Source organism: Natronococcus amylolyticus DSM 10524, from assembly GCF_000337675.1.
Classification (GTDB): Archaea; Halobacteriota; Halobacteria; order Halobacteriales; family Natrialbaceae; genus Natronococcus; species Natronococcus amylolyticus.
In genome coordinates this window covers 1-55,378 of the sequence record NZ_AOIB01000003.1, presented here as the reverse complement: position 1 = coordinate 55,378, position 55,378 = coordinate 1, and the positions used below count along the sequence as shown (strand labels likewise).

Annotated in this window: 57 protein-coding genes, 1 tRNA gene and 2 pseudogenes (1 of these 60 cut by a window edge); 32 read left to right on the top strand and 28 right to left on the bottom strand. The window is 66.7% G+C overall.

Features of this window, described 5'->3' with window-relative positions; genetic code table 11:
- On the bottom strand, positions 1-717 hold the 5' portion of the coding sequence (gene thiD, locus C491_RS00455) for a bifunctional hydroxymethylpyrimidine kinase/phosphomethylpyrimidine kinase (protein WP_049891340.1). It extends 600 nt beyond the left edge of the window; 717 of the gene's 1,317 nt are visible here — the first part of the coding sequence; its start codon is at positions 715-717; the stop codon falls past the left edge of the window.
- A 150-nt stretch (positions 718-867) separates the two neighbouring features.
- The gene (locus C491_RS00450) at positions 868-1,413 is read right to left on the bottom strand and encodes an XTP/dITP diphosphatase (RefSeq protein WP_005552920.1); all 546 of its coding nucleotides are present in this window, start codon (positions 1,411-1,413) and stop codon (positions 868-870) included.
- A 118-nt stretch (positions 1,414-1,531) separates the two neighbouring features.
- Here C491_RS00450 and C491_RS00445 point away from each other — a divergent pair, with 118 nt between their 5' ends.
- Positions 1,532-2,608 (top strand): Gfo/Idh/MocA family protein, encoded by a 1,077-nt coding sequence (locus C491_RS00445; protein ID WP_083909273.1) that lies wholly within the window; start codon positions 1,532-1,534, stop codon positions 2,606-2,608.
- Positions 2,609-2,629: 21 nt separating this feature from the next.
- Here the strand turns inward: C491_RS00445 and C491_RS00440 are convergent, their stop codons facing one another.
- The 5 genes and pseudogenes from C491_RS00440 to C491_RS00420 form a co-directional block, all read right to left on the bottom strand.
- Positions 2,630-3,658 (bottom strand): hypothetical protein, encoded by a 1,029-nt coding sequence (locus tag C491_RS00440; RefSeq protein WP_005552918.1) that lies wholly within the window; start codon positions 3,656-3,658, stop codon positions 2,630-2,632.
- Entirely contained in the window at positions 3,651-3,857 is a 207-nt protein-coding gene (locus C491_RS00435; protein WP_005552916.1) for a DUF4177 domain-containing protein, read from the bottom strand. The genes C491_RS00440 and C491_RS00435 overlap by 8 nt, the downstream gene beginning before the upstream one ends.
- A 188-nt stretch (positions 3,858-4,045) precedes the next feature.
- Positions 4,046-4,324: a DUF5808 domain-containing protein gene (locus C491_RS00430; RefSeq protein WP_005552914.1), complete on the bottom strand. Its 279-nt coding sequence runs from the start codon at positions 4,322-4,324 to the stop codon at positions 4,046-4,048.
- Between the two features lie 90 nt (positions 4,325-4,414).
- Positions 4,415-4,702 carry a pyroglutamyl-peptidase I family protein gene (locus C491_RS23595; protein WP_005552913.1) on the bottom strand — a complete coding sequence of 96 codons (288 nt, stop codon included), beginning with the start codon at positions 4,700-4,702 and terminating at the stop codon, positions 4,415-4,417.
- A gap of 416 nt (positions 4,703-5,118) precedes the next feature.
- Positions 5,119-5,559 (bottom strand): annotated as a pseudogene (locus tag C491_RS00420) (pyroglutamyl-peptidase I family protein); the annotation flags it as partial.
- A gap of 80 nt (positions 5,560-5,639) precedes the next feature.
- On the opposite strand from C491_RS00420, the gene C491_RS00415 reads away from it, so the two are divergent.
- Positions 5,640-5,861, top strand: a complete 222-nt coding sequence (locus C491_RS00415) for a YgaP family membrane protein (protein WP_005552910.1) — start codon at positions 5,640-5,642, stop codon at positions 5,859-5,861.
- 5 nt (positions 5,862-5,866) lie between these two features.
- Here C491_RS00415 and C491_RS00410 read toward each other — a convergent pair whose 3' ends face one another.
- Genes C491_RS00410 through C491_RS00400 form a run of 3 tightly spaced genes read right to left on the bottom strand, consistent with a single transcriptional unit; the run spans position 5,867 to position 8,025 of the window.
- The gene (locus tag C491_RS00410; RefSeq protein WP_005552909.1) at positions 5,867-7,522 is read right to left on the bottom strand and encodes a bifunctional N(6)-L-threonylcarbamoyladenine synthase/serine/threonine protein kinase; all 1,656 of its coding nucleotides are present in this window, start codon (positions 7,520-7,522) and stop codon (positions 5,867-5,869) included.
- Between the two features lie 50 nt (positions 7,523-7,572).
- On the bottom strand, positions 7,573-7,707 hold the full coding sequence (locus C491_RS00405) for a 30S ribosomal protein S27ae (RefSeq protein WP_005552908.1): 135 nt from the start codon (positions 7,705-7,707) through the stop codon (positions 7,573-7,575).
- Entirely contained in the window at positions 7,708-8,025 is a 318-nt protein-coding gene (locus C491_RS00400) for a 30S ribosomal protein S24e (RefSeq protein WP_005552907.1), read from the bottom strand.
- Between the two features lie 332 nt (positions 8,026-8,357).
- Here C491_RS00400 and C491_RS00395 point away from each other — a divergent pair, with 332 nt between their 5' ends.
- The 4 genes from C491_RS00395 (at position 8,358) to C491_RS22355 (ending at position 11,710) form a co-directional block, all read left to right on the top strand.
- Positions 8,358-9,470, top strand: coding sequence for an outer membrane protein assembly factor BamB family protein (locus C491_RS00395; RefSeq protein WP_083909274.1), 1,113 nt, complete (start codon positions 8,358-8,360; stop codon positions 9,468-9,470).
- 2 nt (positions 9,471-9,472) lie between these two features.
- On the top strand, positions 9,473-10,291 hold the full coding sequence (locus C491_RS00390; RefSeq protein ID WP_005552904.1) for a hypothetical protein: 819 nt from the start codon (positions 9,473-9,475) through the stop codon (positions 10,289-10,291).
- Between the two features lie 386 nt (positions 10,292-10,677).
- The gene (locus tag C491_RS00385; RefSeq protein WP_005552902.1) at positions 10,678-11,334 is read left to right on the top strand and encodes a helix-turn-helix domain-containing protein; all 657 of its coding nucleotides are present in this window, start codon (positions 10,678-10,680) and stop codon (positions 11,332-11,334) included.
- Between the two features lie 73 nt (positions 11,335-11,407).
- Entirely contained in the window at positions 11,408-11,710 is a 303-nt protein-coding gene (locus C491_RS22355; protein WP_152421256.1) for a HalOD1 output domain-containing protein, read from the top strand.
- 385 nt (positions 11,711-12,095) lie between these two features.
- Here the strand turns inward: C491_RS22355 and C491_RS00380 are convergent, their stop codons facing one another.
- The 4 genes from C491_RS00380 to uvrA form a co-directional block, all read right to left on the bottom strand.
- Complete coding sequence (locus C491_RS00380) at positions 12,096-13,139, bottom strand: WD40/YVTN/BNR-like repeat-containing protein (RefSeq protein ID WP_005552901.1); 1,044 nt, start codon at positions 13,137-13,139, stop codon at positions 12,096-12,098.
- A gap of 57 nt (positions 13,140-13,196) precedes the next feature.
- On the bottom strand, positions 13,197-13,394 hold the full coding sequence (locus C491_RS00375; RefSeq protein WP_005552899.1) for a hypothetical protein: 198 nt from the start codon (positions 13,392-13,394) through the stop codon (positions 13,197-13,199).
- A gap of 43 nt (positions 13,395-13,437) precedes the next feature.
- Complete coding sequence (locus C491_RS00370) at positions 13,438-13,833, bottom strand: hypothetical protein (protein WP_005552897.1); 396 nt, start codon at positions 13,831-13,833, stop codon at positions 13,438-13,440.
- An 84-nt stretch (positions 13,834-13,917) separates the two neighbouring features.
- Positions 13,918-16,881: an excinuclease ABC subunit UvrA gene (uvrA, locus tag C491_RS00365; RefSeq protein ID WP_005552895.1), complete on the bottom strand. Its 2,964-nt coding sequence runs from the start codon at positions 16,879-16,881 to the stop codon at positions 13,918-13,920.
- Between the two features lie 176 nt (positions 16,882-17,057).
- Between uvrA and C491_RS00360 the strand changes: the two genes are divergently transcribed.
- The 3 genes from C491_RS00360 (at position 17,058) to C491_RS00355 (ending at position 19,155) form a co-directional block, all read left to right on the top strand.
- A complete protein-coding gene (locus C491_RS00360) occupies positions 17,058-17,552 on the top strand; it encodes a hypothetical protein (protein WP_005552892.1) in 495 nt (164 codons plus the stop codon).
- Between the two features lie 42 nt (positions 17,553-17,594).
- Positions 17,595-17,759 (top strand): hypothetical protein, encoded by a 165-nt coding sequence (locus tag C491_RS23060; RefSeq protein WP_169331720.1) that lies wholly within the window; start codon positions 17,595-17,597, stop codon positions 17,757-17,759.
- Positions 17,760-18,030: 271 nt separating this feature from the next.
- Entirely contained in the window at positions 18,031-19,155 is a 1,125-nt protein-coding gene (locus tag C491_RS00355) for a right-handed parallel beta-helix repeat-containing protein (protein ID WP_005552891.1), read from the top strand.
- Positions 19,156-19,216: 61 nt separating this feature from the next.
- On the opposite strand, the gene C491_RS00350 is transcribed toward C491_RS00355, so the two are convergent.
- A complete protein-coding gene (locus tag C491_RS00350; RefSeq protein WP_005552889.1) occupies positions 19,217-19,459 on the bottom strand; it encodes a hypothetical protein in 243 nt (80 codons plus the stop codon).
- A gap of 146 nt (positions 19,460-19,605) precedes the next feature.
- Here C491_RS00350 and C491_RS23055 point away from each other — a divergent pair, with 146 nt between their 5' ends.
- From C491_RS23055 to C491_RS00340, 3 genes are all read left to right on the top strand, one after another.
- Entirely contained in the window at positions 19,606-19,755 is a 150-nt protein-coding gene (locus C491_RS23055; protein WP_005552888.1) for a DUF7557 family protein, read from the top strand.
- Positions 19,756-19,899: 144 nt separating this feature from the next.
- On the top strand, positions 19,900-21,171 hold the full coding sequence (locus C491_RS00345; protein ID WP_005552887.1) for a digeranylgeranylglycerophospholipid reductase: 1,272 nt from the start codon (positions 19,900-19,902) through the stop codon (positions 21,169-21,171).
- A 57-nt stretch (positions 21,172-21,228) separates the two neighbouring features.
- Positions 21,229-22,044, top strand: coding sequence for a ZIP family metal transporter (locus C491_RS00340; RefSeq protein WP_005552886.1), 816 nt, complete (start codon positions 21,229-21,231; stop codon positions 22,042-22,044).
- 56 nt (positions 22,045-22,100) lie between these two features.
- On the opposite strand, the gene C491_RS00335 is transcribed toward C491_RS00340, so the two are convergent.
- The 5 genes from C491_RS00335 to C491_RS00315 all read right to left on the bottom strand — a co-directional run bounded on the left by C491_RS00335 (position 22,101) and on the right by C491_RS00315 (position 25,933).
- Positions 22,101-22,703: a cysteine hydrolase family protein gene (locus tag C491_RS00335; protein WP_005552885.1), complete on the bottom strand. Its 603-nt coding sequence runs from the start codon at positions 22,701-22,703 to the stop codon at positions 22,101-22,103.
- Positions 22,700-23,497 carry a YqcI/YcgG family protein gene (locus C491_RS00330; protein WP_005552884.1) on the bottom strand — a complete coding sequence of 266 codons (798 nt, stop codon included), beginning with the start codon at positions 23,495-23,497 and terminating at the stop codon, positions 22,700-22,702. Before C491_RS00330 ends, C491_RS00335 begins: the two co-directional genes overlap by 4 nt.
- Positions 23,498-23,606: 109 nt before the next feature.
- Entirely contained in the window at positions 23,607-24,107 is a 501-nt protein-coding gene (locus C491_RS00325; RefSeq protein WP_005552883.1) for an MOSC domain-containing protein, read from the bottom strand.
- A 133-nt stretch (positions 24,108-24,240) separates the two neighbouring features.
- On the bottom strand, positions 24,241-24,930 hold the full coding sequence (locus tag C491_RS00320; protein ID WP_049891345.1) for a YqjF family protein: 690 nt from the start codon (positions 24,928-24,930) through the stop codon (positions 24,241-24,243).
- Between the two features lie 262 nt (positions 24,931-25,192).
- Positions 25,193-25,933 carry an SDR family NAD(P)-dependent oxidoreductase gene (locus tag C491_RS00315; RefSeq protein ID WP_005552879.1) on the bottom strand — a complete coding sequence of 247 codons (741 nt, stop codon included), beginning with the start codon at positions 25,931-25,933 and terminating at the stop codon, positions 25,193-25,195.
- A 110-nt stretch (positions 25,934-26,043) separates the two neighbouring features.
- On the opposite strand from C491_RS00315, the gene C491_RS00310 reads away from it, so the two are divergent.
- Both C491_RS00310 and C491_RS00305 read left to right on the top strand, forming a co-directional pair.
- The gene (locus tag C491_RS00310) at positions 26,044-26,511 is read left to right on the top strand and encodes a universal stress protein (RefSeq protein WP_005552877.1); all 468 of its coding nucleotides are present in this window, start codon (positions 26,044-26,046) and stop codon (positions 26,509-26,511) included.
- 156 nt (positions 26,512-26,667) lie between these two features.
- Positions 26,668-27,132 (top strand): universal stress protein, encoded by a 465-nt coding sequence (locus C491_RS00305; protein WP_005552875.1) that lies wholly within the window; start codon positions 26,668-26,670, stop codon positions 27,130-27,132.
- A gap of 13 nt (positions 27,133-27,145) precedes the next feature.
- Here C491_RS00305 and C491_RS00300 read toward each other — a convergent pair whose 3' ends face one another.
- Positions 27,146-27,598, bottom strand: coding sequence for a hypothetical protein (locus tag C491_RS00300; RefSeq protein WP_005552873.1), 453 nt, complete (start codon positions 27,596-27,598; stop codon positions 27,146-27,148).
- A gap of 115 nt (positions 27,599-27,713) precedes the next feature.
- Between C491_RS00300 and C491_RS00295 the strand changes: the two genes are divergently transcribed.
- From C491_RS00295 to C491_RS24335, 9 genes and pseudogenes are all read left to right on the top strand, one after another.
- Complete coding sequence (locus tag C491_RS00295; RefSeq protein WP_005552871.1) at positions 27,714-28,691, top strand: ROK family protein; 978 nt, start codon at positions 27,714-27,716, stop codon at positions 28,689-28,691.
- Positions 28,692-29,048: 357 nt separating this feature from the next.
- Positions 29,049-29,411, top strand: a complete 363-nt coding sequence (locus C491_RS00290) for a NifU family protein (RefSeq protein ID WP_049891344.1) — start codon at positions 29,049-29,051, stop codon at positions 29,409-29,411.
- A gap of 135 nt (positions 29,412-29,546) precedes the next feature.
- Complete coding sequence (locus tag C491_RS00285; RefSeq protein WP_005552869.1) at positions 29,547-30,113, top strand: hypothetical protein; 567 nt, start codon at positions 29,547-29,549, stop codon at positions 30,111-30,113.
- A complete protein-coding gene (locus C491_RS00280) occupies positions 30,113-31,060 on the top strand; it encodes a homoserine dehydrogenase (protein WP_005552867.1) in 948 nt (315 codons plus the stop codon). The genes C491_RS00285 and C491_RS00280 overlap by 1 nt, the downstream gene beginning before the upstream one ends.
- Before the next feature lie 218 nt (positions 31,061-31,278).
- On the top strand, positions 31,279-32,541 hold the full coding sequence (gene tuf, locus C491_RS00275) for a translation elongation factor EF-1 subunit alpha (protein ID WP_005552866.1): 1,263 nt from the start codon (positions 31,279-31,281) through the stop codon (positions 32,539-32,541).
- Positions 32,542-32,850 carry a 30S ribosomal protein S10 gene (gene rpsJ, locus C491_RS00270; RefSeq protein ID WP_005552865.1) on the top strand — a complete coding sequence of 103 codons (309 nt, stop codon included), beginning with the start codon at positions 32,542-32,544 and terminating at the stop codon, positions 32,848-32,850.
- Positions 32,851-32,958: 108 nt separating this feature from the next.
- Positions 32,959-33,618, top strand: coding sequence for a rhomboid family intramembrane serine protease (locus C491_RS00265; RefSeq protein WP_005552863.1), 660 nt, complete (start codon positions 32,959-32,961; stop codon positions 33,616-33,618).
- Between the two features lie 120 nt (positions 33,619-33,738).
- Positions 33,739-33,810, top strand: a tRNA-Ala gene (locus C491_RS00260).
- Between the two features lie 40 nt (positions 33,811-33,850).
- A pseudogene (locus C491_RS24335) lies at positions 33,851-33,952 on the top strand (DUF7692 domain-containing protein); the annotation flags it as partial.
- A 63-nt stretch (positions 33,953-34,015) separates the two neighbouring features.
- Here C491_RS24335 and C491_RS00255 read toward each other — a convergent pair.
- Positions 34,016-34,246, bottom strand: a complete 231-nt coding sequence (locus C491_RS00255; protein ID WP_005552862.1) for a hypothetical protein — start codon at positions 34,244-34,246, stop codon at positions 34,016-34,018.
- A gap of 471 nt (positions 34,247-34,717) precedes the next feature.
- Positions 34,718-35,122, bottom strand: coding sequence for a CBS domain-containing protein (locus tag C491_RS00250; protein ID WP_005552861.1), 405 nt, complete (start codon positions 35,120-35,122; stop codon positions 34,718-34,720).
- A gap of 106 nt (positions 35,123-35,228) precedes the next feature.
- Here C491_RS00250 and C491_RS00245 point away from each other — a divergent pair, with 106 nt between their 5' ends.
- The 5 genes from C491_RS00245 (at position 35,229) to C491_RS00225 (ending at position 42,965) form a co-directional block, all read left to right on the top strand.
- On the top strand, positions 35,229-37,394 hold the full coding sequence (locus C491_RS00245; RefSeq protein WP_005552860.1) for a PD-(D/E)XK nuclease family protein: 2,166 nt from the start codon (positions 35,229-35,231) through the stop codon (positions 37,392-37,394).
- Complete coding sequence (locus C491_RS00240) at positions 37,387-38,397, top strand: PD-(D/E)XK nuclease family protein (protein WP_005552859.1); 1,011 nt, start codon at positions 37,387-37,389, stop codon at positions 38,395-38,397. The genes C491_RS00245 and C491_RS00240 overlap by 8 nt, the downstream gene beginning before the upstream one ends.
- Positions 38,390-42,004 carry a UvrD-helicase domain-containing protein gene (locus tag C491_RS00235; RefSeq protein WP_005552858.1) on the top strand — a complete coding sequence of 1,205 codons (3,615 nt, stop codon included), beginning with the start codon at positions 38,390-38,392 and terminating at the stop codon, positions 42,002-42,004. Before C491_RS00240 ends, C491_RS00235 begins: the two co-directional genes overlap by 8 nt.
- 140 nt (positions 42,005-42,144) lie before the next feature.
- Positions 42,145-42,657 (top strand): 8-oxo-dGTP diphosphatase, encoded by a 513-nt coding sequence (locus tag C491_RS00230; protein WP_049891343.1) that lies wholly within the window; start codon positions 42,145-42,147, stop codon positions 42,655-42,657.
- A gap of 80 nt (positions 42,658-42,737) precedes the next feature.
- A complete protein-coding gene (locus C491_RS00225; RefSeq protein WP_005552856.1) occupies positions 42,738-42,965 on the top strand; it encodes a hypothetical protein in 228 nt (75 codons plus the stop codon).
- A gap of 294 nt (positions 42,966-43,259) precedes the next feature.
- Here the strand turns inward: C491_RS00225 and C491_RS00220 are convergent, their stop codons facing one another.
- Both C491_RS00220 and C491_RS00215 read right to left on the bottom strand, forming a co-directional pair.
- Positions 43,260-44,231: a quinone oxidoreductase family protein gene (locus C491_RS00220; protein WP_005552855.1), complete on the bottom strand. Its 972-nt coding sequence runs from the start codon at positions 44,229-44,231 to the stop codon at positions 43,260-43,262.
- Positions 44,232-44,313: 82 nt separating this feature from the next.
- Positions 44,314-45,828 (bottom strand): alpha-amylase family glycosyl hydrolase, encoded by a 1,515-nt coding sequence (locus C491_RS00215; protein ID WP_005552854.1) that lies wholly within the window; start codon positions 45,826-45,828, stop codon positions 44,314-44,316.
- Positions 45,829-46,011: 183 nt separating this feature from the next.
- On the opposite strand from C491_RS00215, the gene proS reads away from it, so the two are divergent.
- Together proS and gltB are read left to right on the top strand one after the other, a co-directional pair.
- On the top strand, positions 46,012-47,493 hold the full coding sequence (gene proS / locus C491_RS00210) for a proline--tRNA ligase (RefSeq protein ID WP_005552853.1): 1,482 nt from the start codon (positions 46,012-46,014) through the stop codon (positions 47,491-47,493).
- A 414-nt stretch (positions 47,494-47,907) separates the two neighbouring features.
- Positions 47,908-52,455 carry a glutamate synthase large subunit gene (gene gltB / locus C491_RS00205; RefSeq protein WP_005552852.1) on the top strand — a complete coding sequence of 1,516 codons (4,548 nt, stop codon included), beginning with the start codon at positions 47,908-47,910 and terminating at the stop codon, positions 52,453-52,455.
- A 166-nt stretch (positions 52,456-52,621) separates the two neighbouring features.
- On the opposite strand, the gene C491_RS00200 is transcribed toward gltB, so the two are convergent.
- The gene (locus tag C491_RS00200; protein WP_005552850.1) at positions 52,622-52,927 is read right to left on the bottom strand and encodes a hypothetical protein; all 306 of its coding nucleotides are present in this window, start codon (positions 52,925-52,927) and stop codon (positions 52,622-52,624) included.
- Between the two features lie 126 nt (positions 52,928-53,053).
- Here C491_RS00200 and C491_RS00195 point away from each other — a divergent pair, with 126 nt between their 5' ends.
- Complete coding sequence (locus C491_RS00195) at positions 53,054-54,079, top strand: mechanosensitive ion channel family protein (RefSeq protein WP_005552849.1); 1,026 nt, start codon at positions 53,054-53,056, stop codon at positions 54,077-54,079.
- Positions 54,080-54,092: 13 nt separating this feature from the next.
- Here the strand turns inward: C491_RS00195 and C491_RS00190 are convergent, their stop codons facing one another.
- Together C491_RS00190 and C491_RS00185 are read right to left on the bottom strand one after the other, a co-directional pair.
- Entirely contained in the window at positions 54,093-54,686 is a 594-nt protein-coding gene (locus C491_RS00190; RefSeq protein ID WP_005552847.1) for a peroxidase-related enzyme, read from the bottom strand.
- A gap of 32 nt (positions 54,687-54,718) precedes the next feature.
- A complete protein-coding gene (locus C491_RS00185; protein WP_005552846.1) occupies positions 54,719-55,144 on the bottom strand; it encodes a GIY-YIG nuclease family protein in 426 nt (141 codons plus the stop codon).
- A 120-nt stretch (positions 55,145-55,264) separates the two neighbouring features.
- On the opposite strand from C491_RS00185, the gene C491_RS22345 reads away from it, so the two are divergent.
- The coding region (locus C491_RS22345) for an NAD-dependent epimerase/dehydratase family protein (RefSeq protein ID WP_005552845.1) at positions 55,265-55,378 on the top strand (114 nt) is incomplete at its 3' end.

Below are 55,378 nucleotides of genomic sequence, written 5' to 3'. Positions count from 1 at the left end.
CGCGCCCTCGACAGCCGACTCGAGGGACTCACCCGTCGCCAGCCGGGCGGTGATTGCCGCGGCCAGCGTGCAGCCGGAGCCGTGGGTCGCCTCGGTGCCGACCCGCGGGTGTTCGAACGTCCTGACCTCCCCTGCGGTGACGAGTCGGTCCCGGACCGTCTCGCCGGGGACGTGCCCGCCCTTCACGAGGACGGCGTCGACGCCCGTCTCGAGGATCGCCTCGCCGGCCTCGCGGGCGCTCTCGGCGTCGGTCACCTCGACTCCCGACAGCACCTCGGCCTCGTCGGCGTTCGGGGTCGCGAGCGTCGCTTCGCTCAGGAGATCCGCGTAGGCGCGCTCGGCCTCGGCCTCGAGCAATCGATCGCCCGAGGTCGCGACCATGACCGGGTCGACGATCAGCGGGAACTCGAACTCGGGAGCGCGGTCGGCGACCAGCCGAACGATCTCGGTGGTCGCGAGCATCCCCGTCTTCGCCGCACCGACCGCGAAGTCGCCGGTGACGGCCTCGAGCTGGGCTTCGACTTCCTCGAGGGGAAGCACGAACGACGACTCGACGCCGCGGGTGTGCTGGGCGGTGACTGCGGTGATCGCCGACGTGCCGAAGACGCCGTGGGCGGCCATCGTCGCGAGATCGGCCTGAATCCCTGCGCCGCCGCCGGAGTCGCTGCCCGCGACCGTTAGCGCTACCGGACGGGAATCGGGTGCTGGCGCTCTCATAGGTGTGGCTACCGCTCCGTTGTACTAATCGGTAGTGGTCGACACAACGGAGTGTCGGCGTCGAGGGGTAACGGAGTCTCGAGGGCTCGGTCGTTCGTCCCGTCGCGGACGGGAGTTCGACTGCCCGGCCGCAGGACGCGAACTCGTCAGCTACCGTCCGCCGTACCACTCGGCGAACGCCTCGAGCGCCCGCCCGCGGTGGGAGATGGCGTTTTTCTCCTCGGTGTCCATCTCGGCGAACGTCCTCCCGTTGTACTCGAAGATCGGATCGTAGCCGAACCCGTCCTCACCTCGGGGAGCGACCAGGGTGCCCGCGACCGCACCCTCGAACGTCTCCGTGCGCTCCTCGTCGGCGTAGGCAAGCACCGTCCGAAACCGGGCCCGCCTGCTCTCCTCCTCGCTCGCGAGCCGCCAGACTCGCTCGATTCCGAGCGTGTCCTCGACGTATGCCGAGTACGGGCCCGGAAAGCCGTCGAGCGCCTCGACGAACAGTCCCGTGTCGTCGACCAGCACTGCCCCCTCGCTTCCGAGCTCGGCGTAGGCCTCCTCGGCCCCGCGGGTGACGATCTCCTCGAGCGAGTCGCTCTGGAGTTCGGCGTAGTCGTACTCGACCTGCTCGACGGTGTCGATCCCCTCGAGGTAGTCGCGGGCTTCTGCGACCTTTCCCTCGTTGCCCGTAACGAATCGGACGGTCATGTACGAACCACCGTTCAGGCGCGTCAAAGCCTCGTCGGTCCCGCGACGCGAGCGACGACCCCGTCGCCACCGACCGCTACTCGCAACACTTTCGTCGGTGTACTGATTTACTCGGCCTGTGAGTAATACTGACACCGTCCGGCTCGGGGTAGTCGGGCTCGGATTTATGGGACAGACCCACGCGACCAACGCCGAGACGCTCGGCCACGAGGTTGTCGCGGGTGCCGACCTGATCGAGCCGGCCCGCGAGGAGTTCGCAGAGACCTACGGCGCGACGAGCTACGAGGGGTTCGAGGCCATGTACGACGCCGAGGATCTCGACGCGGTCGCGGTCTCGACGCCCAACGCCTTCCACGAGGAGGCGGTCGTCGCCGCCCTCGAACGGGGGTACGACGTCTTCTGTGAGAAGCCGCTGGCGAGCGACCTCGAGAGCGCCGAACGGATCGCCGACGCGGCCGTGGAGTCGGAGGGGTTCTGTATGGTCAACTTCCACAACCGCGTCTCGACGGCGACGGAGGTGTTCAAAGACCACCAGGCGGAGGGGTTCTTCGGCGAGATCACCCACGTCGACGCGAACTACGTCCGCCGACGCGGCATCCCCGGCGTCGGCTCGTGGTTCACCAACCGCGAGCTTTCGGGTGGCGGCGCCGTCGTCGACATCGGCGTCCACGCGATCGACTACGCGCTGTACCTGATGGACTACCCCGACGTCGAGGAGGTCTTCGCGGTCACCCGCACGGAGTTCGGCCACCGCGACGACTACGTCGATCCGGGCGACTGGTACGACGAGACCGACGAGGCGGTGTTCGACGTCGAGGACTCGGCGACGGCGATGATCCGCTGTGAAGACGACCGGACGATCTCGCTCGAGGTCACCTGGGCGGCGAACCAGGAGGAAACCAACGACTTCGTCGTTCGGGGAACCGAGGCGGGCGCGGCGCTCGAGCTCGGGGGCGAGGAGCTGACGCTGTATCAGGCGGGCACGCAGGGCACCGACCACCTCTTCGACTCGACGCTGACGGGCGGCTCGCTCGACCGAACCGGATGGGAGGGCAGCGACGAGCGGTTCCTCGAGGCCGTACAAACGGGCGAACCGCCGGCGCTGAACACCGCCGAACATGCCCTGACGGTCCAGCGCGTGATCGACGCGATCTACCGTTCCGGCGAGAAAGGGACGTCCGTGTCGGTCGAATAGCGCTGTTCGCGTCGGCTGCGATCAGCGCTGGGAGTCCCGCAGGATCAGCGGGCCGATCGCCAGCGTCCGTTTCGCGACCGTCGCGATCCGCATGATGTACGAGGTCAACAGGAAGAACGGCACGAGCGTGATGGTAAACGTTATGCCGACGAGCCAGAGCAGCGTCTCGATGCCGAGGATCCGTCCCGTGACCGTCGCCGTGTCGACGAACGCCAGCATCATCCCCGAGACCAGCAGCGCCGGGATCGCGACGTAGAGAATGTACCGCGAGAGGTTGATGAGTTCCCACTGGAAGTACAGCGTCTTGACGTGCTCTCGAGCGGGACCGAACATCGCGAAGGAGGTTCGGAGGTCCTCGAGGGCGTCGCGTTGCTCCTCGTCGATGTCGTCCTCGTGGTCGGCGAGCAGGCGTTCGATCTGGAAGATATTCCAGGAGTAGTTGTAGTCCATCGAGGCGTAGACGACGTCGAACGTCCCGAACTTGGCGCCGTCGAGCTTCTCTCGGACGGTTTCTGCGTTGCCCGTGATGCTGTCGACGAACTCGTCGACCTCGTCTCTGAGCTGGTCGTTGTCGGTCGACTCCATCTCGTTCTCGAGGGTTTCGGCGCGCTCCTGAGTCGCGTCGATGACCTCGCGGAGGAACGCCGATGGATCGGCCGGCGCCGGTTTCCCGGTGAGCTCCTTGATGTACCCGCGGAAGTCCATCGTCTCGCTCATCCGCGTGCGCTGCTCGCCGAGCGGCCCGTTCTCCTGGGAGATGATCAGCTGGCTGATGGTGACGACGAGGGTGACGCCGGTGATCAGCGCGCCGATCATCTGTGCGTACAGCGACTCGATGACGCCACGCTCCTGGAGCAGATCCGAGAGCGTCGGATCGACGAAGCTCCCGAGCATGAACAGTCCGAAGAACGTTACCGAGAGCACGCCCGTGACGAACTGTCGGTTCGCGCCGATGAGCAGCCAGAGCTTGAGCTTGCTCTCGTCGGCTCGCTCGCGCATCGTGTCGCCGGTGCTGATCTGGTCCTCGTCGGCGTTTTCGCTTTCACCCATCGCCCTCACCCTCGGCCGGTCGCTTGAACACGAGGAACTTCGTCCCGCCGCCAGTGTACTCGACCGTACTGACGAGCTCCCAGCCGTCCTGGCCGAGTTCGTTCAGCAGCTCCTTCGGGTCGCTTGCCTCCTCCATCGTCGCCGCGCGGGGTGGACGAACCGTCTCGTACTCCCAGACGGTTCTCCTGTCCGATGCCATACTCGTATATCGGAGATCCATCGAAAAAGGGTTCGCGTTGCTACCACGTGGTCGGCTCGGACGAAATCGACTGCGGGCGGACCAGCCGTCCGCACGCGGCGAGGCTCATACGGTTTACTGTAAGTCATTTCCGGCGCAACCCGACCCGAACCGGCGGTTGCGCCGGTACATCGTTACAGCAATCCGTATCAGTCGTCGTCGACGATGACTTCGACGGGCTCGTCCTCGGTGCCTTCCGTTCCCTCGGTGACGCCCTGCTGTTCCTGCCAGAGGAGCGCGCCGGCGATCGCGACGACGATCCACGAACGCCAGTTCGCGAGGTTCAGCGTGTAGCCGACGCCGAACGGCTTCTCGACGAGCATCCCCTCACCGGGCTGCCAGTACGAGGAGAGCATCCGACCCATGCTCGGCCGATCGAAGTTGTACGGTACGCCGAAAACCTCTCCGGAGCTTGGCTTGTCTGCCATGCGCGACCGAACGTCGCCCACGATTAAGAGTATTGTGTGCGCAGCCTGCGACGAAACCGAACGTCGGCGCGGTCCTCGAGCGATCGACGTCTACGCCGGCGGCTCCGAATCCCTCGGGGAACCGTCGTCGACCGCGACCTCGAGTCCGACGCGAAGCCCCTGTTCCATCGCCTCGAGGCTCACACTCGGTTCGCCCTCGTCGCGGACCGCCGCTTGCCCGTGGGAGAAGGGGACGTGAACAAACCCGATCCGAAACTCGCGGTCGGTCGTCTCGACGAGGTGGCACGCGGCGTACAGCAGGTCGTTACAGCGGTTCGAGGAGAAAGCCCACGACTTCAGTCGTGGGATGAATCCGACAGTAATTTGGCGTGCGAACACGTACCAGTGATTGGNGTTACAGCGGTTCGAGGAGAAAGCCCACGACTTCAGTCGTGGGATGAATCCGACAGTAATTTGGCGTGCGAACACGTACCAGTGATTGGTGTCCCGATCCGGACCGGGAAGGGATACCGAGGTCGGGGTAAGGATATGCACGCCACGGCGGTAGTGGCGGTAGATGAAGCCCGCTATCCCGACCGGGAGCCGTACTGGCTCGGCTCTGAACGCAGGTCCCTCCCGGACCGCGGATGGAGGGGACCTACGAACCCCCGGTTGTGGGCTCCCGTCTGTGGCAGGAACCCCACTACTTCAGTCGTGGGAGGAAGTCAGNCTCCCGGACCGCGGATGGAGGGGACCTACGAACCCCCGGTTGTGGGCTCCCGTCTGTGGCAGGAACCCCACTACTTCAGTCGTGGGAGGAAGTCAGAGCAGTGCGTGCCGGCGTCGGTCGAGAGCCGCGTCGGGACGCCCGCGTCGCACATCGCCGCCTTCATCTCTCGGCAGGGGAGCGTCGCGAAGTAGGCGTCGGGTCCGTCTGCCGCGACCCGTTCGTCGACGACCTCGCGGTCCTCGTTGTCCGCCACCCCGCGGGTGTCCCGCAGGTTGATCCCGACGCGCTCGAGCGAGAGCGTCGACCGCCCTCCGGCCAGTCCGAGCGCGCAGACGATTTCAGGGTCGTGTTCGCCGACGGCCTCCTCGAGCCGGGAGGACGCGCGGTCGAAGACGACGGGGAGCTCGACCCCCGCGACGCTCGCCCCGCCGATCTCGGTCCCGTCGAGTCGTGTCGCGAGCCGACGGGCTGGATTGGTCTCGAACTCGCCGAACGGTTCGTAGCCGGTGAGGAGGACGTCGCTCATCGGTCGTTCGCTCGAGCGGTCACCCCAAGAGACTCCCGGTTTGGCGACACAGCTAACCGCGACCGTGCCGACCGATCCGTATGGAACGGAACGTCGGCGGACTCGATCGCATCGCTCGAGGCGTGCTCGGGATCTGGTTGGTCGCGGTCGCCGCAGCAGCCTACCGGAACGGGAAACGCAGTCGCGCGGCAATCACGGGGATCGCCGGACTCGGTCTGCTCCAGAACGCGACAACGTGTTTCTGCGGCGGCAACTACCTGCTCGGGATCGACACGACGACCGACTCCGGTGGGGACGAGTAGGAGCGCTACTGGCCGTCGACGTACCGGCCCCGCCCCTCGACGTCCGCGAGGCGCTCGAGTACGCGCTCCTCACCGACTTCGCGATACCCCTCTCGCAGCGCCGTCCGGAGCGGTTCGGGATCGTCGGCGGTCCCGACGAGGCTCTGGTCGAAGACGTGCAGGTCCATCGCGTAGTCCTCGACGTGGTCGGTGTGGTAGCCGAGCCCGAAGTCGATGAGGGACGTTCGATTCGTGCCGTCGTGCTTGCGGTCCGCGTCCGCACGGCCGACTCTGACGTTTCGCGTCGTCACGTCGCCGTGGACGAACCCGGCCCGGTGGAGCCGCGCGAGGTGCCCGGCGACCTCGCGGACCCGTTCCGGCGAGAGCGCCGTTCGAAGGTCCTCCCGGCCGACGTACTCGAGTTCGAGCCGCGACTCGCGTCCGTCGACGTCCGACAGCACCGGCGTCGGTACGCCCTCCCGTCGGGCGAGACTCGTCAGTCGCGCCTCGATACGGGTTCGCTCGCGCCGGAGCCTTTCGTCGAGTTCGGGGTGGCGGTACGTCTTGGGTTCGCGGCGCTTGGTCACCCGGCCCGCCTCGGGCTCGAGGTCGACGAGCGCTTCCGCACCCTGGACGCTGCCCTCCTCGCGGCCGAGCGTCAGGTCGGACTCGTCGGCTCTCCAGGATACCGGCACCTGATCCGGCCGGAAGTCCGGATCAACCCGCGACTCCTCGAGTGCGAGCGTGTCGCCGGCGTCGTACATCTTCGCGCCGAGCACGGCGATCATCCCCGCGTTGTCCCGCAGGAATCGCGGTTCGGGCGCGTGAAAGCTCGCGCCGCGCTGGGCGCACATCTCCTCGAGCATCTCCCGAAGACGGGCGTTCTGGCCAACCCCGCCGCCGAGGACGAGTTGGTCGCTGCCGGTCAGCGACAGCGCCCGCTCGGAGACCTCGGTCAACATCCCGAAGATGTTCTCTTGAAGGGAGAAACAGACATCTTCGACGGGGATACCATCGTCGTACCGCTGTTTGGCGGCACTCATGATCCCCGAAAAGGAGAAGTCCATCCCTTTGACGACGTACGGCAGGTCGATGTACTCCCCATCTTCGGCGGCGGCCTCGACTTTCGGCCCGCCGGGGTGGGACCAGCCAACGTGGCGAGTGAACTTGTCGATGGCGTTGCCGACGCCAGTGTCCATCGTCTCGCCGAGTACGCGATACCGCCCGTTGCGATAGGCCAACAGGTGGGCGTTCGCACCGCTTGCGTTCAGACAGACCGGCGAGGAAAAGCCGGAGGTGTGGCGACCGATCTCGAGGTGGGCGACCATGTGGTTCACTCCTACGAGCGGTACGTCGAGGGACTGACTCAGTGCCCGCGCGGCCGTGCCGACGATCCGCAGACAGGGCCCGAGGCCGGGGCCGCGGGAGAACGCGATGCAGTCGACGGGCGGCTCGTCCTCGGGTCCGTCGTGGGTTTCCCGGGCCTGCTCGAGGGCCGTCTCCACGACTTGAGGGATCGCGTCGTGCATGTGCTCGGCGGCCTCCCGGGGATGGATACCGCCGCTTTCGGGCTGGTAGGCGTCGCTCTCGATGACGACCTCGTCGGTCGCGGCGTCGTAGACGGCGGCGCTGGCTGCCCAGGCGGTGCCCTCGATGCCGAGAACGCGGGTGTGAGAACTCACGGCTAGTTGGCTACTGATCGGTATCGGCGGCTAAAGAGCGGTTCGACTCGCTACTCCCACTCGGTGTAGCTGCACTTCCCGCAGTGCAGCCGGTCGCCGTGGTCGGCGAGGAAGGTGTCGCCACAGCGGGGACACTCCTCGCGGTTCTTGCTGCCGTCGTCGTCGTAGAGTTCGTAGCGAGCCATTTACGCCTCCTCCGCGTCGGCCTCTGCGTCGTCGGCGTCGCCGACGATCTTGTTGCGCTCGAGCATGTGCTCCTGCTCGACGTCGCGGGCGTGGTCGGCCGACTCGTAGACCTTCGCCTGGCCGACGGTCTTTCGCATCCCGAACTTGGTGTCGAGCTTGCGAACGACGACCTCGTCGGCGTTCTTGTTCATCTTCGCCGCGAGGCTGTCCCGAACCTGGAGTCGCTCCGGGGTGGCGTCGTCGTGGGACAGTTCGAAGGTTACGTCCGTGCGGTGCAACATGGGGTTTTCCTCTTCGGAGATGATGTCGACGTCCATGATATCGCTCAGTTACGCTAGTATCCCCGTGTAGCGCCTAAAAGGATTTCGAAGCGACCGATGCTCACCGACCGACCCCAATATCGCCGAGGCACGTCGCGAGTTCCCGCGCTCGACTGTCGTGTGTCCGTGCTCGAGCCCCCAGTTCGATCCGATCACGCTGCCCTCGAGCAGAAGACATATTACTCGATTGAGTAAACGCTGCGACCAACGTGCTATCCAGGCGACAGCTTCTGGTGGGGCTCGGGGTGACGGGTGCGACGGCCGCAACTGCCGCGGTGGGCTCTGCGGCCCTCGTGAGCGACGGCGACGACGGTCGGTACGACTGGCCGATGGCGCGATACGATCCCGCCGGAACGGGGTACAACCCCGACGCCACGGGGCCGAAAGACGGCGTCGAGGTCGCCTGGCAGCAGGATACCGAGTCGCCGATGCACGGGCTGACGGCGCCGATACTCCTCGGGGAAACGCTGTACGGCGTCGGCCGACAGTCCCTCGTCGCATTCGATCGCGAGAGCGGCGAGATCCGGTTCACGCGGGACGGCCAGTACTGGTCGACGCCGGCTCGAGCCTCGGCGAAAGCCTACCGGAGCGACACGCTCGCCGTCAGCAGCCGAGAGGGCGTTCATGGACTGAACGCCGACGGCGGCTACGAGCTGTTCGGGCGGTCGATCGGCACCGAGCGCTGGCACGCTCCCGGTGAGGAGACCCGGCGCTGGTCCGGGTCAGCACCACGAGAGCCCTCGCCCGTTACCGCGGACGGGACCGTGTACGCGGTCGTCCCCGAGACCGACCGCGTCGTCGCCATCGACGCGAGCAGCGGCCGCCTCGAGTGGGAGCGGACGATCGGCGACCCGCGCTCGAGCGGCACGAACCGCCCCGTCGTCAACGAAGGAACCGTCTACGTCTCGAGCCGTCCCGGCGATCTCGTCGCCCTCGATGCCGACACCGGCGAGGTGCGGTGGAGCGAGCAGCCCGACCCGACCCCCGATAGCGCGCTCAACTACCGCAACTTTCGTCCGCCGACGGCGACGGAGGCGGGACTCGTCGTCCCAGACAGGGAGGGTGTCGCGCTGTTCGACCCGACCGACGGAAGCGTTCTGTGGGAGTACGACCTCGACGGCAACGCCACCGACGGCAGCGCGGCCGTCGCCGACGGGACGGCGTTCGTCACCGACGGCGAGGAGTCGCTGCACGCCATCGACCTCGAGCGCGGCGAGCGGGAGTGGACGGCCGACTACAGTCCCGACGTGGAGCCGGTCGTCGCCGACGGCGTCGTCTACCTCGGCTACCAGTACGCCGAACTGGTCGCGATCGACGCCGACACCGGCGAGCGACGCTTCGCCTACGACGACTCGGTGTACTTCGCACAGCCGATCGTCGGCGACGGCGTGGTGTACGTCCTCACCGACGAGGGACTGCTGGCGCTCGAGGAGGCGAGCTAACCGTGTCCTCCGATTCCGACGACGCACACGATCGCCGAACCGGAGACACGTACGACCGCCAGGAGTGGGACGTCGCGGGCGTGCTCTCGACTGCCGCGTCGCGGCTCCGCCGGAACCCCACCCTGCTCGTCCCGTTCGCGCTCGCGGGGGTCGTCATCGCCGGTATCGACGTGCTCCGCCGCCGCGATCCGATCCCCGCCCTCGAGCACGCGGGCCTCGAGGAGGCGACGATCCACCTCGAGTTCGTCGGCTATCCGACGGCGACGAGCGGAACGGCACTGCCTCTCGAGGCGCTGGTTGGACTCGAACTCCCGTATCTCGCCTGGGGGCTCGGCCTCCACGTTATCTCGCTGCTCGCGGTCGGTGTCGCGGGCGTGCTCACCCTGACCGCGCTGCTGGACGGGGAGGCACACCTCGAGTCGCTGCCGTCGTATCTCGGGCTCGTCGTTCTCTTCGATCTCGCTCACCGACTGGTCGGCTCGATCGGGTTCCTCCAGGAGATGGGACTGTTCGGACTCGTTCCGCTGGTGGTGGTCCTCTGGGTGCTCGTCAGGCTCTTCGCCGCCCCCGGGCTCGCTGCCGCGGGCGCGTCACCCTGGACGGCGCTTCGAGAGAGCGGCCGCTGGATCGGCGGCGACGGCTGGTCGGCACTCGGGCTGCTCTTCGTCCTCGGCATCGTCGCCTGGCTCCTCGCCAGCGTCCCCGTCGGCGGCCCGGTCCTGACCGGAGCCCTCGTCGCCCCGGTCCACGCCGTCGCGATCGCGTCGCTGTTCGAGCATCGCCGCGAGAGCGGAGGATTCTCGAGGTCGCTGGAGGTGTAACGGTATCGGAGCCGTAACGGTAGCCGGAAACACCGTTTTCGCAACTGACGTTCAACAACCCGCAAACTGTGTGCTCAGTAGAGGTCAAGTTGGTAACGGAGCGACCGTTGGTTTCTCCGATAACTGTCAAAAGCTGTGTGCTGAATATAGAGGATCTATCCATCACATCGGGAACTTTTTCCGTTCTAATTCAGTTGAATCAACCGTGAGGTTGCGTCTGCGCATTAAACGCTGGGAGTTATTGAGTGAGTGCGCGTAGAAGGATGACGATGTTCCCGCTCAGGCAGAGAGAACCTAAGACGGGGATAGTTAGTGCGTGTGTCTCTAAACACCGTCTCACGTTCTCTATCCCCAAATAACAAATATTGGCAAGGTATAGTTGTCTTATGAGCCTCATCGCTGAGTATACGGTTGAGACGCCGCTTTTGGAAGAAGCGCTGGAGGCTGTCCCGAATATGATACTCCATACGGAAGCTTTCCACACCACATCGGAGGGGGAGCCAAAAACGATCATCAGCGCTTGGGGAGACAATTTCCATACGTTTGAGCAACACCTTGATATTGACCCGACGATTGATGAATACGAACATCTCTCGGACATTAGTGACCGACGCCTGTACCGTATCACCTTTACAGAGCGAGGGAAAGAATACTTCACGTATACTATTCATGAGGAACATGACACCATCATTCTCGATACAACCGGAACTCATGAACGCCTAGAAGTACGGGCCCGCTTCCAGACACGCGACGCGCTGGTAGCCTACCGGGATGCCTGTGAAGAGTTAGACGTTTCGTTTACTCTCCACAGCCTCTATTCGGAGGAGCAGATTTTGAGCGATGCATGCGTGGAAAATCCTTACGGAGTTACGGTTGCTCAGCGTGAAGCGATCATCTGTGCCTTGGAGATGGGATATTTTGCTATCCCCCGAGAAACCACGTTGGAAGAAATCGCCGACGAGCTTGGGATTTCTACCCAATCAGTATCTCAGCGACTTCGTCGGGGTCAAGAGAATATCTTTCGGACTACTATCGCTCGCTAATCCCTTTTAAAACACTGACTGGGTAATTCGCGGAAAACTCACGTATGGCAGGCTTTGGACGAATCGGTTATTGATGAGCGAAGACGCGACTCCCTACGTCGCATATATATCAGAAGAGGACTCAATCACCCACGCAGTTATGGGTGCCGTCGCAACAGTTTCGGGACGACCACCTTTAACAAACGGGACGACGAGTGAAAGTAGTGAAAACGATCCACTCCCCCCGCTCAATGACGTAATCGATGCAGATGCTCTGAATATTCTCTGTCAACCGACGGACGATGATTCACAGACAGAGACGACAGTTACATTTACGTACTCAGGATACACTGTGACCGTCAAGAGCGGAGGAACGGTAACAGTTACAGAGCGGTAGTTCGTTTGTCGGTATCTACTGTCTGTGCGTCTTTGTGGACTACTTCGATCAATGGATACCCTGCACTTACCGATCACTGCTCCCGCAGATCACTTCTCAATCCGTGCCACATTCGCGCTCTGTATTCAGCACGACTCCTTTAACATCTCTATTAGTTGATGGAAGAGACGGCGTTAGGTGCGCACTCGCTACGTAGCGGATGGCCACTGAAATAGTGGAAAGGCAACTCCATAACATAGTTCCATGATACGGTCTCAACGCTGGCTGTCCGGACCGTCACCAACGATTGTTCCTCTCCGGCCATAGCTCGAGCCGCCCCGTCCATAGCTCCCTGCTCCGATGCTCTCGTCTCGAGTACGGGCCACCGACTCGGTACGGGCGTCGATCAGTCCTCGAGCACCGCCAGCCCTCGAGGCGCCTGCGCTTCGAGCCCCTCCGGCCACGCCACCTCGAGGCGCTCCCAGGAGTCGCCGAAGTCCGCGGTCCGGAACGGACCGCGGTTGTTCACGGCGTAGACGACCTCGGGCTCGGTCCCGGTGGCGAGCTCGGCGCGAACCACTCCCTCACCGGTCGGCAGCCCGCGGCCCTCGAGGCGTTCCCAGGGCTCCGCACCCGACTTTCGGTACACGTAGGATTCCGCCGAACTCGCGGTGTGGGCCGAGCCGGCACCGCTGGCGCTCGAGACGAGCACCGACTCCGGGTCGCCCGGATCGGGCGCGACGCTCCAGCAGTAGCGGTGCTCGAGCCCCTCCTGGGGGTGGTCCCAGGACTCGCCGCCGTCGCTCGACCGGGCGAAGCCGTCGCCAGCGGCCGAGTAGACGAGGCCCTCCCGATCGGGGTGGGTCGCCATGCTGTGGTTGTCCCGCCGGGAGCCCGGCGGACGCTCGGTCCAGCTCTCGCCGCCGTCGGGACTCAACACGAACGCCCCCGCTTCGATCCCGACGTAGAGCCGCTCGGGATCGAACGGGTCGACCTCGAGCCAGCGGACGTGGTGGGTGTGGGGTCTGGGCGGGAAGAACCAGCTGTCGGCCGAGGGGAGGTCGGTGAGTCCCTCGAGGTGCTCCCAGCTCTCGCCGCCGTCGCTCGAGCGGTAGACTCGACTCGGTTCGGTTCCGGCGTAGACCACGTCGGGATCGTGCGGGCTGATCGTCACCGCCGTGACGACGGCGCTCTCGAGGTTCTCGGCGCCGCCGTACCCCGACTCGCGCTCGGGGACGAACTCGGTCTCGAGCGATTCGAACGAGTCCCCGCCGTCGCTCGAGCGGTGGAGGCCGCTCTCGAAGGTGCCGACGAACACCCGCTCTGGAGTGTCCTGTGAGGCGGCGAGACACTCGAGGTCGTGGCCCTCGAGGTGACCGGTCGTCGTCCACTCCTCGTCTCCCTCCGCCCGGAGCAGCCGATCGCGCAACGCGGCGTAGACGGTCGTCATGCTCGCAGGAAGGCGTCGGAAGCGCAGAAAGGTTCCCCCGGAACTGTCGCCCGTCGCTCAGAGGAGCAGCCAGTAGGCCCCCAGTCCGAGCCCGGCGAGGACAACGGAGACGGCGACCAGCACGCCGTACTTGATCGCGACGTTGCGCCTGTAGTGGGTCGCACAGACGTCGATATCCTCGTGGCTCTTGAACGTCATCGTGCGGTCGGCCGCTCGCGTACAGCCCCCCATCTGACACCGGTCGTCCGAGCCCATACGATGGCTCGAGTCCCCCCGATCAAATCCGTTCCGTTCGTGGTCAGTCGACGGTGAACGTCTCCGGCGCTATCCCGACGCCGCCGAGCCAGCACTCGAGGGTGAGCAGGACGAGCACGAGTCCGGCGGCCAGCATGACGAGGCCGTTGAGCAGGGTCCAGCCGCCGGCGCCGGCGAGCAGTTGGACGAATCCGAGCGTCGTCGCGCCCAGCGCGAGCACCGCCAGGCCGACGGCGCCGATCCGGGGCCAGCCGACGCTCGCGATCCGCTCGCGGACGGCGGCGGCGACCAGCAGACAGCCGCCGATCGCGAGCCAGCCGAACAGCGCCGCCGTCACGGGCGTCGTTCCCGCGAGGGCGACGATCCCTACCGCGAGGACGATCGTGACGACGCCGACGCCGAGAAAGCCCCGTCGAAGGCTGTCCTTTCGGTCGCTCATTCGTCCGCGAGAGTAGGGAGATCGGGCTGGTAACGGTTCCGATCGCGCGCCGCCCGTCTCGTACGGTTTACTCAGCGAACCGTATCAGTCGTCGTCCATCGGCGCCGTCACGGGCTCGACGCGCTCGCCGCGGGGTCCGTCGAGGTCGACCTTCGGCAGCAGGTCCCGCAGGTACTGTCCCGTGTGGGAGCCCTCGAGGCGAGCGACCTCCTCGGGGGTGCCGGTGGCGACGATCTCACCGCCGTGTTCGCCGCCCTCGGGTCCGAGGTCGATGACGTGGTCCGCATTTTTGACGAGGTCGAGTTCGTGCTCGATGACGACGACGGTGTTGCCGTTGTCGGTCAGGCGGTGGAGGACGTCGATGAGCTTGCGCTCGTCCTCGTGGTGCAGTCCCGTGGTGGGCTCGTCGAGCAGGTACAGCGTCTCGCCCGAGTCCTTCTTGCCGAGCTCCTCGGCGAGCTTGATCCGCTGGGCCTCACCACCGGAAAGCGTCGTCGAGGGCTGGCCGAGCGTCATGTAGCCCAGGCCGACGTCTTTGAGGAGCTCGAGGCGACGGCGGATCTGGCTCGAGGACTCGAAAAAGTCGTAGGCCTCCTCGACTTCCATATCGAGCACGTCCGCGATCGTTTTGCCCTTATAGGTGACGTCGAGGGTGGCGTCGTTGTAGCGGGCGCCGTCGCACTCCTCGCAGGGGACGTACACGTCCGAGAGGAAGTTCATCTCGATCTTGACCGTCCCCTGGCCGCCACACTCCTCGCAGCGCCCGCCCTTGACGTTGAAGGAGAATCGACCCTTCTCGTAGCCGCGCTGTTTCGAGAGCTTGGTCTGGGCGAACAGCTCCCGGACGTAGTCGAAGACGTTGGTGTACGTCGCCGGGTTCGATCGGGGCGTGCGGCCGATCGGCGACTGGTCGATCAGGCGGACGGTCTCGATCGCCTCGAGACCCTCGAGGCCGTCGTGGTCGCCCGGAATGACGCTCGTATTGTCGTTCATCTGCCGGGCGAGGCCCTTGTACAGCACGTCGTGCATCAGGGTGGACTTCCCGGAGCCGGAGACGCCCGTGATCGCGGTGAAGTTTCCGAGCGGGAGGTCGACGTCCAGATCGGCGAGGTTGTGCTGGCGGGCGCCTCGAATGGTGAGCGCCCCGTCGGCGTCGCGCCGTTCGTCGGGCACCGGGATCTGCTCGCGGCCGGAGAGGTAGTCGCCGGTGATCGACTCCTCGCAGGCCTTGACCTCGTCGACGGAGCCGTTGACGACGACCTCGCCACCTCGCTTCCCGGGACCGGGACCCATGTCGATGACGTTGTCCGCGCGGCGCATGGTCTCCTCGTCGTGCTCGACGACGAGCAGGGTGTTGCCCAGATCCCGAAGCTCCTCGAGCGTGTCGAGCAGTCGGTCGTTGTCGCGCTGGTGGAGTCCGATAGAGGGCTCGTCGAGGACGTACAGTACGCCGACGAGGCCGGAGCCGATCTGCGTGGCGAGCCGGATGCGCTGGCTCTCACCGCCCGAGAGGGTGGCGGCCTCGCGGTCGAGAGTCAGGTACTCGAGGCCGACCTCGCACATGAAGCCCAGGCGGGCGCGGATCTCCTTTAAGATCTCCTCGGCGATCACGCGCTCGCGCTCGGTGAGGTCGGCCTCCATCGCCTCGAAGTAGTCGCGGGCGTCGCCGATGCTCATCGCGTTGATTTCGGTGATCGCGGTGCCGTCGACCAGCACCGCCCGCGAGGCGGGTTTCAGGCGGGTGCCGTCACACGCAGGACACTCCGTGACCGACATGTAGTCCTCGATGTGTTCCCGCGTCGAGTCGGAGTCGGTCTCGAGGTAGCGCCGTTCGAGGTTCGGAATGACGCCCTCGAAGCGCTTTTTCTTCCGGCGGGTGCCGTTTTTCGTCTGTCGTTTGAACAGTACCTGTCGGCCGGTGCCGTAGAGGAACGCCTCCCGAACGTCGTCGTCAAGCTCCTCGAAGGGGGTCGAAAGCGAGACGTCGAAGTGGTCGGCGACGGCGTCCAGGCGGGTCTTGTAGTACGAACGGTTGTAGCTCCAGGCCTCGAAGACGTGCTTGAGCGGCTTCGAGGTGTCCTGGACGACGAGGTTCTCGTCGACCTCCTTGGTCTCGCCCAGGCCCTCACACTCGGGACAGGCGCCGTGGGGCGAGTTGAACGAGAACGATCGGGTCTCGATCTCGGGGACGTCGATCCCGCAGTGCGTGCAGGCCAGATCCTTCGAGAACTCGACGACGAAGCGGTCGTCGGCCTCGTCCTCGTCGCCGAGCGCACCGGTCTGGCGGGACTCCTCGCCTAGCTCCGCGGCGACTTCTTGGGGTGCGTCCGGCAGGATGACTTTCAGAACGCCCTCGGCCTCCTCGAGGGCCGTCTCGACGCTGTCGATGATCCGCGGGCGGGCCTCCGTCGAGACTTTCACGCGGTCGACGACGACGTCGATCGTGTGGTCGAAGTTCTCGTCGAGATCCGGTTTCTCGAGCGTGAGGTCGTGTTCCTCGCCGTCGACCTCGACGCGGGAGTAGCCCTCCGAGACGAGTTCGTCGAACAGGTCCTCGAAGGCGCCCTTCTGGTCCCGGACGACGGGGGCCGCGAGCTTGGCTTTCGTCCCCTCGGGGAGCTCGAGGATGCGCTCGACCATGTTCTGGGCCGACTGCTCGCCGACCTCCCGACCGCACTCGGGACAGTGGGGCGTGCCGACGCGAGCGTAGAGCAGACGGAGGTAGTCGTGGAGCTCGGTGACGGTCCCCACCGTCGAGCGGGGGTTGTTCGCCGCGTTCTTCTGGTCGATCGAGATCGCCGGGGAGAGCCCCTCGACGGTCTCGACCTGCGGTTTGTCCATCTGGCCCAGGAAGTTCCGGGCGTACGCCGACAGGCTCTCGATGTAGCGCCGTTGACCCTCCGCGTAGACAGTCTCGAACGCGAGCGAGGACTTCCCCGAGCCCGACAGACCCGTGACGACGGTGAACTCCTCGCGAGGGATCGTGACGTCGATGTCCTTGAGGTTGTGTTCCTCGGCCCCGCGAACCTCGATCGTGTCCCGACTCATGGAGACCTCCGGAGACGGGCGTGAAACGGTGATCGCGCTGACGGACGAATCATTATACCCGAGTCAGGGGTCGAAGGAACTTAACCCGTCTGAAAGCCCAACACGGCGCGGTGTGGTAACATTCGACCACCGGAGGAGCCGAACTGACTTCGGTCGGAAGCACGAACGGGTCGAGTATGAGCGACGATACCGAAGCGCCCCCGCCGGTCTCGGAGTTCGTCGAGTACTGTCACACCCAGGCGGGTCTGCTGTCCGGTCGGGTCGAGACGATGACCGACGAGGCCAACGAGCTGTTAGACGAGATCGACGAGCGGCTGGCCGAGTTGCGCTCGGAACTCGAGGAGCGGTCGAACGACACCCCGCGGACCGAGCGACCGCCGTCGGCGACCGGGCCCGCCGACGGGACCGACGTCGACGACCTCGAGGCCGCAGGGCGGGACCTCGAGGAGAAGCAGGCACTCGTCGACGCCAAGCAGGCCCGGATCCAGGCGTTCCAGGAGCTGTCGGCCGGCTACACGGAGCTGGCAGCCGACCTCCAGACGGAGGTCGACGAGGGGCAGGAGGCGCTGAACCGGGTCGTCGAGTTCGAGGCCGAGGCCGACGCGCCCGCGTACTTCGACGAGCGGGAGACGCTCTGTGAGGTCGCGCTCGAGGCCAGCGATGACGAGTAACCGACCAGTGGATCTTTGAGTCGAGCACCCGAACGCTCGGGTATGTCCCCGACGACCCACAGGTGCACCTGTGGCGCGACGCTGCGGTTCAGACAGGACATGATCGAGGATCGAAGCGGGGTGCGCCGGAGCTGGAAGTGCAAGGACTGTAACACGCCCGTACCGAACGTGGTGGCCGAACGGCTCAGCCACCAGCATCCGTCCTGATGGTTCTCGCGCGGCTTGAGCCGCTGCGTTCGACGACTCGTTCAGACCGGCCGGGTCCGTCCGCTGGCGGTTGTCGTTTTCCGGGTGCGGTGGCGGGGTGATGCCGCCGTTCGCGATCGTACCGCTCGCATCTCCAACGGCCGCGGATCACCTGTTCGACCGCGGTTCGGTGAAGCTCGATCGGCGACCTCACCGGTGTCGTCCGATGCGCCCCCGCTGGGGAAGGGATCTATGCTACTGCGTCCCGTGTGCGCGGAGGGTGACTCGTCCGATGACCGAACTGACACCATCCGTTTCGCGCAGAGCGGTACTGAAAGCCGGTGCGGCCGCAGGGTGGGCGCTGGGGACGGTCGCGTCCGCGGCCGCCGGGAGCGATACCCGCACGGAACTCGACTCGCGGACGACGATTACCGAACCGGGCGTCTACGCGCTGCCGGACGACGTCTCGATGCGGGAGTTCGGCGGCGTGGTGATCCGCGCCGACGACGTCGTGATCGACGGGCGAGGAACGGTGCTTCGAGCCGGCGTCGATCCCGAAGGACGGCCCGGAGAGGCGGCCGACGAAGGCGTTCGGCCGTCCGAACCCGGCATCGGGACCGACGAATCGGTTCGAAACGTTACGGTGAGAGATCTCACGGTTTCGGGGTGGTACGTCGGCGTGTGGCTCCAGAACGTGACGGACGCCACGATCGAGAACGTCACCGCGACGGACAACGGCGTCGGGATCGTCCTCGAACGAGCGACCGGTTCGACGATCGCCGACTCGACGGCCGCAAGAAACGACGAGGACGGAATCGCGCTCCGTTCGACGACCGAAAGTACCGTCCTCAAGAGCGACGCGGATCGGAACGGTCGCGCCGGGATCGCGCTCGTCAACGCCGACGACAACGCCGTTCGCGAGGTTGACGTGAGCCGCAACGACGGCGATGGCGTCGTCCTCGAGCGCGCCGACCGGAACGAACTCTCGACCGTCGCCTCGAGCGGGGATACCGCGGGCGTCGTGCTCGTCTCCGCTCGAGCGAACGCTCTCTCCGATCTCGATATCGACCGGAGCGGGTTCGCCGGCGTTGCGCTCGGACACGCGTCGGCGAACGAACTGGCCGGGCTAACCGTTTCGAACGCCGTCGGCGACGATCCGCTGGCGGCGGAGCCGAGCGCGATCTGGCTGTACTCGGCCAGCGAGAACCGCTTCGACGACGTTGCGTCGGAGAACAACGGAGAGTGGACGATCTACGCGAGGGACGACTCCGCCGAGAACCGGTTCGACGACCTGGCGATCGACGGGGGCGAGGCGTTCTCGGTCACCGTGACTGACGAGGCCGTCGATCGAGACGAGAACGTCGTCCCGGTCCTCGGTTCGGACGACGATTCCGTTCCCGTCTCGATGTGGGGGTAACACCCGATGCTTCGGCGCCCTCAGCGAGTCGACGGACTCGAGTCGTTCCTCGGGTCGTTCGTCAGATGTCGCCCTGCAGGACGATGGTGTCGTCGTCGACTCGGTCGACCATACTCTCGGTGACGAGGTAGTCCTCGTCGTCCTCGCCCTCGACGCCGATCTTTGCGAGCAGGTGCTCCGCGACGCTCGGGTTCGGATCGACCGAGGCTTGCTCGTTCTCGACCTTCGCGACGATGCCGAGCTCCTTCCCTTCCGCGTCGATCACTTTCTTCCCAACTTCGTCGTCGGACAGTGTCGCTACCATACGCCGACTTTCTCGTGAGGGGGGATAATCGCGGTGCCGTCTCGTGCCGGCTGGGGTCCCCTCGCTCCGTCGCCGTCCACCGACGACTGCACACGCGTCCCCGAGTTATTTGACTGCGGGCGTCGGAGTACGCCCGACGATCACACATGACTCACACCCTCGAGATCAGCGACGACCTCAAGGACCGACTCGACAGTCACTGCGACGAGGGCCAGTCCCTCGAGGAACTCGTCGAGGAGCTGGTCTCGATCTACGAGACCGAGGGGACGTTCATGCAGGAAGGATACAGCGAGTGAGGGTCCTCGGCGCCGACGAGTCGCTCGAACGGCGCTGAGCATCCCGAACCACGTCGTCCTCGCCGTCCCATCGTGGTTCCGTTGGCTGGCCGGGGACGCAACTGCTTGGACAAACTCATTAGGGGGCGAGACAGTTTCAGCACTATGAACGAGCGTTACGATGTAGTCGTCGCCGGGGCCGGACCGGCCGGTGCCCAGTGTGCTCGCGACCTCGCGATCCGGGGCTACGACGTCGTCGTCCTCGAAACGGAGGCGGAAGACGAGTTCCCGCGCCAGAGCAACAAGTCCACCGCGGGCACGTTCCCCTCCATGATGGCCTCCTTCGGGATCCCGGACGACGTCGTGATGCAGTACACCGACAAGGTCGTCCTCGAGTCGCCGACCGAGCACTACGTCCAGAGCCAGCCCGGTGCCGTTCTCGAGTTTGCGGATTTCAAGCGGTTTCTCGTCGAGGACGGCCGGGAGGAGGGCGTAGAGTACCGCTTCGACGCACGCGCCACCGCGCCGATCGTCGAGAACGGCGAACCCGTCGGCGTCACCTACAACGGCGACGAGGAGGTGTACGCCGAGGTCGTCGTCGACGCGACGGGACCGGCCGCGCCGATCGCCAAGAAGCTCGGCGTTAGCGAGCTGGAACGCGACAACCACGCCATCGGTATCGAGTACGAACTCGAGGGGATCGAGATCGACCGCCCCGGCTTCGCCGACCTCCACGACGCGATGATGCTGCGACTCGACCACAACCTCGCGCCCGGGGGCTACTCCTGGATCTTCCACACCGGCGAGGACACCGCGAAGGTCGGCATCTGCTACATCCAGAACGGCAGCCACAGCACGTACGCTCGGGACGACTTCACCGTCGACGACTACCTCTCACACTGGCTCGACACCGATCCCCGGTTCCGGAACGCCGAACGCATCGAGGGCAAGCAACACCGCGGTTCGGCTCACATCCAGCCGCCGGGGCAGATGCACACCGACCGTTTCCTGGCGATCGGCGACACGGTTCCGTCGATCGATCCGCTGTGGGGTGAGGGGATTCACACCTGTATGCAGTCCGGCCGGATGGCCGCAGCCGCCACGGACAGCTGTCTCAAACACGGCAACGTCGAGCCCACGGCCGAGAACCTCGAGGTGTACGACTCGCTGTGGCACAAGAAGGTCGCACCGAACGTCAGGAAGCGACAGCTGATGACCCGGCTGCTCTACCTCGCGGACAACGATCGGTACGACGAGTTCATGGCCGATCTCGAGCGTCTCGACGAGGAGACGCTGGCGCGGGCAAACAACGGGAGTCCGCTCGCCATCCGAAAGCTGCTGAGCGCCAACGACATCCCGATGCTCGCGAGGTTCGCACGCCAACAGTTCGGCGTCGACCTCCCCGACCTTCCGCTCGTCGACAAACTCCGACAGTAACTCGCTGCCGGCTGTCCGCCTAAGTCCACCGCCCGCGTCCGTACTCCCTCCCGCCCGATGTCACCGCTCTCCGATCTCTCGCTCGTGTTCGTCGTCGGGCTCGTCACCGGTCTCGCCACCGGGCTCGGCGTGCTCCCGTTTTTCGTCCTCGAGGAGATCCGCGACCGCTGGCTCGTCGTCCTCTGGGGTATCGCAACCGGAATCCTGCTGTCGGCGACCGCGTTCGGCCTGCTCGCGGAGGGGCTCGCCGCCGGCGGCGTTGGTCCCGTTGCGCTCGGCGCGCTCGTCGGGATCGGGTTCGTCGCTCTCGCCGACCGCGCCATCGACGGCTACGAGTTCGCGCCGAACGCCGTCTCCGACGTCGATACCCGGACGGTCGTCCTCACCGTGGCGGTGCTGACGGTTCACAGCATCCCGGAGGGGATCGCCGTCGGCGTCTCGTTCGCCGATCCGACCGACGGGGTCGTCGAGATCGCGGGGCTCGCGCTCCCCTCGCTGGCCGTGTTCATGGCGATCGCGATCTCGATCCTGAACGTTCCGGAGGGGCTGGCGATCGCGATCCCGCTGATCGCCTACGGGATGGATCGCTGGAAGGTCGTCGGCTGGGCCGTCTTCTCCGGACTGCCACAGCCGATCGGCGCCGTCGTCGCCTACGTCTTCGTCACGACCTTCGAGGGGCTGCTGGCGCTGAGCTTCGGCGTTGCGGCCGGCGCCCTACTGTACCTCGTGGTCGTCGAGTTCCTCCCCGCCGGCGTCGACGCGGGCGCCGACCTCGAGAACCGCGGCCGACCCGAACTCCTCGGAGGCGCGCTCGTCGGCTTCGTCGCTACGCTCGCGATCATCGTGGCGGCCGAGGGGATCGGCACTGTCTGACCCGGCTCCTCGAGCGCACCGCCCTCACACGCCGTCGTCCAGTAGCTCCGCCGTCGTCACCACCGCCGCGAACTCCCCCTCGAGCTGGGCCAGCGCCGTCCGGTGGATCGTCTCGGCGTCGAACGCTTCGCCGTCGAACTCCCGGTCGANAGCTGGGCCAGCGCCGTCCGGTGGATCGTCTCGGCGTCGAACGCTTCGCCGTCGAACTCCCGGTCGAACGTCGCCGTCGCGTCGGCGACCACCGTCGGCTCGAAGCCGAGGTTCTCGGCCATCCGGGCCGTCGTCGAGACGCAGTGGTCGGTCGTGAGCCCGACGAGGACGACCCGCTCGAGCCCGCGCTCGCGGAGCCAGGACTCGAGGCCCGTTCCGATAAAGGCGCTGTTGACCGACTTCTCGAACGTCGCCTCACCTCCAGCGGGCGCCGTCTCGGCTTTGAACGCAAAGCCCGGCCCGTCGCCTCGCAGCGGCGAGTCGGGTTCGCTCGAGTCGTGGCGGACGTGGACGACCGGGCGGTCGGCCTCGCGCCAGGCCTCGAGCAGCTCGCTTGCGCGCCGTTCGGCGTCGGGGTTGTTCCGCGTTCCCCACGACGGGTCGCCGAACCCCTCCTGGAGGTCGATCAGTATCAGCGCCGGCTCCGTATCGTCCTCCTTCTCTGTCATGGCAACTGCGCACCGGGTTTCGGATGATCTCGAGTGACCGTCATCGGACACTCCTCGGGCGACTGGGCGTCGTCGGCCGTCAGCATGTACTGGGGCCACTCGCGGTCGCCCTCGACGCCCCAGTCGCCCAGGTCCGCGTGGGGGCAGACGCCGTCGTACCCCTCGAGGCGGTCCTGGATCACGTCGCGGGCCTGCTGGCCGGCGTGGGTGTCGGCCGTCACGCCGAGGTTCTCGAACAGCGCGCGGGGCTGGAACGTCACCTCGAGCCCGATCGGGCAGTACCGGCTCTTGCGGTCGTCGTAGAACGGCGCCCGACAGGTCGGAAACATCGGCTCGCCGCCCAGACAGAACTCCCAGCGCTCGTCGTCGGGGTCCGTCGGGATCTCCTCGGGCCAGGGCTCGGGATCGTGGCAGTGCAGCGTCTGCAGAATGTGCCACAGCGTCTCGTGGTACTCCCGCTCAGAGAGGGGCTCCGCGGGCGGTTTGAAGAAGGTGACCAGCGAGGCCCGCGGCGAGTGCTCGCGGTAGATTTCGAGGTACTCGAGGATCCGATCGCGCAGGGTCAACAGGGCGTCGGCGTCGGACGTCGACGGCACCGCGGTGTACAGCGGCTCGCCCTGCTGGACCGACTCCGCGCCGAAGAAGCAGGGAAACGGCGTCCCGTTCCGTTCGCCGAGCAACCCCTCCTGGAACGACCGCCAGTGCGCTTCGACCCACGCCGGAGCGTCGCCGGCTCGCACCCGTTCGTCGAGCGTCTCCTGGTCCATCAGCGACTGGACGCCGGGCTCGTTCATTACGCGAATCCTGGGACTGCGCGGCAATGTACGTTTATGTTGCCACCGCCGTTTGAACGGGCGAACGTGTGCGAGCCCGCGGGATCTCCCCTCGAATGCTCGCCGACGCTCAGTGCCTCTCGAGCCGATCCCCGACTGTCAGGACGCCACCCTCGAGAATCCGCGCTCGGAGCCCGCCGCGGTGGACCAGCGCCTCGCGGACTCCGTCTTCGGCGAGGTGGCGCTCGAGGTACGAGCAGGGCTCACAGAGTTCGACGCCCTCGCAGACGACGTCGCCGACCCTGAACCGTTCGCCGTCGAGGTGGTTCAGCGCGACCCCCTCCGTCGTCAGGTTGCGCCGGTGGACGCCGGGCTCGAGCGCGATGTCGTAGTCTCGCTCGACGGCCGCGAGCGCCTCCGTCTCGATGAGCGTGAGGTCGCTGCCGTCGCGGTCGGCGAACGTGCCTCCCGCACGATCGTCGGACTGGTCGTCCGTCTCGGGGTCGGCGAGACAGTAGCGGTCGCCCTCGAGCCCTCGCCCGGCGAGCGCTCGAGCCGTCTCGATCGATCTCGTCGGCGCCCCCTGCTCGGGAGCGACGTGGATTCCACGGAGCTGTCCGGTAGTAGTCACGGGCGTCTACAGGGACGCCGTCGAGGTATATCGATCGCTTCCCGCCCGGGTTCGTACGGTCCGCTGTCCTGGGTTACGGGATCGACCGCAGGGCGGGTTTCGGCCCTCAGGCACTGACTTTCAGTAGCCCGTCTCAGCGGGGTCGGTTTCTCGAGGAGACGACGTCGACCCCTGGGCTGTAGTAACAGACCGGGGACGTCGCCGGGGCATCGAAGCCGTTGGCCTCGAAGAGCGTGTTCGTCTCGAGGGCGACCGTTGCCGGCCGGAGCGACCAGGGCTCGTGGACGAGGTCGGCGGAGCGGAGTTCGCCCCGACGTCCCGTCGTGTAGTACCGGTAGCGCTCGGTGAGAAACGCCGCGAGCGAGTCGGGGTTCGGCGCGAACGGCTCGCCCACGGGTTCGTATCGACACGCGAACCGGACCGGGGTCGCGCCCGGGTGGCGGCGCTCGCTCGCGAACGAGACTTGTCTCGACCCCAACCGCATCTCGATGCGCGCGTTGTAGTACGGCAGGCGGTGGGTGAGCCGGGCGGCGAGGACGCCGAGGAGGCCGTCGGCGTCGAGGCTGAAGAAGTAGACTCCCGACTCCCCATCCCGACGAACGTAGGTCCGGAGGTTGAGTTCGGGAAGCCCGAAGCCCAGCCTCGCGGGCGCGCCGCGGGGACGGACGGCGACGTTGCGGTACGGAACGATCGAGAGCCACGCGCGCCCGTCGTAGGTGTCGGGCTCGAGACCGTCCGGAAGACGGGCGTCGACGACGGCGGGCGCGACCGGCCAGCTCGCGAACAGGAGGTGGCGCCACCCCATCGCGACCGGGAGTGTCATACCGACTTCCGCGACGAGCACACCGAAAAAGCTCGCGCCGGAAACGAGTGCCTACACGTCCTCGGGCAGCCAGCCGCCGTCGACTTCGATATTCTACACCCACCTTTTTACGTCGTCGGGGCGCTCGCTCGGCGAGCGACCGCTCCTCGCAAAAAATCTGTCCGGCGAGAGCGTAGGCTCTCGCTGACCGTTGCTTCGCTTCGCTCAGCAAAAGCCCAAAAAATCCGCGGCGCCTTGCGCCGCGGTTCGGCCGCTCGTGTCGCTACACGTCCTCGGGCAGCCAGCCGCCGTCGACCTCGATATTTTCGCCGCTGACGTACCCGCTGTCGGGATCGAGGAAGAACAGCAGTGGGTTAACCAGGTCCTCGAAGCTCGCGGGGCGGTCCCGCGGGAGGTCCTCCGGGAACTCGTCGGAGTTCTCGACGACGTACGGCGAGACGGCGTTGACGGTGATCCCGTCGTCCTGGGTGTCGGCAGCGAGCATCCGAGTGAACATCAACACGCCTGCCTTCGCGACGAAATAGGGGAAGTTCTTGGGGCTCACCAGGCCCTTCTCGGAGGAGGCGTAGCCGACGTTGACGATCCGAGCGTAGTCGGCCTCCCGCATCGCCGGGAGCGCGCGCTTCGAACAGAGGGCGGTTCCGTTGAGGTTGGTCTCGAGCACCCGGTTCCAGCGCTCGAACTCGATCTCCTCCCAGTGGGCGGGCGCGAAGTCGCCGACGTTGTTCACGAGGACGTCGACGTCGCCGAGCTCGGCCTCGACGGCCGCGAACAGTCCGTCGACGCTCTCGGGGTCGGTGACGTCGCCCTGGACGGTCATCGCCTCGGGCGCGCCCCGGTCGCGGGCTTCCTCGGCGACCTCACGGGCGGCGTCGGCGCTAGTGTGGTAGTGCACCGCCGTTTTTGCCCCGCAGTCGGCGGTCGCGAGCAGGAGTTCGCGGCCGACGCCCCGCGCGCTACCAGTGACGAGGACGGTTCGGTCCGAAAGGTCGGGATCGTTCATACTCCGTTCGTCGGCAACAGCGGAGAAAAGCGACCCGGAACCGGTTATCAGCGCGCAGAACCAGCCCCGGAACTCCCGAATTTAAGTCGGCACCGAGACATAGGGACGGTATGACGTTACAAACGATTCTCCTCGCCGTCGGTCCGGGCGACGCCGACCGAACCGACGAGCTCGCGGAGACGGTGATCGAAGTCGCACAGCCCGCGAACGCGACGGTCGTTCTGGCCCACATCTTCACCCAGGACGAGTACAACGAGGTGCTCGAGAACCTCGAGATGGACGACGGGAGTGGCCAGGTCCGTCCAGACGAGGTCGCCTCTCGGCACTCGACGATTAGAGACCTGCGCCGGAAGTTCGACGAGGCGGACGTCGATTACGACATCCGCGGCGACATCGGCGACCACGGCTCGACGATCGTCGAGCTGGCGACCGGGGTCGCCGCCGACCGGGTCGTCGTCGGCGGTCGCCGTCGCTCGCCAACCGGGAAGGCCGTCTTCGGCTCGACGGCTCAGGAGGTCCTGCTCTCCTCGCCGTGTCCGGTGACGTTCGTCCGCGGAGACGAGGAGAACGGCGACTGAGTCCCTCGGCCGAAACGCCGATCGACCACCGCTTGGAGTCCGACTCATCGCTCTCGCGGTCCGTCGATTACGCCGGGGTGGTTCCTGGAGCGCTTGGCTGCGCCACCCGTTGCGGGATCGGGAATAGTTAAGCAGATAGCACCGTCACGTACTCACATGGCTATCGATACCGTCCTGCTCGCGGTCGGGCCGATGGACACCGTCCGGGCCGAGGAGCTCGCCGAGACCGTCCTCGAGATCGCGGCCCCGCTCGAGGCGACCGTCGTGATCGGCCACGCCTTCACCGAGGCGGAGTACGAGGAGTTCCGCGAGAACCTGGGCTTCGACGAGCGCGTCGAGGACGTCGACCCCACCGCGGTCGCGGCCCGCCGGCCGCCGGTTCCCGACCTCGAGGAGCGCCTCTCGGCCGCGGGGGTCGAGACCGAGGTCCGCGGGGCGCTCGGCGACGTCGGCACCGAGGTCGTCGAACTGGCGCGGGCGGTCGACGCCGATCGGCTTATTGTCGGCGGACGTCGACGCTCTCCCGCGGAGAAGGCGGTGCTCGGGTCGGTCTCCCAGGAGATCATCCTCGCCGCGCCCTGTCCGGTCACCTACTATCGGGATCTCGACGTGATGGAGTAAGCGAAGCGGGCGACTACTCGTCCTCGTCCGCGGTCCGTTCTGTCGGCGCATCCCGGTCCGCTCGCTCCTTCCACCGTCGTTCCTGTCGCCGCTCGGGAACGTGGCGCCGGCCGTCGACTAGCTCCCGCCGGACGCGAGCCTCGAGCGCGGCCGTCTCGGCCAGCAGCGTCCCCTGAAAGTCCTCGAGAACGTCGTACGACCAGCGGTCGCCGTCGACGACGCCGTGGGGGAGCAGCGTCGTTCGGATCACGTCGGCGAGTTCGTCGTGTCCGCCGGCTCTGAGCAGCCGTTCGGCGTCGTCGAGGTGGTCCATCCCGTGGCCCGTCGCGTGGTGGAACTCGAGCAGACAGCCCTGGGCGCGCTGGAGCCACTCGAGGCCGAGTTCGACCTCGTGGAGCGCCTCGAGCTCCGCCTCGGTGAGCGCCGCACCCGGCACCGGATCGGAGTCGTACTCGTCGGTTGCCATACGTCTTCTATGTTCTCACGTGTCATACCTGTGGCGTCCGAGCGTGGTTCGGTCGCTACTCGGTGCCGAGTGAAGATACCGGTAGTTAAGTACGACGACCGTGCTCTGCTGTAGTATGGTCTACTACGCGGGCGTCGACCTCGGCGCGACGAACGTCCGGGCGGCCGTCGCGACCGACGACGCGACGACGATCGGCATTAGTCGCAACGGGACGCCGCGGGGTCCCACCGGGATCGACGTCACCGAGGGGGTTCTTCGAACGCTTCGCGAGGCGTGTGGCGACGCCGGGGTCGCACCCGAGGAGATCGCCGCCGCGGGCATCGGCTCGATCGGTCCGTTCGACCTCGCGGAAGGGGCGGTGATCGATCCGGCGAACCTGCCCGACTCGATCGACCGCATCCCGCTGACGGGTCCCATCGAGAAGCTCATCGACAGCGACGAGGTCCACCTCCACAACGACACCGCCGCGGGCGTCATCGGCGAGCGGTTCCACGCCGCGCGCAACCCCGACGACATGGTCTACATCACGCTCTCGTCGGGCGTCGGCGCCGGCGTCTGCTGTGACGGCGAGATACTGGCCGGCTGGGACGGCAACGTCGGCGAGGTCGGCCACTGCGTCGTCGACCCCCGGGGGCGGCTGACCTGTGGCTGTGGCCACGACGGCCACTGGGAGGCCTACTGCTCGGGCAACGGCATTCCCGACTTCGTGCGGCTGCTGGCCGACGACGATCCGACCGTCTCGACGGAACTCCCCCTCGAGAGTCCCGAGTTCACCGCGAAGGACGTCTTCGAGCTGGCCGGCGAGGACGAGCTGGCCGACTACACCATCGAGCAGCTCGCCCACTGGAACGCGATCGGTGTCACGAACGTCGTCCAGTCGTTCGCGCCGATCGTCGTCTCCTTCGGGGGCGCCGTCGCCCTGCACAACGAGGAGCTGGTCGTCGACCCGATCCGCGAACGCGTCTCGGGGATGCTGTTGAACAACGTTCCCGAGATCCGGGTCACCGACCACGGCGACGACGTCGTCCTCGAGGGAGCGATCGCCAGTGCCCTGACCGAGGGGACGGGCGACAGACAGCGAATGCGAAGCTGATACCGGCCGTTGTCCGTCGACTCCGGTCCGGCGCACCCGTGGGCCATCGGCCCGCGTGCCGAGGATCGCGTCAGCAGTTTTCTCGCGCGCTCGAGCCGCCAGCCGTGTCGTTCCACTCTCGGTTCGAAATCTCACCGAACCGCAGCGTTCGTTCCCTCGAGGGACATCGAGGACCACCCTCCGGCCGCGAGTCCCCTCGGCGTCCGCTCATCGCGGATCGCGGGCGACGCGGCCACGCGGAGTGACGTTCGACCCGCTGAGCGTCTCCGAACTGGAACCGGTCCGTCGGCGCTGTATCGAACGATCGTGAAGGTTTCGGGCCAAACCTATTCATCGCTCGAGTCCCTAGGTCGGGCGATGACTGACTCCGAGGACGACCCGCTCAAAGACCGAGTCGAGGCGTGGCTCACGCGCGAGATGCCGATCATCCAGATGCACGGGGGGACCAGCGCGGTCCGAAAGGCCGACCCCGACGACGGCGAGGTCATCATCGAACTCGGCGGCGGCTGCAAGGGATGCTCGGTCGGCGACATCACGACGAGCAACATCGAGGCCGAACTGATCACGTGGTCCGAGATCGACGAGGTCACGGTTCGCATTCCGGACGCCCGCGAGAGCCTCGGCGGCCCGGACCAGGCCGAGTCGATCATGGGGGTCGACCGCACCGAGGGTGGACGGGGCGACTGGGGCTCCTCGAACCCCGGCGAAGACCACCTCTGAGTCCGATCTCGAGCGGCCGTGGCGGCTGTTGACACGCCCGGAGAGTTTTGGGAAGTCCTATATCCTTTTACACGCCCATTACGGAGTCACAGAGTATGACGACGCCTGGACGCCCACAGTTCGGAGGTGACGACGATGGCTGACGTGCCCGAGCCCGAGTCCGACGAGGAGGAACCCGAGACCGACGGCGGCGTACGCGCCTACACCGTCCGCCTCGAGCTGGTCGACGAGCCCGGCGAGTTGCTCCGCGCGCTCGAGCCGATCTCGGCCAACGGCGGCAATCTCCTGAGCATCCACCACGAGCGCGGCAACATCACGCCGCGGGGCCACATCCCCGTCGAGGTCGACCTCGAGAGCCCGCCCGAGCGCTTCGACGGGATCGTCGACGCGCTGCGAGACGCCGGCATCAACGTGATTCAGGCCGGCGCGGAACACTACGGCGAGGAGCTCTCGGTCGTTTTAGTCGGGGACCTCGTCGAGACCGACCTCTCGGAGACGCTCTCCCGGGTCGAGAGCGAGGCCGACGCGGTCGTCAAGGACCTCTCGCTCGCGGCCCCCGAGGGGACGAACGCGACCGCGAGCGCGCGACTCCGGCTCGCGATCGACTCCGGCCGCGCCAAGCAGGTCTTCGAGGCGATCCGCGCGATCGGCACCGACAAGCAGCTGACCGTCGTCGAGCCGCTGCTCGGAGGTGAGGCCTGATGCGACTCGCTATCGTCGGGGCCGGCGACGTCGGTCGATCGGTCGCCGACCTCGCAGGTGAGTACGGTCACGAGGTCGTCGCGATCGCCGACTCGAGCGGCGCGTCGGTCGACGCCGACGGGATCGACGTCGAGGGCGCCCTCGAGCGCAAGGCTGGCGGTGAGTCCGTCGGCACCGCCGACCCCGCGACGCTCTTCGAGACCGACTACGACGTCCTCGTCGAGGCGACGCCGACGACGCTGGGCGACGCCGAGCCCGGCTTCACCCACGTCGAGCGCGCGCTCGAGACCGACCACCACGTCGTGTTAGCGAACAAGGGACCCGTCGCCGAGCGCTACGAGGAGCTGCGCGCGCTCGAGGCCGACAGCGCGGGCTCGATCCGCTTCGAGGCGACCGTCGGCGGCGCCATCCCGGTGCTGTCGACGATCGAGGACTGTACGCCCCAGGCGGTGACGGCGGCCCGAGGCGTGCTCAACGGCACCGCGAACTTCATCCTCACGCGCATGGCCGCGGAGGGGCTCGATTACGAGCACGTGCTCGCGGAGGCCCAGGACCTCGGCGTGGCGGAAGCCGATCCCACCTTCGACGTCGACGGCACCGACGCCGCGCTGAAGTTCGTCATCCTCGCGAACGTGCTGGCCGACGGCGGGTTCTCGCTCGAGGACGCGACCGTCGAGGGGATCCAGGACATTCCCGGCAGCGCGCTCGAGCTCGCGGCCGAGGACGGCCGAACGATCCGACTCATCGGCGAGGCCTCCCGCGATGGGGTCCGCGTCGGGCCACGGCTCGTTCCCGAGAACGGCGCGCTCGCGGTGACGGGGACGCGAAACATCGTCCAGCTCGAGACCAAACACGCGGGCAGCCTCCACAACAGCGGCCGGGGCGCGGGCGGTCCCGAGACCGCGACGGCGGTGCTGTCGGACGTCGGCCGACTCCCGGAGCTGTAGTCGCCGTCTGCGAGCCGCTGCATCCGGTATCGTCGGTCGACGGTGTTCGGCGGTTTGACTTCCCTCACCTCGACGCCGTCGTCCGGTAATCGAAACCGTGCGTACAAGGCACAAACCGCAAGCCGGCGTCGGGTTCGGTCGAATACGCTTTCGAAATGGTTTTAACCGCAACGAGCAAAAGATACCGACATAAGCGCCTTTGCGCGTGAGCTACAACAATGAGCGACAAACGACACCAGAACCTGGCCATCATCGGTCACGTTGACCACGGGAAGAGTACGCTCGTGGGACGCCTCCTCTACGAGACGGGGAGCGTACCAGAGCACGTCATTGAACAGCACCGCGAAGAAGCGGAAGAGAAGGGCAAAGGCGGCTTCGAGTTCGCCTACGTCATGGACAACCTCGCGGAGGAGCGAGAGCGCGGTGTCACTATCGACATCGCCCACCAGGAGTTCTCGACCGAAGAGTACGAGTTCACTATCGTTGACTGTCCTGGTCACCGCGACTTCGTCAAGAACATGATCACTGGCGCAAGCCAGGCCGACAACGCCGTCCTCGTCGTCGCTGCTGACGACGGCGTCGCACCCCAGACCCAGGAGCACGTCTTCCTGGCCCGCACCCTGGGTATCGACGAGCTGATCATCGGCGTCAACAAGATGGACGTCATCGACTACAAGGAGGACACCTTCGACGAGGTCGTCGAGGAAGTCAACCAGCTGCTCAAGCAGGTTCAGTTCCAGACCGACGGCGCCTCGTTCATCCCGATCTCGGCGTTCGAGGGCGACAACATCGCCGAAGCCTCCGAGAACACGTCGTGGTACGACGGTCGTACCCTGCTCGAGGCCCTGAACGACCTGCCGGAGCCGGAGCCACCGACGGACGCGCCGCTTCGACTCCCAATCCAGGACGTTTACACGATCTCCGGCATCGGTACCGTCCCAGTCGGACGTATCGAGACCGGTATCATGAACATCGGCGACGACGTCTCCTTCCAGCCCAGCGACGTGGGCGGCGAAGTGAAGACGATCGAGATGCACCACGAGGAGGTCCCCAAGGCCGAGCCCGGTGACAACGTCGGATTCAACGTCCGCGGCATCGGCAAGGACGACATCCGCCGCGGTGACGTCTGTGGCCCCGCCGAGGACCCGCCAAGCGTCGCCGAGACGTTCCAGGCCCAGGTCGTCGTCATGCAGCACCCCTCGGTCATCACGGCCGGCTACACGCCGGTCTTCCACGCCCACACGGCCCAGGTCGCCTGTACCATCGAATCCATCGACAAGAAGATGGACCCCGCAAGCGGCGAGGTCGCCGAGGAGAACCCCGACTTCATCCAGTCGGGTGACGCTGCTGTGGTCACCATCCGACCACAGAAGCCCCTCAGCATCGAGCCGTCCAGCAAGATTCCCGAACTCGGGAGCTTCGCCATCCGTGACATGGGTCAGACCATCGCGGCCGGCAAGGTCCTCGAGGTCAACGAATAAATGCAGCAGGCACGCGTTCGACTCGCGGGCACCAGTCCAGAGGATCTGGACGACATCTGTGACGACGTCCGCGAGATCGCGAGCAACACCGGCGTCAACCTGAGCGGTCCGATCCCGCTGCCGACGAAGACCCTCGAGGTGCCGACCCGGAAGTCGCCTGACGGCGAGGGCACCGCGACGTGGGAGCACTGGGAGATGCGCGTCCACAAGCGCCTGATCGATCTGGACGCCGACGAACGCGCACTCCGCCAGCTCATGCGCATCCAGGTGCCGAACGACGTTTCGATCGAGATCGTCCTCGAGGACTGATCTCGACCGCGGATTTTCCGTTTTTTCGCGCCCCGATAGCCACGGTGCTGTCACAGCAGGCGAGTGTAGGCCGCGTGAACTTTTACTAACGTAACCCATATCGGGAGTATGGTGACCCGCTCGCGCCGCAGCTCCGATACTGACTCCCGCTCCGGGAGTCCCATCCTCGAGGTGCTGGTGATCTTCGTGGTCGTGCTCGTCGCCCAGACCATCACCGCAGCTATCAGCGCCGGGTTGATGGCCGGGCTGTTCGTCCTCGGGCCGCCCCTGACCGTAAACCCCTGGACGATCATCACTAGCGTCTACGCCCACAGCGGGCTCGGCCACCTGCTCTCGAACAGCGTCGGGCTCGTGCTGTTCGGCTGGCCGATCGCCCGCGCGACGACGCGGCTGCGCTTTCACACGTTCTTCCTCGTGACGGGGGCGCTCGCCGGAATCACGCAGGTGGTGACGAGCAGCTTCTTCGCCTCGATCGGCGTCGGCGACCCGACCGCAGTGCTCGGCGCCAGCGGCGCGGTGTTCGCGCTGGCGGGCTACCTGATCGCCGGCAACCGCCTCTCGGATGCGTTCGCGTCGGTCGTCGAGATCCCCCGGTGGGCCGCCGTGGCCGTCTTCGTCGTCCTCGCGGCCGTGATCACGATCGCGACGGGCGCCCCCGGCGTCGCCCTGATCGCCCACTTCACGGGCTTCCTGCTCGGCCTGCTCGCTGGCCGGGCCGGCGTTCTGGACGTGGGCTCGCGGAGGGCTCGAGCTGGTTCGACGGCGTGATCGGGGTTGGGCTCGAGGTCGGTTGTGGGAGGTGGACTCGAAGGCCGTCGCGTGTGCTCGCGGCCCACGTCGTTTCCGAAACGCAAGCTACAAGTAGAAACCACGGGTAGAAACGGTCGCGGGCTCGTAGATCAGTGGTAGATCGCTTCCTTCGCAAGGAAGAGGCCCTGGGTTCAAATCCCAGCGAGTCCATGCTTCTTGCGCGGCTCAGAAGTCTAAAGACGGTTGTGCCCATCGACGAGACACGATCGAACGAGCGACCACGTTCTACGACTGTAATAGAACCAAGGCGATGGTGAACACCTACGGCGACATATCGCGCATCATCCGCGTTGCTCGCCGGATCCCCGAGCTCGGACACCTCACCTCGAGCAACGCTAAAACCTCTCCTGCCCGCTCACTCGAGCTCTACAAACTCATTCGAGCGAATATCCAACACCTTCTCGGACGGATAGTACCGCACGCCACACCCGTCCGCGGGCTCGTTCCCTCGGAGCCACCCCGACTCGAGGATCGTCACGCGTTCGAAGGTTCGGACCAGCGTCTCCCCCCGCCGATCGCCCCACTCGAGTTCGAATTCGACCTCGATACTCCCCGTTTTGCCGGTTCGGTGATCACCGTCGCCCATCGTCGTCCTCCTGCACCGCCGACACGTATCAATCCAAGGACACTGGCAAAACGGGCGGCAATCGCTCGAGTGCAGTCGTCGGCTCCGTTCGCGGGACGGCAGCGGCTCGAGGCTTGAGGACAGCGGGGACGGATCCCCGTGCTGGTGGGTGGAGGAGAGAACTACGTGTCTCTGACGCCGGGACCGTTCCCATCTCTGGTTGCGAGAATGATAAACGGTAGTTGCTTGTCAAATATTGCCAGCGTCTCCGACGCGCTCGAGGTGATTTCGACCGCCGTCAGCGCGTCGAGGCTGCCTCACAGTACTTGCGACCCTCGAGGATACGTCTCGATTCCGTACCGGCTCCGAAGCTCGTACCGTGAACTCCTCGAGCGATCCACAATGGGAACGACCGACGAGAGTTGCGGCGCTACCCGGATCCGTCCGCAAGCGAGACACGCCTCGAAGGCGCAGGACCCCAGAACGGTACGATTACGCGGGACTCGGCGACTGCACCCGCGAGAGGTAGGCGGTCAGGTCCGTCGTCGTCACGATACCGATGACGCCCTCCTCGTCGTCGACGACGGGAAGGTGGTGAAAGCCGTGTTCGACCATGAGATCCGCAGCGTCACGGATCCCCGCCTGGGCGTCGGTCGTAGTGACGTCCGTGGTCATGTACCGCGAAACGGAGGTCTCGGCTTTCGGCTGGCTCTCGGCGACGATGTCGACGAAGTCGGTCGTCGTCAGGATCCCCTCGAGCCGGTTCTCCTCGTCGACGACGATGACCGACCCGACTCCGTGATCACGCATTATCTCTCCCGCGTCCTCGACGAGCGTTTCCGGCGTTACCATCTGCAGATCGGTCGACATCACTCGCGCGACGAAAATATCGTCCATACGAGGCGATTGGTACTGTAACCCATAAGGGTTGGCCAACCGGACAACGCGTGCCGATCCGACGGCGCACATTTAAGTACGGAATCGGACATAGTCGGTACCGTTGATGCCTTCGCCGCCCCGCCTCTCCGGTTCCTGCAAACTTCTCCCCGGTCCCGAGAGCGACCCGCTCGCGGCCGCGGCCGAACTGTACGCGGAGCTGGCCCCACGCTACGGAGATCGGAACGTCCTCGTGCTCAAGCGACACCCGACAGGCCTCGACCGACTCGCCGAGGCGCTCGGCACCGACGACGCGCCCCGCTCGCCCCGCGTCGAGTCCCTCCCCGAACACGCCTCGAAGACGATCGAGGCGTACGATCCGACCCTCGACCGCCTCGAGTACGAGGAGCGGATCGAGCTGATCTCGCTGGTGATAGACGGCGCCAGCCGCGACGTTCCCGACTACCTCGAGCGCGCGGCCGACCGCGACGGGTTCGCCCGCGACGTCGGCCAGCTGCTGCTGGGCGCGACCCGCCAGCGGCTTCGGCTCGACGACCTCGAGGACCCCCACGACTGTCTGGCCTTCCTGTACGCGATGAACGACCGCTTCCACGAGGTGCTCGAGCAACGCGGGTACGTCGAACGGGCCGACGTGGTTCCGCGGGCGGTCTCCCTGCTCGAGGACGACGCGGACGGCGTTCGCGGGCGGGTCACCGACTCCTTCGACGCCGTCCTGGCCGTCGAGTTCGAGGAGTTCCGCCGGCTCGATCGGCGGTATCTCGCCGCCCTCACCGACGACGCCGAGCTGGTCTGTCTCGGCCAGCGCCACGCCAGCGTCGAGCGCACCGGGGTCGAGCCCGGAACCGTCGAGTCGATCGCGAGCGAGGCGGATCTCGAGATCGAGTCCTTCGAACCCAGCGACGAGGACGCTTCGCCTCACCGCGCGATCACGCGGTTTCTCGCGACCGGCGAGGCGCCGACGACCGACGGAGTCGGCGAGCCCGCGTCCGAGGCCGAGACCGGACGCGCCGAACAGATCCGCACCCGTACCGCCCGCGAGCAGGTCCGGGCCGTCGCCCGAGAGATCCAGGCTCTCCGGGATCGCCACGAGTGGTCCTACGACGAGTTCGCGGTCGCGGTCCCCCGGATCGAACGCGTCCCCGAGACCAGACGCCGGCTCCGCGAGGCCGGGATTCCGACGGCGACGATCGGCACACCCTCGCTCGCGGAAGACCCCGTCGTCAACGAGCTCTACGCGTTCGTCACCCTCCAGTCCCGCCGGGAGCGCGGCGCCCGCCCGCTCGAGGACGACGACGACTCGACGACCCGACTCCGCGCCCGCGTTCCGGAGTTCGACCGATCGCTGCTCGAGGCCTGCACGGATTCGAGCGTCGCGACCTCGCTCGAGCGCTGGATCGAGCGTACGGACCTCAAGGGACGGATCGCCCGCGAGGAGTCCTGGGTCGACGCCCGCGAACAGTTCGCGAGCGTCGAGCGCGTGCTCGAGATCGCCGGCTTCGTCGAGGAGACGGATCTGGTCGGCCCCGACTGGCGGGGGCTCCGGCGGATGCTCCGTCGAACGATCCGGTACGACGCACCCTACGTCCACGCGGTCGAGACCCGTCCGCCGACCGGGGGCGTCGCCGTCTGTGCGGCTGACGACCTGAAATACGACTCCCGGGAGGCCGTCTTCCTGCTCGACCTGCTCGACGATCACTACCCCGGCGACGGACACCTCACGCGGCTGTTCCCGCGGGCGTGGCTCGAGTCGATGCCGAACTACCCCGCCGTGACGGATCCCTCCCCGGAGACGGTCGCCCACACGTTCACGCCCGTCGCGGACCCGAGCGAGGTGACCGACCCCTTCGACGCCTACCACGCTCAGCGCTCGCGGCGTCGGCTCGCGCTGGCCACCCGCGCGGCCCGGTCGCGGCTGTACTGCTGTTCGTACGAGCGGGGTTCGGGCGGGCTCCGACGAACCTACGAGGAGTCGCGCTACCTGCAGCTCGTCGCCGACACACCGGGACTCTCTCTCGCGGACGCCGACGCCGACACGGCGCGGATCCGCGGCGAAGCGGCCGCGACCGAGGCGCTGCTCGCACAGCCTCGCGGGGAGCTCGAGCGCGTCCTCCGGGAGGCGAGCACCGGGGGGCAGGCCGACCTCGGCGAGACCGAGGAGCTGTTCGAGGAGATCGCCCTGCTGCTCGCCGACGACGATCTCGACCCCGTACTCGCGGAAGCGATCCGCTCGCAGTTCGAGTTCGCGGCGGGCGAGGTGATTCGCAATGAGTGAGCCGACGCTGACGGCCGACGGCCTCGAGACGTACCTGCACTGTCCCCGACGCTACGAGTTCGCACACGTTCACGGGCTCGAGGGCGAGACCGACGACGCCTCGCGCGATCGGGTCGACCTCCTTCGGGAGGCGATCTGTACGGCGCTGCGCTCCGGCGCGACCGATTGGGAGCGACTCGAGGAGATCGCCGAAAAGCGGCTCTCGGAGCTGTGGGCCGGCCACGACGAGCCGTTCCACTCGCGGAGCCAGCGGAACCACGAGCGGGCGGTTCTGGATGCGGTCCTCGAGGGATACCTCGAGGCGGTCGGCACCGACCACGCAGCCGGAATCGAGCGCCTCGAGGCGTCCGCGACCGAACTCGTCGGGCCCGCGCTTCCGCTCGCGAGCGCGCGGTCGCTGCCGGAGGAAAGCGACCGCGAACGGGTCCGGATCGACGCGACCGTCGACTACGTCACCCTCGAGGAGGCGAGCCTCGTCGGGGTCAACTTCGTCCCGACGCTCGCCCCGCTCGGACTACTGCGGTATCGCTCGGACTGGGAGGGCGACGTCGCCGCGCTGTTCGTCGACCACTTCGATTCCGGAAGTGAGGTCTTCGAACCGCGGGCGGTCGGCGCCCTGCTCGAGACGAGCGTCGTCGTCGACGGGCTCCGCCGGCTCCGGGAACGGCTCGACCTCGAGGCGAAGACCTGCCGGTACATGCAGGTTCCTCTCGCCGATCGGCACCGAACCGCGGTCAACTGGGTCCAAGATACCGTCGACGCAACTGTCGAGCCCACCGACCTCACCGACGTCTACATCGATCATCACACCTACGCGATGACGCACGAACACCGCAACGAGACGATCGACTCGCGGCTCGTCGACGTCGCGAGCGACGTCCTCTCGGGGTCGTTCGATCCGACCCCGCGGTGGGACGAGATCGCAACCGAGTCGTGTCCCGACTGCGAGTACGCCGTGGGCTGCCAGGACCGCCTCGCCGCGGAGGTGCGCTTCGATGGATAGCTCGACCCCGCCAGACGACTTCGAGGCGCTCGAGCCCCGCGGCAGCCAGCGAGCGGTCATCGAGAGCGATCGAGCCTGTACGTCCGTCGACGCGGGCGCCGGAACGGGGAAGACGACGACGATGCTCATGCGGATCGAGCGGGCGATCGAACGCGGCGCCGTCGATCCCGAGGACGTGCTCGTCGTCACCTTCGCCAACGAGGCCGCCGCGAGCATCCGCGAGGCCGTCGCCGAGCGCCTCGAGCCCGAGGTTGCGGCCGCGATCACCGTCTCGACGTATCACTCGCTGTGTCACCGGCTCGTCCGGGAGTACGCCTACTACCTCGGCTACTCCCCGGAGTTCGAGGTGGTGACCGAACGGAAGCGTCGCCGGATTGTCGGCCGGCTCCTCGCCGAACGGGAGTACGCGTTCGCGGCGACCAGCGTCGGCGACGGCTCGCCGACCGACCTGGCTGACGCGGTCGATCGCTTCGTGGCGACGATGAGCCGGGAGGACGTCACCCCCGACGACCTCCGGGCGCGGCTTCCCGAAACCCGAACCCTCGAGCTCTGCCAGGAATTCGTCCACTGGCTCGAGCGACGGGCCGAGGCGGAGCTCTCCTTCGACAACGAGGCGCTCCGGTACTTCAACCGGGAGGAACACCTCGACGCGGCCCGTGAGGGGCTCGTCGAGTACGGCACGCTCATCAGCTACTGCCGGGAGAAGATCGCCGAGGCGCCCGCGGCGTTCCGCGAGGACGACGTCGTCCGGGATATCGACGCCTACCTGCGGATCCTCCAGCGCTGTGTGACCAACGCCTACGAGGCGCTCTCCCTCGAGGAGCCGACGACGAAACAGCTGCCGCGGGCGCTGTTCGGCAACCGGATCGGCGGAACGGGAACCGAACGGATCGAACAGACCCCGTTCGGCCGGCTGAAACACTACGTCGAGTTCCTCCGGCTGGCCCGCCACTACACCGAGGTGTACGCCGACTACCACGCGACCCTCGAGCACGAGCGCTCGTTCGACTTCGACGAGCTGGTTCGCACCGCGACCGACCTGCTGACCGACGACGCCGTCGCCGACGAGATCACCGGCCAGTGGGAGCAGGTCTACTGCGACGAGTTCCAGGACACCGACGCGACGCAGTTCGAGCTCATTGCCGAACTCACCGACGGACCCGATCGGCCCGACCTGCTCGCGATCGGGGACAAGGACCAAGCGATATACGGCTGGCGGGGCACCGATCGCCGGGGACTCGACCGCCTCGCCGAGCGCTACGACGACCACGCGGGGATCGAACTCGAGCTCAACTTCCGGTCGCGCCAGGAGATCCTCGAGCTGACCAACCGCTGTGCGTACGCCGACGGCTCGAAGACGCTGCGCGAGGACGGTCGCGAGCCCGGAACCTACGACTGCGAGAACCCTTCGGATCGGGTCGTCAAAGTCGAGAGCGACGAGATCGACGACCCGACGGCCGAGCAGGTCGCGACCACCGTCTCGCGGCTGCTCAACGGCGCCTGCGAGAACGTTCCCGAACGATCGCTCGGGGATATCGCCGTGATCGTCCGGACCAACCGACACGCCCGCCTCGTCGCCGACGAGCTTCGCGACCGACAGATCCCCCACGAGATCTCGGGCTCGCCCCGGGGCGAGATCTCCCCCGGTATCCGGACGCTGCTGTCGTACCTCCGGGTGTTGGTCGAGCCCGACGCCGACGTCCACCTTCGCCGGGTGTTGCTCTACCGCTACCGGCTCCCCGAGACCGACCTCGCGACCCTCCAGAGCCGGTCGGGATCGCTGTATGACGCCGTCTTCGACGTCGACGCCGACGACCTCGAGGCGACGACCGAACTCGGGCGGGCCCGCACTCACCTCGAGCGCCTCGCGTCGCTCCGGGACGTCTACCCGCTGTCGGGACTGCTCACCAGGCTCCGCGACCTCACCCGTCTCGAGTGGTTCCTCACGAACGAGGAACGACGCCAGCTCGAGCGGATCGACCGCTTCGTCGAGCGCTACGACGCCGAGAGCGTGGTCCGCACGCTCTCGACGGAGTTCGTCGACGCTCTCGAGGCGACGCTGCGGGGCGGGAGCGCCGAACGCGACAGGGGAACCAGCTCGGACGATCGCGTCGACGTGATGACGGTCCACCAGGCGAAGGGCCTGGAGTTCGACACCGTTCTCGTCCCCTACCTCTCCGACGAGGAGTGGTGCGTCGAGCACGACTACGCCCGTCGCGCCCGCACCCGGCTGCTCGCGGCGACGCTCGAGGACGACGTCGCCTCGCCGCTGTGTGCCGACATCGCGGCCGAGACGGTCGGCGAGGAGTGGCGGGTGCTCCACGTCGCGCTCACGCGGGCGGAGAACCACCTGTTCGTCTTCGGGAGCGAGTACGACTACGACGGCGACGAGGGTGAGCTGGCGGTCTCCACCGCAGACGCCTGTCTCGATCCCGCCATCGAGTGGTCGGTCGCCGGCGAGCGCATGGAGCTGTGGTCGACCCTGTCCGAGAGCTTCGAGTCGGTCCGGGAGACCTATCCCCGTAGCGTGGTCGACCGAACCGACGAGCTCGCCGTCGCGGCCGACGAGCGCCCGGGGACGATCACCTACTACGCCGGCTACGAGGACCGGTCCGTCGAACCCCTCGAGACCCGAGAGGCGATCGAGACCGTCCACGAGCTCGGCCGGCTGCTGCGGAACGGAACGCTGCTTCCGGCGGCCGACGCCTCGAGCGGGGAGCCGTCGATCCGGGCGCCGAGGGAACGACGGGCCGGGGCGCTCTCGGCCGAGACGAGCCGGTTCCCGCTCGAGGCACTCTCCGGCGACGGCCGGCTCCCGGTCGCGATGCGCCACAGCTACACGGCCATGGAGAGCTACGAGGCCTGCGCTCGGAAACACTACCTCGAGCACGTCGTGCGGGCGATCGACGACCCGCTAACCAGCGAGGACGGAACCGACGAGTCGAGCGCGGCCCCGCGGGTCGTCGGCTCGGTGTTCCACGACGTCGCCGAGGAGGCCTTCCACCGCGGGTACGAGACGTGGGCCGACTGGCGCGAGGCCGCGGTCCGCCAGCTGACCGCCCGGGACCTGCTCGAACACCGCGAGGCGGTGCTGGCCTGCGTCGATCGATACTTCGAGGCGACCGCACCGGGGGTCGACTCGCCGATCGCCGACTGGGAGACGCTCGCGGCGGAGCTGCCGTTCGCTCTCGCCGACGTCGCCGGGATCGACGGCGACGTCGTCGGTTACGTCGACACGATCCGGCGACTGCCCGACTCCGCGGGCGGCGGGCTCGCGGTCCTCGACTACAAGGCGACCGCGACCCGGATCGACCCCGGAAAGGCGACCCAGCTCGCGCTGTACGCCCGCGCCTGCGACAGTCGATTCGACGAGCCGATCGCGGCCGTCGGCTACGTCTACGTCGGCGGCGTCGACGGCCCGCGGATCGACCTGTTCGAGCCCGAGGCGCTGCCGTCCTGGGAGTCGGTCCGCGAGACTCTCGAGGGCGTCGACGACCCCTCCTATCGGGAGACGACGCCCGGAGAGCACTGTCGTCACTGCGCCCACCGGTCGCTGGGCTGTGCGCCCGCGGAGTACGTGCCCGACGTCGCCGCGGACGACGACTGAGACGGACCGCTGTACCGACTTACCGGCGTGACTACGGAACGGCTCACGGTCACGTCGGAACCGACGACAGCGGTTCGTCCGACGTGACCTTCGAGGCGGATACCGAACGCGTTTATCCCGTGCCGGACGAACCTGCGACCATGATCGAGGCGACGCTGTGTTTTCCCCTCCGGGACGTCGGCGGAACCGAGGAGGTGCTCCTGATCGAGAAACGACGCGGGCTCGGCGAGGGCTGGTACAACGGTCCGGGCGGCAAACTCGAGGGCGAGGAGACGCCCCGGGAGTGCGCGGTCAGAGAGACCCGCGAGGAGGTCGGTCTCGAGATCGATCCCGCCGACCTCGAGAAGGCGGGCGAGCTCGAATTTCGGCTCGACGGCGATCGGCACACCTTCTGTCACGTCTTTCGAACTCGCCAGTTTGCGGGCGAGCCCCACCCCTCCGAGGAGGCCTACCCGGAGTGGTTCGCGGTCGACGACGTCCCCTACGACCGGATGTGGGAGGACGACCGACTCTGGCTGCCCGCCGTCCTCGAGGGCGAGACGGTGGTCGGCGAGTTCCGGTTCGTCGGCGGCAAGCCGCTGGACGAGGCCGAATTCGCGGGCCACGACCTCGAGCGGGACGTCGACTTCGACGCTATCGGTCGCTCCCGGTAGATGTCGGTTCGCTCGAGTCGCGGCATTGTATCGCAACGGCAACCCACTTTCGACGCCGACGGGTAGCACGGCCGATTACGATGATCGACAGAAACCGACGACGACTGCTCTCAGCCGCGGCCGTCGGCGCGGTCGGTGCGATCGCCGGCTGCGCCGAGGGTGACGAGGAAGAGGGCGAGGGCGACGAGGACCTCGACGACGCGCCGCCCGACGAGACTGAACAGGAGGACGACGATCCGATGGACGATGTCGACGAGGAGACCGAGACCGACGAGACCGACGACGATCCGGACGAAGACGACGAGTAGCGCTCCTGCCGGGGCGAACGCACCGAACGGAACGCGCTCGGCGAGTCCGGCCTTCTATTGTAGCGTCAATTCACCCCTCTCACTGGTCAGTACCATCTCCAGCCACGATGAATCACACAGGTCGCCGAGCCGGATACTCTCCAGAGCAGATGTTTCGATAGTACTGCCGACCTCTGTTATCGACGATCCAGGGGTGTCGGTACGTGGTCGATACGGTCGTCGCTGACTACTCAACGGTATCGCTCCCGGAGTAGGGCGCGGTCGACGGCTCGCCGGCTACAGCTCGTTCCGCAACTACGGCTTCAACAGGACCTTTCCGGAGCTCTTGCGATCCTCGATGTAGCGGTGGGCGTCGGCGGCCTCCTCGAGCGGGAACGACTCGCCGACGATCACCTCGAGGTCGCCGCTCGCGAATCCCTCCGTCAGGTCGGGAACCGCCTGCATGATCCGACTCGGGTCGTGCACCGCGGCCTGGCCGAGATGGAAGCCGCGGACGCTCTTGTTCTCGAACAGCAGGCGCCTGTTCTCCGCGCTCGCGGGCTCGCCGCTCGCCACGCCGAAGGTGACCATGCGACCGAAGTGTGCCATCGCGTCGAGGCTGCGCTCGAAGACGTCGCCGCCGACCGACTCGAGGACGAGGTCGACGCCCTCGCCGTCGGTCTCGTCCTCGACGGTCTCACGGAAGTCGGCCTCGGTGTACTTGATCGGGTGGTCACAGCCCAGTTCGGCCGCGAGCTCGAGTTTCTCCTCGCTGCTCGCCGTGCCGAACACCTCCGCGCCGGCGTTCGAGGCCAACTGGACGGCCGCCGTGCCGACACCGCCCGCGGCGGCCTGGATCAGCACCGATTCGCCCTCCTCGAGTTCGCCCCACCCGAACAGACACGAGTGGGCGGTGAGGAACTGGACGGGGAAGCCGGCGGCCTCCTCGAAGCTCATTCCCTCGGGGATCGGGAACAGCATCTGGGCGTTCGCGGTGGCGTACTCCGCGTAGCCGCCGCGGTCGAGCATCGTGACGACCCGGTCGCCCTCGTCCAGATCGACGCCCTCGCCAGTTGCATCAACTGTCCCTGCGGCCTCCATGCCGGGAACGTAGGGCGCCTCGGGGCCGCCCGGGTAGACGCCGCGTCGCTGCATGACGTCGGCGAAATTGATCCCCGCGGCCTCGATCTCGATTCGAACCTCGCTGGCGTCGGGCTCGGGTACGTCTCGATCGACGACCTCGAGTTCGTCGCTGTCGCCGTACTCCGTTACCTCGATGGCCTTCATAGGTTACCACTCGTAACGAGCGCGTATAAACGTCCGAGAACAGGAAACCGGATGTCGAGCGTTTCTTCGCGACCTCGAGTCCTCAGTCGTCGTCGGACAGGGGCTCCGGATCGGCGGGCGGGTTCGGTTCGCCCGGCGGGTCGGGATCCGCGGGAACGCTGTCTCTGGGGCCGTACATGACCCACCCCTCGGCGGGGACGGTAAGTTCGACCGTACAGTCGGGACCGGTCGTGACGTTCGCGCCGTCGCCGGCGTGATCGACCAGCGGCTCGGTCCGCCAGTCGGTCTGGACAGTCACCGTCCGATCCTCGTCGGCGGTGTTGATCCCGGCCAGCAGGTTCCCCTCGCGCTCGAAGACGTAGACGTCGTCGTCAACGTGGCGGTCGATCACGTCGCCTCGAGCGAGGGTTCGGGAGACCTCGACGAGCGCCCGGAGGTCGTCGTCCTCGAGCTCGGGTCGCTCCTCGGCGCCGCCGCGGTACAGCATCGGCATCCCGGCATAGGCGAGGACGAACGCCTCGGCGAGTTCGACCGCCCGTCCCTCGGGTTCGTTCGGTTCGACGCCAGGGCCGGTCGTATCGTGATTCTGGACGAACGTGACGGCGACTTCCGGGTTCTCGTGGACGACGCCGCGGGCGTGATTCTGCGAGAGGACCTCCATGCTGCCGCCCTCGAACGCCTCCATGATGGCGTCGTACAGCGGGAAGTCGAAGACGGTCATCCCGGTGTCGGCGAACTCGAGCAGGTGATCGACGTCGTCCTGGTCCCAGACCTCGCCGACGCGCCAGAGTCCCAGTTCGTCTGCCCACCGGTTGACGTACTCCTGGAAGTACCACGGCCAGACGTGGGCCGCGGCGTCGATCCGCAGGCCGTCCGCGCCGAGGTCGGCGATCTTCTCGAGGTAGGCTCGGTGGGCTTTCTGTACGTCCGAATGCTCGACGTCCATCGACGGAAGGTCGAGCAGGTCACACTCGTACATCTCCGCTTCCTCGCCCTCGAGCTCGCAGTCCCCGAGCGTGCCGTAGTCGTGGAAGTGTTCGTCGGGGTCGAACTGCGGGTACTCGACCTCGCCGTCGGGGCCGTCCGGGTTGGCCATGTGGTTCAGGACGATGTCGACGATCACGTCGATGTCGTGGTCGTGGGCGGTCTCGATCAGCGAGGCGAGTTCGTCCTCGGTGCCGTGGGCGGAGTCGAAGTCCCGGAGGTCGACGGGCTGGTAACCGAGCGGCGGATGGGGGTCCCGTTCGCGGCCGTAGACCGACTCCTCGTCCTCGCCGTCGTAGAACCCCTCTTGATCCTCGTAGGTCAGGTCCTCCCAGCCCAGTTTCGAGACGGCGGGCTGGGGGATCCAGATCGCGCTCACTCCGAGTTCGGCGACACGCTCGAGGTCGGCCTCGATCTCGGTCCACTCGCGGTGGAAGTACTGGTAGCCGACGCCGTCGTTGGGGGCCGTCGCCCCCTCGGAGCGGGCGGCCGCACTGGTCGACCCGATCGTTACCCCCGTGAGGGCGAGTGCGCCGGCGGCAGCGCTCGAGCGCAGGACGGTCCGTCGGTCGATACCCGCCGAATCGCTGGTGTGGCTGTGATTCCGTCGCATTCGTCCCTTGCTATAATCTGTGGTGTAATAATACATAATGATTTTAATTCGGTTTCGAACGACAGTTATCAACGGCCGAAATACTTCATCGAACGAATACGCCCGGTCGAACGAACCGACGCGATCGGCGGCGGGCGGTCCCAAACGGGGCCCATTTATTGCTCCGGTCACGAAGATGGCGGTATGAGCGACGAGAGTCAGGAGCTCGGGATCACCGAGACGAAATCGCACAAGCCCGGCGAGTGGTACGCCGAGGTCGTTCAGAAGGCGGACCTCGCCGACTACGCCCCGATGGGCGGCTTCATCGTCACGAAACCGCGCGGGTACGCGATCTGGGAGGGGATTCAGGACGCACTGGACACTCGGTTCAAGGCCACCGGCGTCGACAACGTCTACTTCCCAATGTTCATCCCCGAGAGCTTCCTCGAGCGCGAGAAGGACGTCGTCGAGGGCTTCGATCCCGAGGTCGCCTGGGTCACCCAGGGCGGCCACGAGGAACTCGAGGAGCGACTCGCCGTCCGACCCACGAGCGAGTCGATCATCGCGCCGTTCATGGCCGACTGGACCCGTAGCCACCGCGACCTGCCGCTGCGAATCAACCAGTGGTGTTCGGTCGTCCGGTGGGAGGCCACCGAGACGAAGCCGTTCTTCCGGACGAAGGAGTTTATGTGGCAGGAGGGCCACACCGCCCACACCGACGACGAGGGCGCCTGGGAGGAGGTCTGGACCCGTCTGGACCAGTACGAGGAAGTGTACGAGGACGTCCTGGCGATCCCAGTCCTGCGAGGGAAAAAGCCCGAACACGACAAGTTCCCCGGCGCCGACACGACGACGACCGTCGAGGCGCTGATGCCCGACGGGAAGTCGGTCCAGGGGGCGACGAGCCACAACCTCGGCCAGTCCTTTGCGGAGGCGTTCGACATCACCTTCGCCGACGAGGACGAGGACGAGCAGACGGCCTACACCACCTCGTGGGGGCTGTCCTGGCGCGCGATCGGCGCCCTGATCATGACCCACTCGGACGACCAGGGCCTCGTGCTCCCGCCGACCATCGCGCCGACCCAGGTCGCGATCGTTCCGATCTGGCAGGCAGACACCAAGGAGGACGTTCTCGAGTACTCCCAGGAGATCGCCGACGAACTCGAGGAGGCCGGAATCCGCGTCGAGCTGGACGATCGCGACGAGCGCAATCCCGGCTTCAAGTTCAACGAGCACGAGTTGAACGGCGTTCCCCTGCGACTCGAGATCGGCCCCAACGAGGCCGACGACGGCGAGGTGACGCTGGTTCACCGCCCCGACAGCGAGAAGGCCGTCGCCGATCGCGAGGGGATCGTCGACACCGTCGAGGACCACCTCGACACCGTCTTCGACAAGCTGTACGAGGCGGCCGAGGAGAATCTCGCGGAGAACGTCCGCGAGGCCCACAGCCCCGAGGACATCCTCGGGACGATCGGTAAACACGGCGGTTACGTGAAAACGCCGTGGTGTGGCGATCAGGCGTGCGAGGAGGCAATCAAGGAGAAGATCGCCGCCGAGATCGTCATGCAACCGCTCGAGGACGAGGGCGGCCAGTCAGCGGGCGAGGTCGTCGAACCTGACGACGACGAGTGTGGCGTCTGCGGGGAGTCCGCCGACGAGGTCGCCTACTTCGCGAAGAGCTACTGAGCCGCCCGCCTGCCGCAGTCGGCCGGCCGCTCGAGGCCGTCGGTCGCTTCCTTTGTGAACGCGGCTTCCACGGTTCACCTAACTCTTTAACCAAATAGTGCTTACCCACCGGGAACGATGTACGAGTGTGGTGTTCACTCTGGTGGGTGAACACTACGTGCCTCTGACACCTTTCCGTGCTACCCGTCCGACAATAGCGACCGGTTTTCCGTCGGTCAAACGGTCCTCCTGCGATCGCCCGAAAGCGGCGTCTCCATGCTGACGCCGTTTCGAAACCTGTCATTGAACGAATAGCAGCCGTCGAATCGTGCAGTATAAATTATGCCATTAGTGGGCATATGGCCTTATATGTGTTTATAATACACTTAGTCATTATGGGTCACCCTCTTATAGGAGATCTCCAAAGGAGAGTGCATGTCACAGCCACACATTTCGAACACCGATCGTGCTTCGGGGCTCGCCGACCCGACGGACGAACGATCGAACTGCGGTGTCGGCGTCGTCATGGATCTCGATGGGGAGGGCGGTCACGACGTCGTCGCGGACGGACTCGATCTACTGGTCAACCTCGAGCACCGCGGCACGACCGGCGCCGAGAAGGACACCGGCGACGGCGCCGGCATCATGCTCCAGCGACCTGACGCCTTCTTCGCCGACGTTCTCGACGCCGATCTCCCCGACACCTACGCCGTCGGCTCGTTCTTCTTCCCGACAGACGAGGCGGCTCGCGAGGAACTCGCCTCGATCGCCGAGGACGCCCTCGCCGATTACGACCTCGAGGTCCTCGAGTGGCGCGACGTCCCCACCGACAACGCCGACCTCGGCGCGACGGCTCTCGACTCCGAACCCGATGTCTGGCAGATGGCTGTCGCGTCCACAGACGACGTTTCCGGCGAGGCGTTCGACCGACGGCTGTACGTCGCCCGACGGGCGCTCGAGAACGCGGTTGCGGACGCCGACGTCGAGAACAAGGAGCGGTTCTACGTCTGCTCGCTCGACTCGAAGACGATCGTCTACAAGGGCCTGCTCAAGGGCGAGCAGGTCGCGTCCTACTACGAGGACCTGAGCGACGAGCGCCTCGAGTCGACGTTCGCGATGGTCCACGAGCGCTTCTCGACGAACACGCTCGGCGCCTGGCACCTCGCCCACCCCTACCGCAACATCATCCACAACGGCGAGTTCAACACCATCAGGGGGAACATCAACTGGATGCGCGCCCGGGAGACGGACCTCGAGAGCGAGGTTCTGGAGGATCTCGAGGCCGTCAAGCCGATCATCGACGACCCCGACCAGTCCGACACCGCGAGCGTCGACAACGCGCTCGAACTGCTGATGCAGGACGGCCGCGACCTCGAGCACGCGCTTCGGATGCTCGTGCCCGAGGCCTGGCGCGGCAACGACGCGATGGACCAGGGCCGCAAGGACTGGTACGACTTCCACGCCTCGCTCGTCGAGCCGTGGGACGGTCCCGCGCTGGTCGCGGCGACCGACGGGGAACGCGTCGGTGCGGTCCTCGATCGTAACGGCCTGCGTCCGTGCCGCTACGACGTCACGACGGACAACCGACTGATCATGGCCAGCGAGGCCGGCGCGCTCGAGACCGATCCCTCGGAGATCGCCGAGCGCGGTCGCCTCCAGCCCGGCCAGCTGTTCCTCGCCGATCCCGAGGAGGGTCGCGTCATCCCCGACGACGAGGTCTTCGAGGACCTCACCGACAACCACTACGGCGAGTGGGTCGAACAGGAGCAGGTCGATCTCGACGACATCGTCGCGACCGGCGACAGCTCGCCTCGCCAGTCGGTCGCCGCGCTTCGGAACCAGCAGGCGGCCTTCGGCTACACGCACGACGAACTCGAGAACATGATCGAGCCGATGACCAAGAAGGGGAAAGACCCCGTCGGTTCGATGGGCGACGACACGCCGCTGTCCGTCCTGACGGAGTTCAATCGGCCCCTCTTTACGTACTTCAAGCAGCTGTTCGCGCAGGTCACCAACCCGCCGCTTGACTACATCCGCGAGGAGCTGGTCACCTCGATGGAGAGCCGACTGGGCTACCAGCGAAACCTGCTCGCCGAGTCGCCCGAACACGCCCGCCAGCTCGTGCTCGACTCGCCGATCCTTACCGACGCCGAACTCGGGTCGATCCGTGACTGCTCGGCCAACGGTATTACGGCGGCGACGATCGACATCACCTACGAACTCGAGAGCGACGAACCGGGCGCGGATCTCGGGGCCGCCGTCGAGCGCGTCCGCGAGGACGCCGTCGACGCGATCGAGGCGGGCCACGACGTCCTGATCCTCTCGGATCGCGGCGTCGACGCCGATCGCGCGGCGATCCCGAGCCTGCTGGCAACCGGTGGCGTCCACCACCACCTCGTCCGCAACGGGCTTCGAAACCACGTTGGCCTCGTCGTCGAATCCGCCGACCCTCGAACCGTCCACCACTTCGCGACGCTGGTCGGCTACGGCGCGGGCGCGGTCAACCCGTACCTGGCCTACCAGACGATCGCGGACATCACGGCCGGCCCGGACGGCGCCGAGACCGAACTCGCGATCGACGCCTACGTCGACGCCGTCGAGGACGGCCTCCTGAAGGTCATGGCCAAGATGGGGATCTCGACGGTCGAGAGCTACCAGGGCGCCCAGATCTTCGAGGCCGTCGGCCTCGACAGCGACCTGGTCGACGACTACTTCGAGGGCACCGAGAACCGGACCGAGGGCGTCGGACTCGCCGAACTCGAGGCCGACGTCCGCGAGCGCCACGAGGCAGCCTTCGGCGGTGAGGAGTCGAAACTCGATCGCCACGGCGAGTTCGAACACCGCTCGAGCGGGATTCACCACCAGTGGAACCCCGACACCGTCGGCGCGCTCCAGCAGTCGGTACGCGCGAACGACTACGAGCGCTACCAGGAGTTCGCAGCCCAGATCAACGAACAACAGCAGAACCTCCAGACGCTTCGGGGCCTGCTCGAGTTCGACGCCGATCGGGAGTCGATCCCGGTCGAGGAGGTCGAGCCGATCAAGGACATCGTCACGCGATTCTCGACGGCCGCGATGAGTCTCGGCTCGCTCTCGCCGGAGGCCCACGAGAACAACTCGATCGCGATGAACCGCATCGGCGGCAAGTCGAACTCCGGCGAGGGCGGCGAGCCGCCGGAGCGGTTCGACACCGAACGGGAGTGTAACGTCAAACAGGTCGCCTCCGGCCGCTTCGGCGTCACCTCGACGTACCTCTCGTCGGCCGACGAGCTCCAGATCAAGATGGCCCAGGGGAGCAAGCCCGGCGAGGGCGGCCACCTCCCCGGCGAGAAGGTAAACGAGATGATCGCTCACGTCCGGAAATCGACGCCGGGCGTCGGCCTCATCTCGCCGCCCCCGCTGCACGACATCTACTCGATCGAGGACCTCAAGCAGCTGATCTTCGACCTCAAAGCAGCAAACGAGGACGCCGACATCAACGTTAAGCTCGTCAGCGAGGCGGGAATCGGTACCATCGCGGCCGGCGTCGCGAAGGCCAACGCCGACGTGGTCCACATTTCGGGTCACTCCGGCGGCACCGGTGCCTCGCCCCGTACCTCGATCAAAAGCGCCGGCCTCCCCTGGGAGCTCGGTCTCGCCGAGGCCAACCAGATGCTCCGCCAGACCGGCCTGCGCGACCGGATTCGGGTCTCGGCCGACGGCGGGATGAAGACGGGTCGGGACGTCGCCGTCGCCGCCCTCCTCGGTGCGGAGGAGTACGTCTTCGGCACCGCCCCGCTGGTCACCTCCGGCTGCGTGATGGCCCGCCAGTGTCACAAGAACACCTGCCCCGTCGGCGTCGCGACCCAGCGCGAGGACCTTCGGAAGCGCTTCCCCGGCGAGCCCGAGCACGTCATCAACTACATGACGTTTATCGCCCAGGAGCTCCGGGAGATCATGGTCGAACTCGGCTTCGAGACGGTCGACGAGATGATCGGTCACGTCGAGGTGCTCGAGCAACGCACCGACGTCGACCACCCAAAGGCCCGCAACGTCGACCTCTCGGCCGTACTGGCCGAACCCGCGGGCGACGTCCGTCACAAGATCCGTGAGCAGGACCACGAGCTCGACGATCAGCTCGACCGCGAGCTGATCGACGCCGCGAGCGACGCGATCGAAGACCAGTCGCCGGTCACGCTCGCGGCCGACGTGACCAACGTCGACCGCGCGGTCGGCGCGATGCTCTCGAACCGCATCACCGACCGCTACGGCGAGCCCGGACTGCCCGAGGATACCGTCACCGTCGACCTCGAGGGAACCGCCGGCCAGAGCTTCGGCGCATTCCTCGCGAGCGGCGTCTCGATGCACCTCGAGGGCAGCTCCAACGACTACGTCGGCAAGGGACTCTCGGGCGGGAAGCTCACCGTTCGGACGCCCGACACCGCCGCCTACGATCCGACCGAGAACATCGCCATCGGTAACGTGGCACTGTACGGTGCGACCGACGGCCAGCTGTACGTCAACGGCGTCGCCGGCGAGCGCTTCGCGGTCCGCAACTCCGGCGCGAAGGCCGTCGTCGAGGGCGTCGGCGACCACGGCTGCGAGTACATGACCGGCGGTGTCGTCGCCGTACTCGGCGACACCGGCAAGAACTTCGCGGCCGGTATGTCCGGCGGCGTCGCCTACGTCTACGACCCCGACGCGGCGTTCGCCGACCGCGCGAACACCGGGATGGTCTCGCTGCACGACGACCTCGAGGAGCGCGACGTCGAGATGCTGCGCCGACTCGTCGAGAACCACGTCGCCTACACGGGCTCCGAGCGCGGCCGCGAGCTGCTCGAGAACTGGGAGCGCGCCCTCGAGTCGTTCGTGAAGGTGATGCCCGAGGCCTACCACGAGGCGATCACCGAGCAGGGCAGCGACGACGTCCGCAGCGAACTGCCGGGCACGCCCGAGACGCCCGCCGACGCCGAGTCGACGGAGTTCGCCGCGAGCGACGACTAGCACCCGAAATCTCGTTTTCAGTCGCCGGTACTCATGTGTGATGCCGCGTAGCCGATCAGCGCGGCGTTGAGACCGAACAGGGCGATCAGCAACAGCCGCGGATCGTCCGCAGTCCCGGTAGCGAGGGCCGCCAGCGCGCCGATTCCAAGAAGCGCCAGCCCGATCGTCAGCAGCCGCTCGAGCTATGGATCGAACTCGGCCAAGGCAATCTTCTCGATCCGGGCGTCCGTTCGCTGCCGTCGCTCGCGGTATCGCTCTGCGTCGGGATCGTCGTCCGGGACCGACCGCCGAACGTCGCGAGTCCCCGGATGCCGACGCGCGCGTTCGCAATCGTTCCGCAGGTGAACGCGACGAACAGCAGCACGACGACGGCGATCCCGGAACCGAGCGCGGCTGCCGGCACTACCAGCAGGGCGGCGAGGATCGCGACGACCGCCGCGAGCCGTTCGAACCGAGTGGGGACGGGGTCCACGCTACGTTCGTTTTCGTATCATCGTGAAATACCTTACCGCCCCCGAACCGTTTCGACCACGGTTCGAGGGCGTCGGTCCGTGCTGCCTGCCCAACGCACTTTCCGGGTGCGGCCGATCAAGTACGCATGTACGCGACGCTACCGATCCGGATCGCCTCGCTCGAGCGCCCGGTCGACGCCGCTGTCGACCCGGTTCGTTCGGACGCGGTTCTCGTCGCCGGTTCGGCGATCGAATCGCTCCCCGACTGGGTTGTGGCGCTCCTGATCGTGCTCGCCGCCTGGTACGGCTCGAGGCTGATTACCGAGGCGAGTCGTCCGCCCCTCCTCGAGCGGATACAGCGACGGTCGGTGGCCGAGGTCGTCCTGCGACTGTTCCGGGTCGTAGTGATGCTGTTCGCCCTCTTCGCGGTGCTCGGAATCTACGGCGTCGACCTCTCGGATCTCGTCCTCTCGGCGACGATCATCTCGGCGGTCGTCGGGGTCATCCTGGCGCCCGTCGCCAGCGACGTCGTCGGCGGCTTCTTCATCCTCGCGAACCGCCCCTACGAGGTCGGCGACATGATCGAGCTCGCCGACCGGGAGGAGAGCGGCCACGTCATCGACGTCACGCTCCGGTACACGAAGATCCGGACCCTCGAGAACACCTTTCTGGTCGTTCCAAACTCGACGATCCGGGAGCGTGACGTCGTCAACCTCTCGGCCGACGACGAGCGAACGCGGGTCTCGCTCGAGTTCCTGGTCACCTACGAGGGCGACCTCGAGGAGGCCCGGGAGCTGCTCGAAGACGCCGCCGCGAAGACCGACGGCGTCATCGCCGGCGGACCCGGGATTACGATGGGACGCACGAAGTACCCCGTTCAGCCCCGGGCGTTCATCGAGTCGTTCGCCGACCACGGCATCCGTCTCCAGCTCGACTTCTGGGTCGAACGACCCTACCTGCCGCGGATCATGCGTTCGAACATCTACGAGGCGGTCTGGGACCGCCTCGAGGACGCCGACGTCGAGATCGCCTACCCCCACACCCACCTGATGTTCGACGAGACCAGCGGCACCGCCCGCGTCGCCGTCGAGCGCGGCCGCGACGACGCCCGGCCCGAGACGGTGCTGCAGGACGGCGACGCCGAGGGGGACGGAACGAACGTCGCAGACTGACGGCCGGTCGCGGCTACCGCCCCAGCGTGTGGAACTCGTCGTTCGGGCGCATCCCCGCGAACATCGCCAGCCGGTTGCTCAGGTTGTAAAACGCCGTTACCGAGGCGATATCCCACAGCGCCTCCTCGCCGAAGCCGGCCTCGCGCAGCGCCTCGAGATCGGCCTCCTCGAGCTCGGTCGGGCGCTCGGTGAGTTTCACGGCGACGTCCAACATGGTTCGATGAGCGTCGTTAATGTCTGCGGTTCGGTAGTTCGCGACCAGCTGATCGGCCAGCAGCGGATCGTCGGCGTAGATTCGCACGAGCGCACCGTGGGCGACGTTGCAGTAATAACAGTGATTGACGCCGGAGACGGCGACGACGATCATCTCGATCTCCTCGCGCTCGAGGGCGGTGTCCTCGACTAAGGCGTCGTGGTACTCGAAGAAGGCCCGGAAGTGCGAGGGTTTGTACGCGAACGCCGAGAACACGTTGGGTGTGAAGCCGGCACGGTCGGTCTCCTCGGCGATCCGCTCCCGGAGGTCCTCCGGGAGGGCCTCGTAGTCGGGAACCGGAAATCGGTCCATCGCGTCGTCGCGGAGTTCGGGGTCGACGTCGGTCTCGGACATGGTTCCGGGTTCGCGGGCGACCCGTATAACCTCTAGTCGGCTCGAGATCGGGTCTCGAGGACCCCGCCAGCGTCGTCGGCCGCATCGAGCAGCGTCTCGAGACTCGGGGTCTCGAGCAGATGTGACCGACAGTCACAGTCCGAGGCGCCGAACTCGGGGACCGTTTCGCCCGGAAGCACACCGGCGAGTTCGCACTCCCGGTCCGCGTCGGGAAATCGTACGGTCGCGGCGAGGCTCGTCGCCTCGTGACCGAGCAGGTAGTCGACGTGCCAGTGGCGAACGTCGCGTTCCCCTCGAGCCAGTTCGCGATGGCGGTCGAGGCGAGCGAACCCGCCGGGGCCGAACGCGCTGCCGACGTAGGCGTACGTTTCGGCCGCAAAGTCGAACATCCCGAGCGCGCCGACCTCGAGGCTCAGCGGTCGATCGACGCTGATCGCGAGGACGTAGGTGCCGCCCATACCCGATCTCGACTCGCCCCGACCAAAACGTCGCCGACTCGAGCGCCGCGCCCGGCCACGACGGTTCGCCCGAACCGTCGGCTTCGCTACCGTTTTCCGTTCCAGCGACGACGACCGCACATGGACGACGCACTCGTTATCGGCGGCACGCGCTTCATCGGTCGTCACCTCGTCGAGGAGTTACTCGCAAACGGCTACGACGTGACGATCCTCAACCTGTCTCTTATACACATC

Coding starts and splice junctions, on each gene's coding strand:
- C491_RS00395 (WP_083909274.1), top strand. CDS start 8,358: ATGGCGCGATACGATCCCGCCGGAACGGGGTACAACCCCGACGCCACG.
- C491_RS00250 (WP_005552861.1), bottom strand. CDS start 35,122: ATGGACGATATTTTCGTCGCGCGAGTGATGTCGACCGATCTGCAGATG.
- C491_RS00185 (WP_005552846.1), bottom strand. CDS start 55,144: ATGGGCGGCACCTACGTCCTCGCGATCAGCGTCGATCGACCGCTGAGC.
- C491_RS00245 (WP_005552860.1), top strand. CDS start 35,229: ATGCCTTCGCCGCCCCGCCTCTCCGGTTCCTGCAAACTTCTCCCCGGT.
- C491_RS00215 (WP_005552854.1), bottom strand. CDS start 45,828: ATGCGACGGAATCACAGCCACACCAGCGATTCGGCGGGTATCGACCGA.
- C491_RS00415 (WP_005552910.1), top strand. CDS start 5,640: ATGGAACGGAACGTCGGCGGACTCGATCGCATCGCTCGAGGCGTGCTC.
- C491_RS00440 (WP_005552918.1), bottom strand. CDS start 3,658: ATGGGTGAAAGCGAAAACGCCGACGAGGACCAGATCAGCACCGGCGAC.
- C491_RS00320 (WP_049891345.1), bottom strand. CDS start 24,930: ATGACACTCCCGGTCGCGATGGGGTGGCGCCACCTCCTGTTCGCGAGC.
- C491_RS00220 (WP_005552855.1), bottom strand. CDS start 44,231: ATGAAGGCCATCGAGGTAACGGAGTACGGCGACAGCGACGAACTCGAG.
- C491_RS00230 (WP_049891343.1), top strand. CDS start 42,145: ATGATCGAGGCGACGCTGTGTTTTCCCCTCCGGGACGTCGGCGGAACC.
- C491_RS00255 (WP_005552862.1), bottom strand. CDS start 34,246: ATGGGCGACGGTGATCACCGAACCGGCAAAACGGGGAGTATCGAGGTC.
- tuf (WP_005552866.1), top strand. CDS start 31,279: ATGAGCGACAAACGACACCAGAACCTGGCCATCATCGGTCACGTTGAC.
- C491_RS00340 (WP_005552886.1), top strand. CDS start 21,229: ATGTCACCGCTCTCCGATCTCTCGCTCGTGTTCGTCGTCGGGCTCGTC.
- C491_RS00300 (WP_005552873.1), bottom strand. CDS start 27,598: ATGGCAACCGACGAGTACGACTCCGATCCGGTGCCGGGTGCGGCGCTC.
- C491_RS00360 (WP_005552892.1), top strand. CDS start 17,058: ATGAGCGACGATACCGAAGCGCCCCCGCCGGTCTCGGAGTTCGTCGAG.
- C491_RS00305 (WP_005552875.1), top strand. CDS start 26,668: ATGGCTATCGATACCGTCCTGCTCGCGGTCGGGCCGATGGACACCGTC.
- C491_RS22355 (WP_152421256.1), top strand. CDS start 11,408: ATGAGCGAAGACGCGACTCCCTACGTCGCATATATATCAGAAGAGGAC.
- C491_RS00435 (WP_005552916.1), bottom strand. CDS start 3,857: ATGGCATCGGACAGGAGAACCGTCTGGGAGTACGAGACGGTTCGTCCA.
- C491_RS00330 (WP_005552884.1), bottom strand. CDS start 23,497: ATGAACGAGCCCGGCGTCCAGTCGCTGATGGACCAGGAGACGCTCGAC.
- C491_RS00225 (WP_005552856.1), top strand. CDS start 42,738: ATGATCGACAGAAACCGACGACGACTGCTCTCAGCCGCGGCCGTCGGC.
- C491_RS00405 (WP_005552908.1), bottom strand. CDS start 7,707: ATGGCTCGCTACGAACTCTACGACGACGACGGCAGCAAGAACCGCGAG.
- C491_RS00195 (WP_005552849.1), top strand. CDS start 53,054: ATGTACGCGACGCTACCGATCCGGATCGCCTCGCTCGAGCGCCCGGTC.
- C491_RS00400 (WP_005552907.1), bottom strand. CDS start 8,025: ATGGACGTCGACATCATCTCCGAAGAGGAAAACCCCATGTTGCACCGC.
- C491_RS00265 (WP_005552863.1), top strand. CDS start 32,959: ATGGTGACCCGCTCGCGCCGCAGCTCCGATACTGACTCCCGCTCCGGG.
- C491_RS00190 (WP_005552847.1), bottom strand. CDS start 54,686: ATGTCCGAGACCGACGTCGACCCCGAACTCCGCGACGACGCGATGGAC.
- C491_RS00310 (WP_005552877.1), top strand. CDS start 26,044: ATGACGTTACAAACGATTCTCCTCGCCGTCGGTCCGGGCGACGCCGAC.
- C491_RS00385 (WP_005552902.1), top strand. CDS start 10,678: ATGAGCCTCATCGCTGAGTATACGGTTGAGACGCCGCTTTTGGAAGAA.
- C491_RS00355 (WP_005552891.1), top strand. CDS start 18,031: ATGACCGAACTGACACCATCCGTTTCGCGCAGAGCGGTACTGAAAGCC.
- C491_RS23055 (WP_005552888.1), top strand. CDS start 19,606: ATGACTCACACCCTCGAGATCAGCGACGACCTCAAGGACCGACTCGAC.
- C491_RS00350 (WP_005552889.1), bottom strand. CDS start 19,459: ATGGTAGCGACACTGTCCGACGACGAAGTTGGGAAGAAAGTGATCGAC.
- proS (WP_005552853.1), top strand. CDS start 46,012: ATGAGCGACGAGAGTCAGGAGCTCGGGATCACCGAGACGAAATCGCAC.
- C491_RS00370 (WP_005552897.1), bottom strand. CDS start 13,833: ATGAGCGACCGAAAGGACAGCCTTCGACGGGGCTTTCTCGGCGTCGGC.
- C491_RS00240 (WP_005552859.1), top strand. CDS start 37,387: ATGAGTGAGCCGACGCTGACGGCCGACGGCCTCGAGACGTACCTGCAC.
- C491_RS00295 (WP_005552871.1), top strand. CDS start 27,714: ATGGTCTACTACGCGGGCGTCGACCTCGGCGCGACGAACGTCCGGGCG.
- C491_RS00345 (WP_005552887.1), top strand. CDS start 19,900: ATGAACGAGCGTTACGATGTAGTCGTCGCCGGGGCCGGACCGGCCGGT.
- C491_RS00290 (WP_049891344.1), top strand. CDS start 29,049: ATGACTGACTCCGAGGACGACCCGCTCAAAGACCGAGTCGAGGCGTGG.
- rpsJ (WP_005552865.1), top strand. CDS start 32,542: ATGCAGCAGGCACGCGTTCGACTCGCGGGCACCAGTCCAGAGGATCTG.
- C491_RS00450 (WP_005552920.1), bottom strand. CDS start 1,413: ATGACCGTCCGATTCGTTACGGGCAACGAGGGAAAGGTCGCAGAAGCC.
- C491_RS00375 (WP_005552899.1), bottom strand. CDS start 13,394: ATGGGCTCGGACGACCGGTGTCAGATGGGGGGCTGTACGCGAGCGGCC.
- C491_RS00430 (WP_005552914.1), bottom strand. CDS start 4,324: ATGGCAGACAAGCCAAGCTCCGGAGAGGTTTTCGGCGTACCGTACAAC.
- C491_RS23060 (WP_169331720.1), top strand. CDS start 17,595: ATGTCCCCGACGACCCACAGGTGCACCTGTGGCGCGACGCTGCGGTTC.
- C491_RS00380 (WP_005552901.1), bottom strand. CDS start 13,139: ATGACGACCGTCTACGCCGCGTTGCGCGATCGGCTGCTCCGGGCGGAG.
- C491_RS00285 (WP_005552869.1), top strand. CDS start 29,547: ATGGCTGACGTGCCCGAGCCCGAGTCCGACGAGGAGGAACCCGAGACC.
- gltB (WP_005552852.1), top strand. CDS start 47,908: ATGTCACAGCCACACATTTCGAACACCGATCGTGCTTCGGGGCTCGCC.
- C491_RS00280 (WP_005552867.1), top strand. CDS start 30,113: ATGCGACTCGCTATCGTCGGGGCCGGCGACGTCGGTCGATCGGTCGCC.
- uvrA (WP_005552895.1), bottom strand. CDS start 16,881: ATGAGTCGGGACACGATCGAGGTTCGCGGGGCCGAGGAACACAACCTC.
- C491_RS00315 (WP_005552879.1), bottom strand. CDS start 25,933: ATGAACGATCCCGACCTTTCGGACCGAACCGTCCTCGTCACTGGTAGC.
- C491_RS00235 (WP_005552858.1), top strand. CDS start 38,390: ATGGATAGCTCGACCCCGCCAGACGACTTCGAGGCGCTCGAGCCCCGC.